Annotated in this window: 52 protein-coding genes, 1 tRNA gene and 1 pseudogene (1 of these 54 only partly in view); 37 read left to right on the top strand and 17 right to left on the bottom strand. The window is 66.8% G+C overall.

What is annotated here, in order from left to right:
• The 6 genes in view from senA to dusA are tightly spaced (at most 52 nt apart) and all read left to right on the top strand, a layout consistent with a single transcriptional unit that may run on beyond the window.
• Positions 1–930, top strand: partial view of a selenoneine synthase SenA gene (gene senA / locus IB278_RS30480; protein ID WP_145743324.1) — the 3' portion only. It extends 321 nt beyond the left edge of the window; only the last 930 of its 1,251 coding nucleotides appear in the window; its start codon lies beyond the left edge, outside the window; it ends in the stop codon at positions 928–930.
• A 52-nt stretch (positions 931–982) separates the two neighbouring features.
• Complete coding sequence (locus IB278_RS30475) at positions 983–1,840, top strand: putative selenate ABC transporter substrate-binding protein (protein WP_145743326.1); 858 nt, start codon at positions 983–985, stop codon at positions 1,838–1,840.
• Between the two features lie 25 nt (positions 1,841–1,865).
• Positions 1,866–2,684 (top strand): phosphonate ABC transporter ATP-binding protein, encoded by an 819-nt coding sequence (locus IB278_RS30470; RefSeq protein ID WP_192327670.1) that lies wholly within the window; start codon positions 1,866–1,868, stop codon positions 2,682–2,684.
• Positions 2,685–2,686: 2 nt separating this feature from the next.
• Positions 2,687–3,526, top strand: coding sequence for a PhnE/PtxC family ABC transporter permease (locus tag IB278_RS30465; protein ID WP_192327667.1), 840 nt, complete (start codon positions 2,687–2,689; stop codon positions 3,524–3,526).
• Between the two features lie 10 nt (positions 3,527–3,536).
• Positions 3,537–4,376, top strand: coding sequence for a phosphonate ABC transporter, permease protein PhnE (gene phnE / locus IB278_RS30460; protein ID WP_192327664.1), 840 nt, complete (start codon positions 3,537–3,539; stop codon positions 4,374–4,376).
• A 51-nt stretch (positions 4,377–4,427) separates the two neighbouring features.
• Positions 4,428–5,429 carry a tRNA dihydrouridine(20/20a) synthase DusA gene (gene dusA, locus IB278_RS30455; RefSeq protein WP_145743334.1) on the top strand — a complete coding sequence of 334 codons (1,002 nt, stop codon included), beginning with the start codon at positions 4,428–4,430 and terminating at the stop codon, positions 5,427–5,429.
• A 12-nt stretch (positions 5,430–5,441) separates the two neighbouring features.
• Here the strand turns inward: dusA and IB278_RS30450 are convergent, their stop codons facing one another.
• Together IB278_RS30450 and IB278_RS30445 are read right to left on the bottom strand one after the other, a co-directional pair.
• The gene (locus IB278_RS30450) at positions 5,442–6,320 is read right to left on the bottom strand and encodes a TauD/TfdA dioxygenase family protein (RefSeq protein WP_145743336.1); all 879 of its coding nucleotides are present in this window, start codon (positions 6,318–6,320) and stop codon (positions 5,442–5,444) included.
• A gap of 37 nt (positions 6,321–6,357) precedes the next feature.
• Entirely contained in the window at positions 6,358–7,362 is a 1,005-nt protein-coding gene (locus tag IB278_RS30445) for a tripartite tricarboxylate transporter substrate binding protein (RefSeq protein WP_192327661.1), read from the bottom strand.
• 132 nt (positions 7,363–7,494) lie between these two features.
• Between IB278_RS30445 and IB278_RS30440 the strand changes: the two genes are divergently transcribed.
• Entirely contained in the window at positions 7,495–8,280 is a 786-nt protein-coding gene (locus IB278_RS30440; RefSeq protein WP_145743338.1) for an IclR family transcriptional regulator, read from the top strand.
• 131 nt (positions 8,281–8,411) lie between these two features.
• On the opposite strand, the gene IB278_RS30435 is transcribed toward IB278_RS30440, so the two are convergent.
• Positions 8,412–9,059 carry a GntR family transcriptional regulator gene (locus IB278_RS30435; protein ID WP_145743340.1) on the bottom strand — a complete coding sequence of 216 codons (648 nt, stop codon included), beginning with the start codon at positions 9,057–9,059 and terminating at the stop codon, positions 8,412–8,414.
• Between the two features lie 127 nt (positions 9,060–9,186).
• On the opposite strand from IB278_RS30435, the gene scpA reads away from it, so the two are divergent.
• The 8 genes from scpA to IB278_RS30395 all read left to right on the top strand — a co-directional run bounded on the left by scpA (position 9,187) and on the right by IB278_RS30395 (position 18,749).
• Complete coding sequence (scpA, locus tag IB278_RS30430) at positions 9,187–11,349, top strand: methylmalonyl-CoA mutase (RefSeq protein ID WP_192327658.1); 2,163 nt, start codon at positions 9,187–9,189, stop codon at positions 11,347–11,349.
• A gap of 10 nt (positions 11,350–11,359) precedes the next feature.
• Positions 11,360–11,836: a GNAT family N-acetyltransferase gene (locus tag IB278_RS30425; RefSeq protein WP_192327655.1), complete on the top strand. Its 477-nt coding sequence runs from the start codon at positions 11,360–11,362 to the stop codon at positions 11,834–11,836.
• The gene (meaB, locus tag IB278_RS30420; protein ID WP_192327652.1) at positions 11,830–12,882 is read left to right on the top strand and encodes a methylmalonyl Co-A mutase-associated GTPase MeaB; all 1,053 of its coding nucleotides are present in this window, start codon (positions 11,830–11,832) and stop codon (positions 12,880–12,882) included. The genes IB278_RS30425 and meaB overlap by 7 nt, the downstream gene beginning before the upstream one ends.
• A 46-nt stretch (positions 12,883–12,928) precedes the next feature.
• Complete coding sequence (locus IB278_RS30415) at positions 12,929–14,473, top strand: acyl-CoA carboxylase subunit beta (protein WP_145743348.1); 1,545 nt, start codon at positions 12,929–12,931, stop codon at positions 14,471–14,473.
• A 128-nt stretch (positions 14,474–14,601) separates the two neighbouring features.
• A complete protein-coding gene (locus tag IB278_RS30410) occupies positions 14,602–15,165 on the top strand; it encodes a hypothetical protein (RefSeq protein WP_225613266.1) in 564 nt (187 codons plus the stop codon).
• Between the two features lie 19 nt (positions 15,166–15,184).
• Positions 15,185–17,233, top strand: coding sequence for an acetyl-CoA carboxylase biotin carboxylase subunit (gene accC / locus IB278_RS30405; RefSeq protein WP_145743352.1), 2,049 nt, complete (start codon positions 15,185–15,187; stop codon positions 17,231–17,233).
• Positions 17,233–18,261, top strand: a complete 1,029-nt coding sequence (gene bioB, locus IB278_RS30400; protein WP_192327649.1) for a biotin synthase BioB — start codon at positions 17,233–17,235, stop codon at positions 18,259–18,261. Before accC ends, bioB begins: the two co-directional genes overlap by 1 nt.
• Positions 18,258–18,749, top strand: coding sequence for a VOC family protein (locus IB278_RS30395; protein ID WP_145743356.1), 492 nt, complete (start codon positions 18,258–18,260; stop codon positions 18,747–18,749). The genes bioB and IB278_RS30395 overlap by 4 nt, the downstream gene beginning before the upstream one ends.
• On the opposite strand, the gene IB278_RS30390 is transcribed toward IB278_RS30395, so the two are convergent.
• Positions 18,739–19,236 (bottom strand): Lrp/AsnC family transcriptional regulator, encoded by a 498-nt coding sequence (locus IB278_RS30390; protein WP_145743357.1) that lies wholly within the window; start codon positions 19,234–19,236, stop codon positions 18,739–18,741. The two genes, IB278_RS30395 and IB278_RS30390, sit on opposite strands and share 11 nt — an antisense overlap.
• A gap of 115 nt (positions 19,237–19,351) precedes the next feature.
• On the opposite strand from IB278_RS30390, the gene yedA reads away from it, so the two are divergent.
• A complete protein-coding gene (yedA, locus tag IB278_RS30385; RefSeq protein ID WP_145743359.1) occupies positions 19,352–20,278 on the top strand; it encodes a drug/metabolite exporter YedA in 927 nt (308 codons plus the stop codon).
• Between the two features lie 12 nt (positions 20,279–20,290).
• On the opposite strand, the gene IB278_RS30380 is transcribed toward yedA, so the two are convergent.
• The 4 genes from IB278_RS30380 to IB278_RS30365 form a co-directional block, all read right to left on the bottom strand.
• Positions 20,291–20,929, bottom strand: coding sequence for a LysE family translocator (locus IB278_RS30380; protein ID WP_192327646.1), 639 nt, complete (start codon positions 20,927–20,929; stop codon positions 20,291–20,293).
• Positions 20,926–21,564, bottom strand: a complete 639-nt coding sequence (locus IB278_RS30375) for an RnfABCDGE type electron transport complex subunit B (RefSeq protein ID WP_192327643.1) — start codon at positions 21,562–21,564, stop codon at positions 20,926–20,928. Before IB278_RS30375 ends, IB278_RS30380 begins: the two co-directional genes overlap by 4 nt.
• Positions 21,561–22,976: a polyhydroxyalkanoate depolymerase gene (locus IB278_RS30370; RefSeq protein ID WP_192327640.1), complete on the bottom strand. Its 1,416-nt coding sequence runs from the start codon at positions 22,974–22,976 to the stop codon at positions 21,561–21,563. Before IB278_RS30370 ends, IB278_RS30375 begins: the two co-directional genes overlap by 4 nt.
• A gap of 157 nt (positions 22,977–23,133) precedes the next feature.
• A complete protein-coding gene (locus IB278_RS30365) occupies positions 23,134–24,330 on the bottom strand; it encodes an amino acid aminotransferase (protein WP_192327637.1) in 1,197 nt (398 codons plus the stop codon).
• A 105-nt stretch (positions 24,331–24,435) separates the two neighbouring features.
• On the opposite strand from IB278_RS30365, the gene uvrB reads away from it, so the two are divergent.
• From uvrB to IB278_RS30295, 14 genes are all read left to right on the top strand, one after another.
• Complete coding sequence (gene uvrB / locus IB278_RS30360; protein ID WP_225613265.1) at positions 24,436–26,553, top strand: excinuclease ABC subunit UvrB; 2,118 nt, start codon at positions 24,436–24,438, stop codon at positions 26,551–26,553.
• Positions 26,554–26,785: 232 nt separating this feature from the next.
• The gene (iscR, locus tag IB278_RS30355; RefSeq protein ID WP_007828186.1) at positions 26,786–27,322 is read left to right on the top strand and encodes a Fe-S cluster assembly transcriptional regulator IscR; all 537 of its coding nucleotides are present in this window, start codon (positions 26,786–26,788) and stop codon (positions 27,320–27,322) included.
• A gap of 78 nt (positions 27,323–27,400) precedes the next feature.
• A complete protein-coding gene (locus IB278_RS30350) occupies positions 27,401–28,621 on the top strand; it encodes an IscS subfamily cysteine desulfurase (protein WP_192327634.1) in 1,221 nt (406 codons plus the stop codon).
• Positions 28,622–28,650: 29 nt separating this feature from the next.
• Positions 28,651–29,070: a Fe-S cluster assembly scaffold IscU gene (gene iscU / locus IB278_RS30345; protein WP_012747262.1), complete on the top strand. Its 420-nt coding sequence runs from the start codon at positions 28,651–28,653 to the stop codon at positions 29,068–29,070.
• Between the two features lies 1 nt (position 29,071).
• A complete protein-coding gene (gene iscA, locus IB278_RS30340; RefSeq protein ID WP_081268993.1) occupies positions 29,072–29,395 on the top strand; it encodes an iron-sulfur cluster assembly protein IscA in 324 nt (107 codons plus the stop codon).
• A 90-nt stretch (positions 29,396–29,485) separates the two neighbouring features.
• The gene (hscB, locus tag IB278_RS30335) at positions 29,486–30,004 is read left to right on the top strand and encodes a Fe-S protein assembly co-chaperone HscB (RefSeq protein ID WP_145743369.1); all 519 of its coding nucleotides are present in this window, start codon (positions 29,486–29,488) and stop codon (positions 30,002–30,004) included.
• A gap of 92 nt (positions 30,005–30,096) precedes the next feature.
• Positions 30,097–31,953 carry a Fe-S protein assembly chaperone HscA gene (gene hscA / locus IB278_RS30330; RefSeq protein WP_145743371.1) on the top strand — a complete coding sequence of 619 codons (1,857 nt, stop codon included), beginning with the start codon at positions 30,097–30,099 and terminating at the stop codon, positions 31,951–31,953.
• Between the two features lie 7 nt (positions 31,954–31,960).
• On the top strand, positions 31,961–32,299 hold the full coding sequence (gene fdx / locus IB278_RS30325) for an ISC system 2Fe-2S type ferredoxin (RefSeq protein ID WP_124957638.1): 339 nt from the start codon (positions 31,961–31,963) through the stop codon (positions 32,297–32,299).
• A 12-nt stretch (positions 32,300–32,311) separates the two neighbouring features.
• Positions 32,312–33,019 (top strand): DNA polymerase III subunit epsilon, encoded by a 708-nt coding sequence (dnaQ, locus tag IB278_RS30320; RefSeq protein WP_012747267.1) that lies wholly within the window; start codon positions 32,312–32,314, stop codon positions 33,017–33,019.
• Positions 33,020–33,088: 69 nt separating this feature from the next.
• Positions 33,089–33,163 (top strand) — tRNA-Val (locus tag IB278_RS30315).
• A 148-nt stretch (positions 33,164–33,311) separates the two neighbouring features.
• Entirely contained in the window at positions 33,312–33,434 is a 123-nt protein-coding gene (locus IB278_RS30310) for a hypothetical protein (RefSeq protein ID WP_012747270.1), read from the top strand.
• A 35-nt stretch (positions 33,435–33,469) separates the two neighbouring features.
• On the top strand, positions 33,470–34,573 hold the full coding sequence (locus IB278_RS30305; protein ID WP_145743372.1) for an NAD(P)/FAD-dependent oxidoreductase: 1,104 nt from the start codon (positions 33,470–33,472) through the stop codon (positions 34,571–34,573).
• A 149-nt stretch (positions 34,574–34,722) separates the two neighbouring features.
• Positions 34,723–35,019: a glycine zipper domain-containing protein gene (locus IB278_RS30300; RefSeq protein WP_012747272.1), complete on the top strand. Its 297-nt coding sequence runs from the start codon at positions 34,723–34,725 to the stop codon at positions 35,017–35,019.
• A gap of 51 nt (positions 35,020–35,070) precedes the next feature.
• Positions 35,071–35,793, top strand: coding sequence for a phage holin family protein (locus tag IB278_RS30295; protein WP_192327631.1), 723 nt, complete (start codon positions 35,071–35,073; stop codon positions 35,791–35,793).
• A gap of 24 nt (positions 35,794–35,817) precedes the next feature.
• On the opposite strand, the gene IB278_RS30290 is transcribed toward IB278_RS30295, so the two are convergent.
• A complete protein-coding gene (locus tag IB278_RS30290) occupies positions 35,818–36,891 on the bottom strand; it encodes a quinone-dependent dihydroorotate dehydrogenase (RefSeq protein ID WP_145743377.1) in 1,074 nt (357 codons plus the stop codon).
• Between the two features lie 40 nt (positions 36,892–36,931).
• Between IB278_RS30290 and rpiA the strand changes: the two genes are divergently transcribed.
• Positions 36,932–37,663 carry a ribose-5-phosphate isomerase RpiA gene (gene rpiA / locus IB278_RS30285; RefSeq protein ID WP_145743379.1) on the top strand — a complete coding sequence of 244 codons (732 nt, stop codon included), beginning with the start codon at positions 36,932–36,934 and terminating at the stop codon, positions 37,661–37,663.
• Between the two features lie 42 nt (positions 37,664–37,705).
• Here the strand turns inward: rpiA and IB278_RS30280 are convergent, their stop codons facing one another.
• From IB278_RS30280 to IB278_RS30260, 5 genes are all read right to left on the bottom strand, one after another.
• The gene (locus IB278_RS30280) at positions 37,706–38,353 is read right to left on the bottom strand and encodes a glutaredoxin family protein (protein WP_145743381.1); all 648 of its coding nucleotides are present in this window, start codon (positions 38,351–38,353) and stop codon (positions 37,706–37,708) included.
• A 30-nt stretch (positions 38,354–38,383) separates the two neighbouring features.
• Complete coding sequence (locus IB278_RS30275; RefSeq protein WP_192327628.1) at positions 38,384–40,441, bottom strand: M3 family metallopeptidase; 2,058 nt, start codon at positions 40,439–40,441, stop codon at positions 38,384–38,386.
• A gap of 5 nt (positions 40,442–40,446) precedes the next feature.
• A complete protein-coding gene (gene folD, locus IB278_RS30270) occupies positions 40,447–41,298 on the bottom strand; it encodes a bifunctional methylenetetrahydrofolate dehydrogenase/methenyltetrahydrofolate cyclohydrolase FolD (RefSeq protein ID WP_145743384.1) in 852 nt (283 codons plus the stop codon).
• A gap of 76 nt (positions 41,299–41,374) precedes the next feature.
• Positions 41,375–42,007 (bottom strand): response regulator transcription factor, encoded by a 633-nt coding sequence (locus IB278_RS30265; RefSeq protein WP_012747279.1) that lies wholly within the window; start codon positions 42,005–42,007, stop codon positions 41,375–41,377.
• Positions 42,004–44,544, bottom strand: coding sequence for a PAS domain S-box protein (locus IB278_RS30260; protein ID WP_145743387.1), 2,541 nt, complete (start codon positions 44,542–44,544; stop codon positions 42,004–42,006). Before IB278_RS30260 ends, IB278_RS30265 begins: the two co-directional genes overlap by 4 nt.
• 204 nt (positions 44,545–44,748) lie before the next feature.
• On the opposite strand from IB278_RS30260, the gene aceE reads away from it, so the two are divergent.
• From aceE to lpdA, 4 genes are read left to right on the top strand one after another with little or no spacing between them, the layout of a single operon-like run.
• Positions 44,749–47,463, top strand: a complete 2,715-nt coding sequence (gene aceE / locus IB278_RS30255) for a pyruvate dehydrogenase (acetyl-transferring), homodimeric type (RefSeq protein ID WP_145743389.1) — start codon at positions 44,749–44,751, stop codon at positions 47,461–47,463.
• Between the two features lie 57 nt (positions 47,464–47,520).
• Positions 47,521–49,188 (top strand): dihydrolipoyllysine-residue acetyltransferase, encoded by a 1,668-nt coding sequence (gene aceF / locus IB278_RS30250; protein ID WP_145743391.1) that lies wholly within the window; start codon positions 47,521–47,523, stop codon positions 49,186–49,188.
• Positions 49,185–49,778 (top strand): MFS transporter, encoded by a 594-nt coding sequence (locus IB278_RS30245; protein WP_124957650.1) that lies wholly within the window; start codon positions 49,185–49,187, stop codon positions 49,776–49,778. The genes aceF and IB278_RS30245 overlap by 4 nt, the downstream gene beginning before the upstream one ends.
• Complete coding sequence (lpdA, locus tag IB278_RS30240) at positions 49,775–51,601, top strand: dihydrolipoyl dehydrogenase (RefSeq protein ID WP_145743393.1); 1,827 nt, start codon at positions 49,775–49,777, stop codon at positions 51,599–51,601. The genes IB278_RS30245 and lpdA overlap by 4 nt, the downstream gene beginning before the upstream one ends.
• A gap of 85 nt (positions 51,602–51,686) precedes the next feature.
• Here lpdA and IB278_RS30235 read toward each other — a convergent pair whose 3' ends face one another.
• The gene (locus IB278_RS30235; protein WP_012747285.1) at positions 51,687–52,271 is read right to left on the bottom strand and encodes a C40 family peptidase; all 585 of its coding nucleotides are present in this window, start codon (positions 52,269–52,271) and stop codon (positions 51,687–51,689) included.
• Positions 52,272–52,512: 241 nt separating this feature from the next.
• Between IB278_RS30235 and IB278_RS30230 the strand changes: the two genes are divergently transcribed.
• Complete coding sequence (locus IB278_RS30230; protein WP_192327625.1) at positions 52,513–53,646, top strand: PQQ-dependent sugar dehydrogenase; 1,134 nt, start codon at positions 52,513–52,515, stop codon at positions 53,644–53,646.
• Positions 53,647–53,662: 16 nt separating this feature from the next.
• Here IB278_RS30230 and IB278_RS30225 read toward each other — a convergent pair whose 3' ends face one another.
• Complete coding sequence (locus tag IB278_RS30225) at positions 53,663–54,460, bottom strand: alpha/beta hydrolase (protein ID WP_192327622.1); 798 nt, start codon at positions 54,458–54,460, stop codon at positions 53,663–53,665.
• Positions 54,461–54,543: 83 nt separating this feature from the next.
• Between IB278_RS30225 and IB278_RS30220 the strand changes: the two genes are divergently transcribed.
• Positions 54,544–55,146, top strand: coding sequence for an isochorismatase family protein (locus tag IB278_RS30220; RefSeq protein WP_145743399.1), 603 nt, complete (start codon positions 54,544–54,546; stop codon positions 55,144–55,146).
• Positions 55,147–55,291: 145 nt separating this feature from the next.
• On the opposite strand, the pseudogene IB278_RS34250 reads toward IB278_RS30220, so the two are convergent.
• Positions 55,292–55,392 (bottom strand): annotated as a pseudogene (locus IB278_RS34250) (IS110 family transposase); the annotation flags it as partial.

Here is a 55,392-nt window from a genome sequence, read left to right as displayed (position 1 = left end):
GCCTGGTACGACTCCAGCCGCGTGGCGCACCGCACCCGCTGGACGCTCCCGCTGCCCGATGCCGAGGCCACGCGCGGCTACCTCGAACGCACGCTCGCGCAAACGCTGGCTCTGCTGGACGAGCTTCCGCCCGATGCGCACGACGATGCGCTCTACTTCTTCCGCCTGGTCGCCCTGCACGAGGCCATGCACGCCGAAGCGGCAGCCTACATGGCCGAGGGCCTGGGCATCGCGCTGCGCGAGAGCGGGGCCGCGCCGCAGCTTGCGGCGGACGCCGAGCTGGACCTGCCGGCGCAGCGCTTCCGCATCGGTTCCGAAGCCGGCGCCGGCTTTGCGTTCGACAACGAGCTGCAGCCCCACGACGTCGCCATCGAGCCGCTGCGCATCGACGCGCAGGCCGTGAGCTGGGCGCGCTTCCTGCCGTTCGTGGAAGGCGGCGGCTACGAGAATCCGGCGTGGTGGTCCGACGCGGGCCGCGACTGGCTCGCGCACCAGCCGCTGCGCCACCCCGCCCATCTGCGTGCGGCGGGCACCGGCTGGCAGCAGCGGCGCGGCGGCCGCTGGCTGCCGCTGGACCCGCTCGATGCAGCGGTTCACCTGAACGCGCATGAAGCCGAAGCCTGGTGCCGCTGGGCCGGGCGGCGGCTGCCGACCGAAGCCGAATGGGAGTGTGCGGCGCTCACCCTGCCGGGCTTCGCCTGGAGCCGGGTCTGGGAATGGACCTCGAGCCCGTTCGAGCCCTACCCAGGCTTCACGCCCCATCCCTACCGCGACTACTCGGCGCCGTGGTTCGGCACCCGGCGGGTGCTGCGCGGCGCATGCCACGCCACGTCGGCGGCGCTCGCGCATGCGCGCTACCGCAACTTCTTCGAGCCGCACCGCCGCGACATCTTCGCCGGCTTCCGCAGCTGCCGGGCCGCCGGCGGGTGAGAGGGCTCTTGCGGTCTAATCCCCGCCTTGTTCTTCGCTTTTCGGGAGTCTCATGAAATTCGCTGTCTTGCCGCGCTTCGTGCTGGCGCTGGCCATGCTGGCTTGTGCCGTGGCCGCGCAGGCCCAACAAACCTTCCGCATCACCGCGATCCCCGACGAGTCGCCGACCGAGCTGGCGCGCAAGTCGGCGCCGCTGGCCGCCTACCTGGAGCGCAAGCTGGGCGTCAAGGTCGAGTTCACGCCGGTCACCGACTATGCGGCCGCCGTCGAGGCGCTGGCCAACAAGCAGGTCGACCTGGCCTGGCTCGGCGGCTTCACCTTCGTGCAGGCCAGCCATCGTTCGGGCGGCAAGGTGGTGCCGCTGGTGCAGCGCGAGGAAGACGAGAAATTCCGCTCGGTCTTCATCACGACGAATCCGGACGTCCGTTCGCTCGCCGATCTCAAGGGCCGCAATCTGAGCTTCGGCTCGCAGTCCAGCACCTCGGGCCATTTGATGCCGCGCAGCTTCCTGCTGGCGGCCGGCATCGATCCCGACCGCGACCTCAAGCGCGTGGCCTATTCAGGCGCGCATGACGCCACGGTGGCCGCCGTCGCATCGGGCAAGGTGGACGCCGGCGCCCTCAACATCTCGGTGTGGGAGAAGCTCGTGGCCGACAAGAAGGTCGATCCCGCGAAGGTGCGGGTGTTCTACACCACGCCTGCCTACTACGACTACAACTGGACCGTGCATGCCGACATGCCGGCCGCCAGGCGCGAGCAGCTGGTGCGCGCATTCGTCGAGCTGAGCCCGGCCACCCCTGAGGGCAAGGACATCCTCGCGCTGCAGCGCGCCACGCGCTTCGTGCCGACGCGCGCCGAGAACTACAAGGGCATCGAAGCCGCGGCGCGCAATGCCGGGCTGCTGAACTGACCGGCGCGATGCAGGAGCGAAGCCGGTGAACATCGAGCTGCGGTCGGCGTCCGGCCGGCACCCGGCGGCCCCCGCCGCGGCGCCGCCCGCGCTGCGGGCGCTGGACCTGCGCGTGGCGGCGGGCGAGCAGGCCGCGGTGATCGGCCCTTCGGGCGCCGGCAAGACCACGCTGCTGCACCTGATGGCCTGCGCGCTCGCGCCCGCGGCCGGCAGCATCGAACTCGACGGCCGCGATCCGTGGCGGCTGCCCCGGCGCGAACTGCAGCGCCTGCGCGGCCGGCTGTTCCTGGCGCCCCAGGTGCCGCCGCTGCCGCCGCGCCAGCGCGTGGTGACCGCGGTGCTGGCCGGCCGGCTGCCACGCATCGGGCTGTGGCAGGCGCTGCGCAGCCTGTTCTATCCGACCGGCATCGCGCAGGCCGACGCCGCGCTTGCGCGCTTCGACATGGCGGACAAGCTCTTCGCGCGCGTGGACCGCCTCTCCGGCGGCGAGCGGCAGCGCGTGGGACTGGCGCGCGGCCTGCTGTCCGAGGCGCAATTGGTGCTCGTCGACGAGCCCTTGTCGGCGCTGGACCCGGCCCGCGCCGGGCAGGCGCTGGACACCCTCACGCAATGGGCGCGCGAGAGCGGGGCGACGCTCGTGGCCACCCTGCACGACGTGCCGCTCGCACTGCAGCACTTTCCGCGCATCATCGGCCTGCGCGACGGGTTGCTGGCCTTCGATCTGCCCACCGCGCAGGTGACACCAGCCTTGCTGCGCGAGCTTTATGCGCAGGAGCCGGCGCAGGCCGGTGTCCTTGACGAGGGCCCGGCCGAAGCGGCGCCTGTCGTGATGCACTGCCGCTGAGCATGGCCGCCGTTCCATCACGCACGACACCGGCGCAGCGCGACCCCGCCTGGGCGCACCGCGTGTTCTGGCTGCTGGCCGCGGCCGTGGTGCTGTGGCCGATGCTCGTGCTGACCGAATTCAAGCCCTGGCTGCTGCTGGCGCCCGGCAGCCTGGAGCCGGCGCTGCAGTTTCTGGCCGGCTTCGTGCCGCCGCGCAAGGACGCGGAGTTTCTGGCGCTGGTGGCGCGGGAAACCTGGCGCACCGTGGCCATCGCGACGGCCGGGCTCACGCTGGCGATGGTGCTGGCCGTTCCGCTCACGCTGCTGTCGGTGCGCTCGCTCTCGATCTCCGGGCTGGCCGGCCGCATGGCGGCGTTGCCGGCGGTGCTGCGCTTTTCGGTGCGCGGCCTGCTGATCGTGCTGCGCAGCGTGCCGGAACTCATCTGGGCGCTGGTGTTCGTGCGCGTGGTCGGCCTGGGCGTCACGGCCGGCGTGCTGGCCATCGCGCTGACCTATGCCGGCATGCTGGGCAAGGTCTACGGAGAGATCCTGGAGAGTGGCGATGCCCATCCGACCGAGACGCTGCTGCGCAACGGCGCCGGCCGCATCCAGGCCTTTTTCTACGGACTGCTGCCGCAGAACGCGGCTGAGCTCATCAGCTACACCGTCTACCGCTGGGAGTGCGCCATCCGCTCGTCCGCCGTCCTCGGCTTCGTGGGCGCGGGCGGGCTCGGCCAGCAGATGGATGCGTCGATGAAGATGTTCAATGGCGCCGAGGTCAGCACCATGCTGCTGGTGTTCGTGCTGCTGGTCGCCGCCACCGACCGGTTGAGCGCCTGGCTGCGGCGCGCCCTGGCCTGAGAGTCTCGCCATGCCGGAGATCGAATCGAAACCACGCGCCGCCAACGAGGTCTACCGGCTGCCGCCGCCGCTGTTCGACGCGCGCTGCCGCGCCTGCTGGATGGTCGTTGCCATGGTGGCACTGGTTGTCGCGAGCTTCTGGTCGCTCGACCTGCAGTGGGCGCGTTTCTTCTCGATCGATTCGCTGGCCCGCATGGGCCGCTTCGCCGGCGAACTCGCGAATCCGGCCCTTGGCGCGGCCTTCCTGCAGAAGCTGCTGCCGGCCGCGCTCGAGACGCTGGCGATGTCGGTCGTCGGCACCTTGCTGGCCGTGGCGGCCGGCCTGCTGCTCGCACTGCCCGCGAGCAAGCTGCACGCCGGCGATCCGGCGCGCTGGCGCGGCCCGACGCGGCTGCTGCTCAATGCCTTGCGCAGCGTGCCGGAACTGATGTGGGCCGCGCTGCTGCTGATTGCCGCCGGCCTCGGGCCCTTCGCGGGCACGCTGGCGCTGGCGGTGCACACCTCCGGCGTGCTGGGCCGCCTGTTCGCCGAGAGCATCGAGAACGCGGCGCAGGGCCCCGCCTTTGCGCTGCGCGTGCGCGGCGTGCCGGAAGGGCGGGTGTTCCTTTATGCGACGCTGCCGCAGGTGCTGCCGCAGCTGATGAGCTATGCGCTCTACCGGTGGGAGAACAACATCCGCGCCGCGGCCGTGCTGGGCGTGGTCGGCGCCGGCGGGCTGGGCCAGATGCTGGCCTTCCACCTGGGGCTGTTCCAGATGCGCCAGACCAGCGCGGTGCTGCTGGCGATGATCGTGCTGGTCGCCCTGGTGGATGCCGCGAGCTACGTCGCGCGGCGCCTGATGGGTCGGTGAGCCGCGCCCGGGCGGCCGCTGCATGAGAAACTACAGCGGAAGGCCCTCTGTATGAACGAAAGCGCCAAGCTGTTGAACTTGAAAGAAAAAGTCGTTTCGGTTGCACCGATGATGGACTGGACGGATCGCCATTGCCGTTACTTCCATCGCCTGATGTCGCGCCACGCGCTGCTCTACACCGAGATGGTGACCACCGGCGCGCTGGTGCATGGCGACGTTCCCCGGCACCTGCGCTTCAACGAGGAAGAGCACCCCGTGGCCTTGCAGCTGGGCGGCAGCGAGCCGGCCGACCTCGCGCATTGCGCCAGGCTCGGCGAGGAGTGGGGCTACGACGAGATCAACCTCAACTGCGGCTGTCCCAGCGAGCGCGTGCAGCGCGGCGCCTTCGGTGCCTGCCTGATGGCCGAGCCGGTGCTGGTGGCCGACTGCGTGAAGGCCATGGTCGACGCCACCCGCCTGCCCGTCACGGTCAAGCACCGCATCGGCATCGACAAGATCGAGAGCTACGAATTCGTGCGCGACTTTGTCGGCGCGGTGAGCGAGGCCGGCTGCAAGAGCTTCATCGTGCATGCGCGCAATGCCTGGCTGCAGGGCCTGAGCCCGAAGCAGAACCGCGAGATTCCGCCGCTGCGCTACGAGCTCGTGCACCGCCTGAAGCACGAGTTTCCGGAGCTGGACTTCTCGATCAATGGCGGCATCTCGGCCAACGCGCAGGTGCATGAGCACCTGCGGCTGCTCGACGGCGTGATGGTAGGCCGCGAGGCCTACCACAACCCCTGGTGGCTGGCCGAATGGGACGCGGAGTTCTACGGCGCCGCACCGCAGCCGCTCACGCGCGAGGACGTGGAATCGCTCATGTGCGACTACATGGTCCGCGAGGCGGCCGAACACGGCACGCAGTGGTCGTCGATCGCGCGGCACATGCTGGGCCTGCGCAACGGCCTGCCCGGCGCGCGCCGCTGGCGCCAGGTCTGGAGCGACCATCGGCTCAAGACGCGCTCGCCGCACGAGGTGATGGCGCTCGCGCACGAACCCGCGGCGCAGGAGGCCTGAAGCCGGGCGGCGTCAAGCCGCCATCAGCGTGGCATCCGGCACGTCCTCGATGGTGGTGCGGCGCAGCTCGCGGCGCTCGCCGATGTCGTAGCGCCGGCCGCGATGCAGGGTGCTGCGGTTGTCCCACATCACGAGGTCGCCCACCTGCCATTCGTGCGTGTAGACGAACTCGCGGCGGGTCGCATGCTCGAGCAGGTCCGAAAGGAACATGCGCCCCTCGGCCACCGGCCAGCCGATGATCTCGCGCGCATGCACGCCCACGAACAGCAGCTTGCGCCCCGAGCCCGGATGTGTCTGCGCGAGTGGCCACACGGCGGGTGGAATGGCTTTCTTCTGGTCGTCGGTGTAGGCCTCGTCGCCCAGCAGGATGCGGGTATGCAGCGCATAGTGCTCGGCGCACAGGCCTTCGATCTCCGACCGGGTGCGCTCGGACAGCGCGTCGTAGGCGGCGCGAAGATCCGCGAACTCGGTGTTGCCGCCCCAGCTCGGCAGCACCAGCGCATGCAGCATCGAATAGGCGGCGCGCGGGTTCTGGAAGGAGCTGTCGCTGTGCCAGAGCTGGTTGGCGAAGTTCGACAGGTTCTTGGGCGAATCGCGGCGAGCCACCTTGCCTTCTGCATCGACGTTCGAGATGTCGATCAGCCGTTCGTCCTCCAGCCGCTCGGGGCGTTTGAAGACCTTCTTCAGGCCCAGGTCGAGCGGGCCGAACGACTTGGCGAAATCGATCTGCTGCCGGCCTGTGAGCGGCTGTCCGCGCCACACCAGCACGGCATATCGGTTCATGGCCGCGTTGATCTGCTTTACCTCGGAGGGCGACAGCGGCTGCGTGATGTCGATGCCGCGCGCCTCGGCGGCGAAGAGCGGGTGCAAGGGGGTGAGTTCAAGGGACATGAGCGGTCTTGCCAATGACGATGGGAAATGGCGAGGCCTATTCGGCCTGGATGCCGGCTTCGGCGATCACGCGCGACCAGCGCTTCATCTCGCTCTGGACGAACGCGTCGAACTGCGCGGGCGTGGAAGCCACCACTTCCATGCCCTGTTCCTCGACACGGTGGCGCATCTCGGGGTCGCGCAGCACTTTTGCGGTGTCGGCCTGGATCTTCGCGACCACCGCCGGCGGCGTGGCGCGCGGCGCGACGAAGCCGAGCAGCGCGCTCACATGGAATCCCGGCAGGGTTTCGGCCACGGTCGGATAGCCGTAGCCCGGAAGCCGCTTCTCGCCGAGCGTGGCGATCATCTTCATCCGGCCCGCCTTGACGTACGGCAGCACCGAGAGAAAGGGGTCGAACACGAGGTCGAGGCGCCCGCCCAGCAGTTCGGTGTGCGCCGGCGCGCTGCCCTTGAAGGGCGCGTGCAGCATGTCGAAACCCGCTTCGCGCTTGAGCAGTTCGGCACCCAGGTGCGTGGTGCTGCCGGCGCCGGGCGTGCCGTAGCTGAGCTTGCCCGGGTTCTTCTTTGCGTAGGCGACGAGTTCGGCCAGCGTGCTGAAGGGCGCGTCGGGCCGCGCGACGATCGCGAGCTGCAGGTTGGCGATCTGCGTGATGCCCGCCAGGTCTTTCACCGTGTCGTAGGGCAAGCTCTTGCGCAGCGAGGGATTGACCGCGAAGGACGAGTTCACCATGCCGAAGGTCAGCCCGTCGGCCGGGGCCTTGGCGACGAAGTCGACGCCGATGGCCGTGCCGGCCCCCGGCTTGTAGTCGACGAGCACCGGCTGGCCCCACATCTCCTGCAGCTTGAGCGAGATCAGGCGCGCGACCGTGTCGGTGGGCCCGCCGGGCGCAAAGGGGACGATGAGCTTGACGGGGGCCTTGGGATAGTCGCCCGCGCCACCCGCGCTTGCAGATGGGGCGGCGGCCGCAAACCCCGACAGCGCCAGGCCGCTTCCCGCCAGCAGCAGCAGGCGGCGGTCCTGCGATGGGAGAAGGGGCTTCATCCCGGATGCATCGTGCCTTGTTCTTCTATATAAATGAAACATTGTTCCGAAATAATGATTCCCGAGCACCGGCACGTCAACCGTTTTTTGCTGAAGAATGAACGAACATCAAAAAAATAAGGGTTTGGATACATGAATGACGCGATTGGCGGCAAAGAAGAAGTCAGCGCGCTTGCCAGGGGGCTGGCCTTGCTCAAGGTCATCGGAATGGCAGCCGCACCCATCAGCAATCGCGACCTCGCCGAGACCACCGGCATCCCCAAGGCCACCGTGTCCCGCCTCACGGCCACGCTCGTCGGCGCGGGCTACCTGAAGCAGTCGCAGGACAGCGACCGCTTCAGCCTCGGGCCGGCGCTGCTCGACATGAGCAGCCGCTACCTTCGCCATTTCGATTTGCGGACGGTGGCCCGGCCGCATCTTGCGGAACTGTCCGAATTTGCCGGGGCCAGCGTCCACATGGGCGTTCGCGACGAACTCGACATGCTCGTCATCGATTCGCTGCGCCCCCGCTCCGCGCTGATCAGTTCGCGCATCGAAGTGGGCTCGCGCATGACCATCGCCACCTCGGCCGCAGGCCGCGCCTACCTCGGCGCGCTACCCGCTGCCGAGCAGGCCGAGGTGCTCGACCAGATCCGCCTGGAGAGCGGGGAGAACTGGCCCTCGATCGAACCGCGCCTGACGGCCGGGCTCGACGAATACGCGCGCCTGGGCTATTGCAGCTCGTTCGGCGAGTGGCATCCGCACATCCACGCCCTGGGCTTCGCGCTCAAGGGCCCGCGCGGCGAGCGCTACGGCGTGAGTTGCGGCGGCCCCGCCTACCTGCTGCCCAAGGACGTCATGCTCGGCCGCGTGGCTCCCAGGCTGCTGGAAATCGCCCAGCGAATCTCCCGGGAAACCGGAACCGTCAGCACCGACTGACGCCGCAGCGCCCCGAATCCCCGGATTTGTTCGTGAAACACCGGGGATCCGGCTCCGCCGGTCCCCTGGTGTTGCCTCCGGAAGGGGGGAAGGCGCGCGCGACACGAAGTGCGCGAAGACTGGGGGAGAGCCTAATTAGCGGCTTCAAGGCCGTTCTTGAAGTGCTCGCGCATCCGCGCCATCGCTGCCGCGGCATCCCGCGCCTCGATGGCCGCCATCACCGACCGGTGTTCCGCGAGCGATTCCGCGATGCGCCCCGCCTTCAGCAGCGAGTTGTGCCGGTTGAGCTTCATCACCTTGCGCAGGTCGGCCACCATCTGGTCGCGCCATTTGTTGTTCGCAATGGCCAGGAGGCGCATGTGGAAGCGCTCGTTGACCGCAAAGAAATGCTCGCGGTCTTCCTTGCCGGGGGCGCCTGCCGCTTCGAGTTCGGCATGCAGCGCCTTGAGTTCCGCGCGCTGGGCCTCGCTCGCGCGCTCGGCCACCACGCCGGCCGCATCGCTTTCCAGCAGCGAAAGCAGGTGGTAGACGTCCGCCAGGTCCTGCTCGGACACCTCGGTGACGTAGGCGCCGCGCCGCACCTTCATCGTGACCAGGCCTTCGGCCGCCAGCACCTTCAGGGCTTCGCGCAGCGGCGTGCGGCTGATGCCGTATTCCTCGGCCAGCTTGAGTTCGTCGATCCAGCTGCCCGGCTCGAGCTCGCGGCGGAAGATCCGCTGGCGCAGCAGTTCGGCCACTTCTTCATAGAGGGCGCGCGGGGTGAGGGTGAGGGCGGACATGGGGCGGACTGTACCGCAAAAACGGGTTTGAATTAATAATTATGGATCGGTTAGACTCGCGGCCGGCTTGCAAATCCCTTGCAGGCGAATTTGCGACTACCCTGCAAGACACTGCGAAAAGCCCCTCATGAGCAGCACACCCGAACCCACCTTCAAGCCGGCCAACCTCGATGACTGGGCCAAGGCCGCCGCCAAGTCGGCGCCGGGCGGCGACCTGGGCGCGCTCAACTGGCTCACGCCGGACGGCATCACCGTGAAGCCGCTCTACACCGCGGCCGACCTGCAGGGCCTGAAGTACACCGACACGCTGCCCGGCTTCGAGCCCTACCTGCGCGGGCCGCAGGCCACCATGTACGCGGTGCGCCCCTGGACCATCCGCCAGTATGCGGGCTTCTCGACCGCCGAGGAATCCAACGCCTTCTATCGCAAGGCGCTGGCCGCCGGCGGGCAGGGCGTGAGCGTGGCCTTCGACCTGGCCACCCACCGCGGCTACGACAGCGACCACCCGCGCGTGACAGGCGACGTCGGCAAGGCCGGCGTGGCCATCGATTCGGTCGAGGACATGAAGATCCTGTTCGACCAGATCCCGCTGGACAAGGTCAGCGTGTCCATGACCATGAACGGCGCCGTGCTGCCGGTGCTCGCGGGCTACGTGGTCGCGGCCGAGGAGCAGGGCGTGAGCCAGGACCAATTGAGCGGAACCATCCAGAACGACATCCTCAAGGAGTTCATGGTCCGCAACACCTACATCTTCCCGCCCGCGCCGAGCATGCGGATCATCGGCGACATCATCGAGTACACGGCGCAGAAGATGCCCAAGTTCAACTCGATCTCGATCAGCGGCTACCACATGCAGGAAGCCGGCGCCAACCAGGCGCTGGAACTGGCCTTCACGCTGGCCGACGGCAAGGAGTACGTGAAGACCGCGCTGGCCAAGGGCCTGGACGTCGACGGCTTTGCGGGGCGCCTGAGCTTCTTCTGGGCCATCGGCATGAACTTCTATCTTGAAGTCGCCAAGATGCGCGCGGCGCGCCTGCTGTGGTGCCGCATCATGAAGGAGTTCAACCCGAAGAACCCCAAGAGCCTGATGCTGCGCACGCATTGCCAGACCTCGGGCTGGTCGCTCACCGAGCAGGACCCGTACAACAACATCGTGCGCACCACCATCGAGGCCATGGCCGCGGTGTTCGGCGGCACGCAGAGCCTGCACACCAATGCGCTCGACGAAGCGATCGCGCTGCCCACCGAGTTCAGCGCCCGCATCGCGCGCAACACGCAGCTCATCATCCAGGAAGAGACGCACATCACGAACGTGGTCGACCCCTGGGCCGGCAGCTACATGATGGAGAAGCTCACGCAGGACATGGCCGATGCGGCCTGGGCCATCATCGAAGAGGTCGAGGCGATGGGCGGCATGACCAAGGCGGTGGACAGCGGCTGGGCCAAGCTCAAGATCGAGGCGGCCGCCGCCGAGAAGCAGGCGCGCATCGACTCGGGCAAGGACGTGATCGTGGGCGTCAACAAGTACAAGCTCAAGACCGAGGATGCGATCGACAGCCTCTCCATCGACAACGTGATGGTGCGCGAGCAGCAGGTGGCGCGGCTGCAGAAGATCCGCGCCTCGCGCGACAGCGCCAAGGTGCAGGCCGCGCTCGACGCGCTGACCGAAGCCGCGGAGAACGGCACCGGCAACCTGCTCGCACTCAGCATCGATGCGGTGCGCCTGCGCGCCACGGTGGGCGAGATTTCGGATGCGCTCGAAAAATCATTCGGCCGCCATCGGGCCGACACGCAAAAGGTGACCGGTGTGTACGCAGCTGCCTACGACTCGGCCGAAGGCTGGGAAGCCCTCAAGACCGAAATCAACGCCTTCGCCGAGGAACAGGGCCGACGCCCGCGCGTGATGATCTCCAAGCTTGGGCAGGACGGGCACGACCGCGGCGCCAAGGTGGTGGCCACCGCGTTTGCCGACCTGGGCTTCGACGTCGACATGGGGCCGCTGTTCCAGACCCCCGAGGAATGCGCGCGCCAAGCCATCGAGAACGACGTGCATGCCGTCGGTGTGAGCACGCTCGCGGCCGGCCACAAGACGCTGGTGCCTGCCATCATCAACGAACTGAAGAAGCAGGGCGCGGACGACATCATCGTGTTCGTCGGCGGCGTGATTCCGCGGCAGGACTACGACTTTCTCTACGAAGCCGGCGTCAAGGGCATCTACGGTCCGGGCACGCCTATTCCGGCCAGCGCCAAGGACGTGCTGGAACAGATCCGCGCGGCGGTCTCGGCCTGAGAAGCAGAGCGTGGGCGATCTCTTGTCTCGGCTGTCGCTGCAGCCGGTGGAATCCAGCGATTTCGAGGCCATGCTGGCCCTGCGCGTCGATGCGATGCGCCCCAGCCTGGAGCGCGTGGGGCGCTTCGATCCCGCGCGCTCGCGCGAACGGCTGCAGGCCGGTTTCGTCGTGCCCTTCATGCATCACATCGTGCTCGACGGCGACCGGCGCGTTGGCTTCGTCACGCTCAAGCCCGACGGCACCGACGCCCTTCGGCTCGACCACCTTTACCTGCGCACGGGCTTCCAGGGCCTGGGCATCGGCGAATGGGTGCTCGAGTGGGCCAAGGCGCAGGCGCGCCAGCAGCAACTGGACATCAAGCTCACCGCGCTCGTACAGAGCGACGCCAACCGCTTCTACCTGCGCCATGGCTTCGTGCTCGAAGGCGAGGAGGGCGTCGACCTGCACTACCGCTGGCGTGTGTCGTCCCCGGAGGGCGCGTGCTGAACAAGCCGGCCGCCGCACTGGAGCGCGCAATTGCCGAATCGGACGGCATGGTGCAGCGCCGCGCCGTCGCCAAGGCGATCACGCTGCTCGAATCGACCCGTGCCGATCACCGCGCGCAGGCCGACGAACTGCTCACCGCGCTACTGCCGCGCACCGGCAAATCGTTCCGCCTCGGCATCTCGGGCGTGCCGGGCGTCGGCAAGTCGACCTTTATCGAGACGCTGGGCCTGCTGCTGATCGGCAAGGGGCATCGCGTGGCGGTGCTTACCATCGATCCTTCGTCCACCGTCTCGGGCGGCTCCATCCTCGGTGACAAGACGCGCATGGAGCACCTCTCGGTGCACGAGCGCGCCTACATCCGGCCCAGCCCGTCGAGCGGCACGCTCGGTGGCGTGGCCGAGAAGACGCGCGAGGCGATGCTGGTGTGCGAGGCCGCGGGCTACGACATCGTGATCGTCGAGACCGTGGGCGTCGGCCAGAGCGAAACGGCGGTGGCCGGCATGACCGACATGTTCGTGCTGATGCAGCTGCCCAACGCGGGCGACGACCTGCAGGCCATCAAGAAGGGCGTGATGGAGCTGGCCGACCTCGTCGTCATCAACAAGGCCGACATCGACAAGGACGCCGCGACGCGCGCGCAGGCCCAGATCACTTCGGCGCTTCGCCTCTTCGGCCACCAGGGCAACCCGGAGCACGCGCATGCGGTGCACGACGCGCACAGCGGCACGGAGGTGCGCTTCTGGCTGCCCAAGGTGCTGCAGCTCAGCGCGTTGGCAGGCACGGGCGTCGATGCGTTCTGGGACGCCGTCACCCAATTCAGGCAACTGCAGACGGCCAATGGCAAGCTCGCCAGGCGCCGCGAGAAGCAGGCCACCGCGTGGATGTGGGAGCGCATCGACGCCGGGCTCAAGCACGCCTTCAGGCATCACCCGCAGGTGCGCGAGCTGCTACCCGAGCTCACGCAGCAGGTGGCCGAGGGCGCGCTGCCTGCATCGACGGCGGCGCGCCAGCTGCTTGCGGCGGCCGCCATCACCGCCAGGCCATGACCAAGACCACAAACGAAATTCAGGACCACAGCTTCGGAAGCACACCATGCAAGAACTGATCGAACAACTCGAAAAGCGCCGCGCCCAGGCGCGCCTCGGCGGCGGGCAGAAGCGCATCGATGCGCAGCACGCCAAGGGCAAGCTCACGGCGCGCGAGCGCATCGAGCTGCTGCTGGACGACGGCACTTTTGAAGAATGGGACATGTTCGTCGAGCACCGTTCGGTCGACTTCGGCATGGCCGAGCAGAAGATCCCCGGCGACGGCGTGGTCACCGGCTACGGCATGATCAACGGCCGCCTCGTGTTCGTGTTCAGCCAGGACTTCACCGTGTTCGGCGGCGCGCTCAGCGAAGCGCACGCCGAAAAGATCTGCAAGGTGATGGACCAGGCCATGAAGGTCGGCGCCCCCGTCATCGGCCTCAACGACTCGGGCGGCGCGCGCATCCAGGAAGGCGTGGCCTCGCTCGGCGGCTATGCCGACGTGTTCCAGCGCAACGTGATGGCCTCCGGCGTGGTGCCGCAAATCAGCCTGATCATGGGCCCGTGCGCGGGCGGCGCGGTGTATTCGCCGGCCATGACCGACTTCATCTTCATGGTGAAGGACTCGAGCTACATGTTCGTCACCGGCCCCGAGGTGGTGAAGACCGTGACGCACGAGAGCGTCACCGCCGAGGAGCTCGGCGGCGCCGTCACCCACACCACGCGCAGCGGCGTGGCCGACATGGCGTTCGAGAACGACGTCGAGGCGCTGATGATGCTGCGCCGCCTGTACAACTACCTGCCGCTCAACAACCGCGAGAAGCCGCCGGTGCGCCTGGGCAACAACGGCCAGGGCGATCCGGCCGACCGGCCCGACTATTCGCTCGACACGCTGGTGCCCGACAACCCGAACAAGCCCTACGACATCAAGGAGCTGATCCTGAAGGTGGTGGACGACGGCGATTTCTTCGAGCTGCAGCCCGACTATGCGAAGAACATCGTGATCGGCTTCGCCCGCATGGAAGGCCAGACCATCGGCATCGTGGCCAACCAGCCGCTGGTGCTGGCGGGCTGCCTGGACATCAAGAGCAGCATCAAGGCCGCGCGCTTCGTGCGCTTTTGCGATGCCTTCAACATCCCGGTGGTCACCTTCGTCGACGTGCCCGGCTTCATGCCCGGCACGGGCCAGGAGTACGGCGGCATCATCAAGCACGGCGCCAAGCTGCTCTACGCGTATGCGGAGTGCACGGTGCCGAAGATCACCGTCATCACACGCAAGGCCTACGGCGGCGCCTACGACGTGATGGCCTCCAAGCATCTGCGCGGCGACGTCAACTTGGCCTGGCCGCGCGCCGAGATCGCGGTGATGGGCGCCAAGGGCGCGGTGGAAATCATCTTCCGCGAGGACAAGAACGACCCCGAGAAGCTCGCAGCGCGCGAGGCCGAGTACAAGGCGCGCTTCGCCAACCCGTATGTGGCGGGCGCACGCGGCTACATCGACGACGTGATCCTGCCGCACGAAACGCGCAAGCGCATCTGCCGCTCGCTCGTGATGCTGCGCGAGAAGAAGCTCGAGAACCCGTGGCGCAAGCACGGCAACATTCCGCTCTGAGCCGTATGCGCAGCCACTACCCCCAGTTCCGCGAGGGTGCGGAACCTGGATTGGTGCCCAAGCTGGGCGGTCTGCCCTGGGGACTGCCCCGTCGTTTGTGGCCGGTCTGCCGCGAATGCAATCGCGCCATGAGCCACCTCGCGCAGCTGCCGGCGGATGGCGACGCGCTGCCGCTCGCAGATGGCGAGGTGCTGTTCCTGTTCAAGTGCGAGTGGGACAGCATCTGCAGTTTCTGGGAGCCCGACGGAGGCGCGAACGCCGCATTCGTCGTGCAGCGCGCCGAGCTGGGGACCGGGCCCACTGCGCCGCCTTCGGATCCTGCCGAAGGACCGCCCGCCTTGCTGCGCGAAATCTCCATCACGGGATGGCGTGCCGACGACGATGGCGCGCCTTCGGAACTCGAAGAGGCCTTCTACGACTACCAGGCCCATTCCGAACTGCCGGAGGAGGTCGCGCACCCCCACGACTGGGCGAGCGCGTGGCGTACCAAGAGCGGCGGCGTGCCGTACTGGACGGCCAACGGCGCGCAGCAGATGCCCGCCGGGCGCCTGTTCCTGCAGATCGACAACTGGGTCGATCTTGCCGACGGCAGCACCGCCGAAGTGGCGAACTTCTGCTCCGACGGTACGGCCTACGTGTTCGTCGACCGCGCGCAAGCGCCGCCGGTGTATTCGATGTTTATCAACCGCTGAGACCCCGCGGAGACCCTAGATGTTCAAGAAAATACTCATTGCCAACCGCGGGGAAATCGCCTGCCGCGTGATCCAGACCGCGAAGAAGATGGGCATCCTCACCGTCGCCGTCTACTCCGACGCCGACAAGGAAGCCCGCCACGTCGAGCTGGCCGACGAGGCCGTGCACATCGGCGCCGCGCCCAGCCGCGAGAGCTACCTGCAGGCCGACCGCATCATCGCGGCCTGCAAGAAGACCGGCGCCGAGGCCGTGCATCCGGGCTACGGCTTCCTCTCGGAGAACGAAGCTTTCGCGCGCAAGGTCGAGGAGGAGGGCATCGCCTTCATTGGCCCGAAGCACTATTCGATCGCCGCCATGGGCGACAAGATCGCCTCCAAGAAGCTCGCGAACGAGGCCAAGGTCAACACCATTCCGGGCTGGAACGACGCCATCGAGACGGCCGAGCGCGCGGTCGAGATCGCGAAGGACATCGGCTATCCGGTGATGATCAAGGCCTCTGCCGGCGGAGGCGGCAAGGGCCTGCGCGTGGCCTACAACGACAAGGAAGCTTTCGAGGGTTTCACCTCGTGCCGCAACGAGGCGCTCGCCAGCTTCGGCGACGACCGCGTGTTCATCGAGAAGTTCGTCGAGGAGCCGCGCCACATCGAGATCCAGGTGCTGGGCGACTCGCACGGCAACGTGATCTACCTGAACGAGCGCGAATGCTCGATCCAGCGCCGCCATCAGAAGGTGATCGAGGAGGCGCCGTCGCCCTTCATCAGCGATGCCACCCGCAAGGCGATGGGCGAGCAGGCTGTGCAGCTGGCCAAGGCCGTGAAATACCAGAGCGCGGGCACGGTGGAGTTCGTGGTCGGCAAGGACCAGAGCTTCTACTTTCTGGAGATGAACACGCGGCTGCAGGTGGAGCACCCGGTGACCGAATGCATCACGGGGCTCGACCTGGTCGAACTGATGATCCGCGTGGCGGCCGGTGAAGAGTTGCCGCTTACGCAGGAGCAGGTCAAGCGCAACGGCTGGGCCATCGAGTGCCGCATCAATGCCGAAGATCCGTTCCGCAGCTTCCTGCCTTCGACCGGCCGCCTGGTGAAGTTCCAGCCGCCGGCCGAGACCATGTTCGCAAGCGACACCGAGCACCTGAACGGCGTGCGCGTGGACACCGGCGTGTACGACGGCGGCGAGATCCCGATGTACTACGACTCGATGATCGCCAAGCTCATCGTGCACGGCAAGGACCGTCAGCATGCGATTGCCCGCATGCGCGAGGCGCTCAACGGCTTCGTGATTCGCGGCATCAGCAGCAACATCCCGTTCCAGGCCGCGCTGCTCGCGCATCCGAAATTCGTGGCGGGCGACTTCAACACAGGCTTCATCGCCGAGCACTACGGCAAGGGCTTCCACGCCGAGGACGTGCCGCATGCCGATCCTTCGTTCCTGATTGCGCTCGCGGCCTATGTGCATCGCCGCTACCGCGCGCGGGCTTCGGGCATCAGCGGGCAGCTCGAAGGCCACGGCGTGAAGGTGGGCGAGCAGTTCGTGGTGGTGGAGCTGGGGCCGGAGGGCAAGCATGTGCACCATCCGGTGTCGGTCACCGATTTCCATGGCAAGACAGGCGCCAGCGCCGTGGCCGTGGGCGGCAAGAGCTACAAGATCGATAGCGGCTTTGCGCTCGGCGCCATCCGCGTGCAGGGCATGGTCAACGACCGGCCCTTCACCGCGCAGGTGGAGCGCGGGGCCGGCAAGAACCCGCTGGCGCTGCGCGTGTCGCACGACGGCACGCAGATCGAGGCGATGGTGCTGTCGCCCCTGGGGGCGCGCCTGCTCGAACTGATGCCCTACAAGGCGCCGCCGGACCTGAGCAAGTTCCTGATGTCGCCGATGCCGGGCCTGCTGGTCGAGGTGTCGGTGCAGCCGGGGCAGCAGGTGCGCGCCGGCGAGAAGCTGGCCGTGATCGAGGCCATGAAGATGGAAAACGTGCTGTTCGCTTCGCAGGACGGCGTGGTGGGCAAGATTTCGGCGGAAAAGGGCGAATCGCTCGCCGTCGATCAAATCATTCTGGAGTTCAACTGATGGGTGCCAACGACCTGCAACAAACGATCACGCTGCATCGGCCTGTGAAGGCCGCGGCGCCGCAAGGGCCATGGACGGTCGAAGCGATACAGGCGCTGCTCGACAAGCCGCTGATGGACCTGCTGTTCGAGGCGCAGACCGTGCACCGCCAGCACTTCCCGGGAGGCGACATCGAACTGGCGACGCTGCTCTCGGTCAAGACCGGTGGCTGTCCCGAGAACTGCGGCTACTGCCCGCAGTCGGCCGAGTTCGACACCGGCGTGAAGGCGCAGAAGCTCATGGAAGTCGACGAGGTGGTGCGCGCCGCGCAGGCCGCCAAGGACGCCGGCGCCACGCGCTTCTGCATGGGCGCCGCGTGGCGCGCGCCGAAGGACCGCGACGTCGAGAAGGTGGCGGTGCTGGTCGAGGCCGTGAAGGGGCTGGGCCTGCAGACCTGCGCCACGCTCGGCATGCTGGAGCCGCACCACGCGCACCAGCTCAAGGCCGCGGGCCTGGACTACTACAACCACAACCTCGACACCGCGCCCGAGTACTACACCGACGTGGTCGACACGCGCACCTACCAGGACCGGCTCGACACCCTGGCCCATGTGCGCAGCGCCGGCATCAGCGTGTGCTGCGGCGGCATCGTCGGCATGGGCGAGGCGCCGGTGCACCGCGCGGGGCTGATCGCGCAGCTGGCCAACCTGGATCCGTACCCGGAGTCGGTGCCGATCAACAGCCTGGTACGCGTGCCGGGCACACCACTGGCCGACTCGGAGCCGGTCGATCCCTTCGACTTCGTGCGCATGATCGCGGTCGCGCGCATCACGATGCCGACGGCTCGCGTGCGGCTCTCGGCCGGGCGCCAGCAGATGGGCGATGCGGTGCAGGCGCTGTGCTTCATGGCCGGCGCGAATTCGATCTTCTACGGCGACAAGCTGCTGGTCACCGGCAACCCCGACGTCGAGGCCGACACGGTGCTGCTACGCAAGCTCGGGCTCAATGCGCGGCAGGTGCAGGAACAGCCCGAAGGTTGCGCCGCATGACCACCGCCGCCGCACGCCCCTTCAAGGTCCTGGGCATCCAGCAGATCGCCATCGGCGGACCCGACAAGCTGCGCCTGCAGAAGCTCTGGGTCGACATGCTGGGGCTCGAAGTCACAGGCACCTTCAAGAGCGAGCGCGAGAACGTCGACGAGGACATCTGTTCGATGGGCAGCGGGCCCTTCAAGGTCGAGGTCGACCTGATGCAGCCGCTGGACGCCGAGAAGAAGCCGGCCGTTCACGCCACGCCGCTCAACCATGTGGGCCTGTGGATCGACGACCTGCCCAGGGCCGTCGAGTGGCTCACTGCGCAGGGCGTGCGCTTTGCGCCCGGCGGCATCCGCAAGGGCGCGGCGGGTTTCGACATCTGCTTCCTGCACCCGAAGGCGAACGACGAGTTTCCGATCGCGGGCGAGGGCGTGCTGATCGAGATGGTGCAGGCGCCGCCCGAGGTGGTGGCGGCCTTCAGCGCGCTGGCCGCTACGCGTTAAGTACTTTCTTGATCGGCGGCCTGACGTCCGAACGCTGAGGCGGCAGCATCGGCTGATGCTCGCGCGCCGGGTTCAGGATGATCGAGGTCGCCGTCTCGGTGAGGATGCAGAACTTGGTGACCACCGCATCGAGGTGGCTCACGTCGATCACCGCGATCTCGAGGATCCAGCTGTCGTCGCCGGTCACGTTGTAGGCATTGACGCATTCGGGCGTCTGCTGCACCAGTTCCACCACGCGCGCGTAGTCGGCGCGGCCCACGCGGATGATCGCGCGGATGCCATAGCCGAGCTTGCCGAGGTTCACGGTGGCGCGGTAGCCGCTGATCACGCCCGCGGCCTCCAGCTTCTTCACGCGTTCGGTCACGGCCGGCTGGCTCAGGTGCACGCGGCGGCCGAGTTCGGCCATGGTGAGCCGCGCATCGGCCTGCAGTTCGGCCAGGATGCGGGTGTCGTGGGCATCCAGCGCGGGGTTCAAGGTGAAGTCCATGCAACTCCTTCAAATTGACGGTATGGAGCGAAAAGAACCATGAGATATGCATGGTTGTGAAAGGATCGCTTTCATACCATGGACGGCGTTTCCATACCGACAAGACAACATCCCCATGCCCACTCTCGCGTCCCCCGCCCAAGCTGCATCCGGTTCCGCGCGCACCGCGCTGCCGCCGCTGCTGTGGCTCTGCCTGGCCGCCACCTGGCTGGTCTGGGGCTCGACCTATCTGGCGATCAAGTACGCGCTGATCAGCTTTGCGCCCTTTCTCCAGATGGGCTCGCGTTTCCTGTTCGCGGGCGTGCTGCTCGCCGCCTGGATGCGCTGGCGCGGCGCGGCCTGGCCCTCGCGCCTGCAGTGGCGCAATGCGCTCGTGGTCGGCACGTTGATGCTGGGCGGCGGCATGGGCGGCACGGCCCATGCCGAGCTGTCGATCGGTTCCGGGCTGGTGGTGGCCTTCATCGCGGTGGTGCCGCTGCTGATCGCGCTGCTCAACCTGATCTGGGGCGTGAAGCCGACGCGGCTGGAGGCGGCGGGCATCGCGCTCGGGCTCATCGGCGTGCTGATGCTGACGCAGGGCAGCGGCTTCCAGTCGTCGCCTGCGGGCCTGGTGGCGATTTCCATTGCCTGCATCTGCTGGTCGATGGGCAGCGTGCTGAGCCAGCGCAGCCTGCCGCTCGCGCCCGGCGCGATGGGCTTCGCAAGCGAAATGATTTGCGGCGGCGTGGTGCTGCTGATGCTCTCGGCGCTCTCGGGCGAACAGCTGGTGTGGCCGCCGCAGCCCGAGGCCGCTGCGGCCTGGCTGTACCTCGTGGTGTTCGGCTCGCTGATCGCGTTCAATGCCTACATGGTGCTGCTGGCGAAAGCACCCGCCGCCTTGGCCGCGAGCTACACCTTCGTCAATCCGGTGATCGCGATGCTGCTGGGCGTGTGGATTGCCAACGAGACCGTCACGCGTTTCGAGTGGTATGCGGTGGCCGTGGTGCTGGCCGGTGTCTTGCTGCTGCTCTTCAAGCGCCCGCAGAAGGCGCAAGAAAACTGAACCCCGCGCCGTTCAGGTGCCCGGACGGCGCCAGAAGGCCAGCGTGGCCGCCAACAGCCACATGCCGGCCGCGCAGCTGCGGTTCAGCGCCCTGAGGCCGCGGCGCGAAAGCCAGCGCACGGCCTGTGTTCCGGCGGCCGCATAGGCCAGCATCACGCAGGTGTCGAGCGCCACGAAGATCGAGCCGAGCAGCAGGTACTGCGCGCCCTGCGGCCGGGTGATGTCGATGAACTGCGGCAGGAAGGCCGCGAAGAACAGCACGGTCTTGGGGTTCGACAGCGCCACGAGCAGGCTGCGCATGAGCGCGACGCGGCCGTGCGGGCGGACCTCGATGGCCGACTTGGCCAGCGCCGCGCCGAGGTCGGCCGCTTCGCTGCGCCACAGCTTGACGCCGAGCCAGATCAGGTAGGCGACACCCGCCGCACGGATCGCATTGAAGAGCAATTCCGATGCGGCGAGCAGCGAACCGAGTCCGAGCGCTACCACCGCGATCAGCATGACGCTCCCGAGCGACGCACCGGCAATGCCCCAGCTCGCGCGGCGCATGCCCCCGTCGATGCCGTTGGACAGCGCCAGCAGCATCGTCGGGCCGGGGATCACGGCCAGGGCGAGCGAGGCGACGACGTAGATGAGCAGGGTGTCGAGGGTCATGGCTTGGCGGCGGGTGGCCGTTGTTGTTGCGAGGCGGCGCGGGCGCGCGCCAGCGCGGCTTCGACGATGGAGCGCTTGCGCGTGTCGGCGGCCTGCGGCTGCGCGACGGCGGGCGCTTCTTGCTCGCCCTTGCGCTTGTCCGCGCGGCGGTGCTCGCCATGCAGCTTGTAGCGCCGCAGCGCGGCCTCGGCCTGGGCCTGCGACCAGGCCTGCCAGCCGCTGCGGCCCGGCGTCTCGACTTCGAGCGAGATGCAATCGACAGGGCAGGCCGGAATGCAGAGCTCGCAGCCCGTGCAGTGTGCTTCGATCACGGTGTGCATGCGCTTGTGGATGCCCACGATGGCGTCGGTCGGGCAGGCATCGAGGCAGAGCGTGCAGCCGATGCACCAGGCTTCGTCGATGACCGCCATGGCGCGCGGGCCTTCGGTGCCGAACTGCGGGTCGAGCGGAAGCGCCTCGCGGCCGGTGAGCCGCGCCAGCCTGGCCACGCCTTCGGCGCCGCCGGGCGGGCACTGGTTGATGCCCGCGTTGCCGTCGGCCACGGCTTGCGCATAGCCGGCGCAGTCGGGGTAGCCGCAACGTGTGCACTGCGTCTGCGGCAGTGCATCGTGGATGCGTGCGGCCAGTCCGTTCACTTCCTGCGTGCCGCGGGCTTCTTGGCGGGGGCAGCCGCCACCGCTTTCCTGGCCGAGGTGCTCTTCGTGGCTGCAACGGCCGCCGTGTTCCGGCCCGGCTTGATCCGGTCTTCGGCCGGCAGGCTTTCGCGTGCGCCGGCGCGGCGCTGGGGCTGGTCGTGGGCCGCGATGAATTTCTGCACCTTGGGGTAGACCAGTTCGCGCCAGCGGCGGCCGCTGAAGATGCCGTAGTGGCCCGCGCCCTTGACTTCATAGTGCTCGCGCTGCGAATCGGCAATGCCGGTGCACAGGCTGTGCGCGGCCTCGGTCTGGCCCGAGCCCGAAATGTCGTCGAGCTCGCCCTCGACCGTGAGCAGGGCGGTCGAATGGATGTCCTGCGGACGCACGCGCTCGATCTGGCCCTTCGGGTTCCTGACGTCCCAGGTGCCGTTCACGAGCTCGAACTCCTGGAACACGGTGCGGATGGTGTCCAGGTAGTAGTCGGCGTCCATGTCGAGCACGGCGTTGTACTCGTCGTAGAACTTGCGGTGGGCCTCGGCGCTGGCGTCGTCGCCCTTGATGAGGTCCTTGAAGTAGTCGTAGTGGCTGGAGGCGTGGCGGTCGGGGTTCATGGCCACGAAGCCCGTGTGCTGCAGGAAGCCTGGGTACACGCGGCGGCCTTCGCCCGGGAAGCCCTGCGGCACGCGGTAGATCACGTTGTTCTCGAACCACTCGAAGCTCTTGTTCATCGCAAGGTTGTTCACCGCGGTGGGCGACTTGCGCGCATCGATCGGGCCGCCCATCATCGTCATGGTGAGGGGCAGCGGCTCGCCGCGGCTCGCCATCAGCGACACGGCGGCCAGCACCGGCACGGTCGGCTGGCACACGCTCACGACGTGGCAGTTTCCGTATTCGGCCTGCAGGCGGCGGATGAATTCCTGCACGTAGTTGATGTAGTCGTCCAGGTGGAACTCGCCTTCCGACAGCGGCACGAGGCGCGCGTTCTTCCAGTCGGTGATGTAGACCTTGTGGTCCTGCAGCATGGTGCGCACCGTGTCGCGCAGCAGCGTGGCGTAGTGGCCCGACAGCGGCGCCACGATCAGCACGACGGGCTGGCTCTTGAGCGTCTTGAGGATGTGCGGCTCGTCGGTGAAGCGCTTGAAGCGGCGCAGCTCGCAGAAGGGCTTGTCGAGTTCGACGGCCTCCTGGATGACCACGTCTTCGCCCTCGACCTTCACGGACTTGATGTTGAACTCGGGCTTCTCGTAGTCCTTGCCCAGGCGATAGAGCAGGTCGTAGCCCGCAGCCATGCGCTGGGCCATGGGCAGCTGGCCCCACACCGCGCCCTGGCCATAAAGCTTGGAAGCCGCTTGCGCGAAGTCCGAGAACGGCTCCATGAGGGAACGCTGGGCTTCGTAGAGTTGATAGAGCATCGCTGGTCTTGGAGTGGAATGTTGCAATGCAATATATCAGCGCATTCGCTGACTTGCAGGGGGCCTAACCCCTACATCGGCCCTACCGGAAGGGCCGTTTTGAGCCGGCAATGTGAAGGAGTCGTAAAACGCGGATTCCCTCACATCTTGCTGACGCCTAGATGACCTTGGCGATCGACGCGCAGACGTAGTCGATGTTCTTGCTGTTGAGCGCGGCCACGCACATGCGGCCGGTGTCGGTGCCGTACACGCCGAACTCGTTGCGCAGGCGCACCATCTGGTCCTTGTTGAGGCCCGAGTAGCTGAACATGCCGATCTGCGTGGTGATGAAGCTCATGTCTTCCTTCACGCCGGCGGCCTTGAGGCCGTCCACCAGCTTCTGGCGCATGGCCTTGATGCGCACGCGCATTTCGCCGAGTTCCTTTTCCCACAGGGCGCGCAGTTCGGGGTTGCCGAGCACCGCGGCCACCACGGCGCCGCCGTGGATCGGCGGGTTGCTGTAGTTGGTGCGGATTGCGATCTTGAGTTGCGACAGCACACGGCCGGCTTCTTCCTTGTTCTCGCACAGCACCGAGAGGGCGCCCACGCGTTCGCCATAGAGGCTGAAGCTCTTCGAGAACGAGGTCGAGACGAAGAAGGTCAGGCCCGCATCGACGAACTTGGCCACGGCGGCGCCGTCTTCCTTCAGTCCATAGCCGAAGCCCTGGTAGGCCATGTCGAGGAAGGGCACGAGGCCCTTGGCCTTGACCGCGGCGACGACCTGGTCCCACTGTTCGGGCGTGATGTCATAGCCGGTCGGGTTGTGGCAGCAGGCGTGCAGCACGACGACGGTGCCGGCGGGCGCTGCGTTGAGCGCGGCCAGCATGCCGTCGAAGTTGATGCCGCGCCTGGCGGCGTCGTAGTAGGGATAGCTTTCGACCTCGAAGCCGGCGTTGGTGAACAGGGCGCGGTGGTTTTCCCAGCTCGGGTCGCTGATCAGCACCTTGGCCTTGGGGTTGAGCTTCTTGAGGAAGTCCGCGCCGACCTTGAGGCCGCCGGTGCCGCCGATGGCCTGGATGGTGGCCACGCGGCCCGATTGCACCGGCTCGCTGTCGGCGCCGAAGACCAGGCCCTTGACTGCGTTGTCATACGCCACGATGCCGTCGATCGGCAGGTAGCCGCGCGCCGAAGGCGTTTTCATCATGTTCTGTTCGGCGGCCTGCACGCACTGCAAAAGCGGCAGCTTGCCGTTGTCGTCGTAGTAGACGCCGACGCCGAGGTTGACCTTGTTGGGGTTGGTATCGGCTGCAAACTGCTCGTTGAGGCCGAGGATCGGGTCGCGCGGTGCCATTTCGACCGCGGTGAACATAGACATGGAAAGGTCCTTTGGGATGAAAGCTTCGCTGCAACCGGAGGAGGCTTTATCCTTTCCGGTTGCCTTGAATTTTACCGGCGCGAGCGCCACCTGTCGGGAACAGCCATGCCAGAGAACAACGAAGCCATAGCAGACCTGAAGAAACTGGACCCGATCGGTCCGGCCAAGCAGGGCGAATTCATCAAGTACCCCGGTTCGCCTTTCGAACTTTTCCAGCCTTACCCCCCGGCCGGGGACCAGCCGAAGGCGATCGACGGGCTGGTCGAGGGCGTGCTCGACGGCGAAGTGTTCCAGACGCTGCTGGGCGTCACGGGCTCGGGCAAGACCTTCACCATGGCCAACGTGATCGCGCGGCTGGGCCGGCCGGCCATCGTGTTCGCGCCCAACAAGACGCTGGCGGCGCAGCTCTACAGCGAATTCCGCGAGTTCTTTCCCAAGAACGCCGTCGAGTACTTCGTGAGCTACTACGACTACTACCAGCCCGAGGCCTACGTGCCCCAGCGCGACCTGTTCATCGAGAAGGACTCCTCGATCAACGAGCACATCGAGCAGATGCGCCTGTCGGCCACCAAGAGCGTGCTGGAGCGGCGCGACACGGTCATCGTGGCCACGGTGAGTGCCATCTACGGCATCGGCACGCCCGAGGACTACACGCAGATGCGCTTCATCATGCGGGTGGGCGACAAGATCGGCCAGCGCGACGTGATCGGGCGGCTGATCCGCATGCAGTACACCCGCAACGAGCAGGATTTCTCGCGCGGCACCTTCCGCGTGCGCGGCGACACCATCGACGTGTTTCCGGCCGAGCACAGCGAGCTGGCCATCCGCATCGAGCTGTTCGACGACGAGATCGAGACCCTGCAGCTGTTCGACCCGCTCACGGGCCGCATCCGCCAGAAGATCCCGCGCTTCACCGTGTACCCGTCGAGCCACTACGTGACGCCGCGCGACAAGGTGCTGAGCGCGGTCGAAACCATCAAGATCGAGTTGGCCGAGCGGCTCAAGGAGTTCGTGAGCCAGGGCAAGCTGGTGGAGGCGCAGCGGCTGGAGCAGCGCACCCGCTTCGACCTCGAGATGCTGGCCGAGATCGGCCACTGCAAGGGCATCGAGAACTACACGCGCCACCTCTCGGGCGCTGCGCCCGGCGAGCCGCCGGCCACGCTGACCGACTACCTGCCGAAGGACGCGCTGATGTTCCTCGACGAGAGCCACCAGATGGTCGGCCAGCTCGGCGGCATGTACAACGGCGACCGGGCGCGCAAGACCACGCTGGTCGAATACGGCTTCCGGCTGCCGAGCGCGCTGGACAACCGGCCGCTCAAGCTGGAGGAGTTCGAGACGCGCATGCGCCAGTGCATCTTCGTCTCCGCCACGCCGGCGCAGTACGAGAAGGACCATGCCGGCAACGTGGTCGAGCAGCTGGTCCGCCCGACCGGCCTGATCGACCCCGAGGTCGAGGTGCGTCCCGCAACCCACCAGGTGGACGACGTGCTGGGCGAGATCCGCATCCGCGTCGAGAAGAACGAGCGCGTGCTGATCACCACGCTGACCAAGCGCATGGCCGAGCAGCTGACCGACTACCTGGGCGACAACGGCGTGAAGGTGCGCTACCTGCACAGCGACGTCGACACGGTCGAACGGGTCGAGATCCTGCGCGACCTGCGCCTGGGGAGCTTCGACGTGCTGGTGGGTATCAACCTGCTGCGCGAGGGCCTGGACATTCCCGAGGTGTCGCTGGTGGCCATCCTCGACGCCGACAAGGAAGGCTTCCTGCGCGCCGAACGCTCGCTGATCCAGACCATCGGCCGCGCGGCGCGCAACCTGAACGGCAAGGCCATCCTCTATGCCGACCGGATGACCGACTCGATGAAGAAGGCCATCGGCGAAACCGAGCGCCGCCGCGCCCGGCAGATCGCCTACAACGAGGCCAACGGCATCACCCCGCGCAGCATCGTCAAGCAGGTGCGCGACCTGATCGACGGCGTCTACAGCGAAAAGACGGGCAAGGAAATGGCCAAGCTCGACCTGGAACGCGCCAAGGTCGAGGACATGAGCGAAAAGGACATCGCCCGAGAGATCAAGCGGCTCGAAAAGCTCATGATGGAGCACGCCCGGAACCTCGAATTCGAGAAGGCGGCCCGGGTGCGCGACCAGCTGGCGCTGCTGCGGGAGCAGGCTTTTGGCGCCTCCGGCGGGGACAATATCGCCGTGCTGCCGTCCTAGGGCGGGGTTCCGGTTCCTTCAAGCGGTTTCCGCTGGGGTTTACCCGAGCAGGCTCCAAGGTCTTCTGCTATACTTGAGCGAAATACTCAACAACAAAAAAAGAACTTCGCGATGAAGAACCGATCCCACCGGCTGGTTCACCAGCGCCAGGGGTCGGGCAGGGCGGAGACGAAGTCACCGCGGTCTCGGGCCAAGGTGTCATTTCAACGGTAAGCACTTGAAGGAGCTTGCGATGCGTCTCACTACCAAAGGCCGTTTTGCGGTCACAGCAATGATCGATCTGGCGCTGCGTCAGAACACCGGTCCGGTCACGCTGGCTGCGATCAGCCAGCGGCAGCAGATTTCGTTGTCGTATCTCGAACAGCTGTTCGGCAAACTGCGCCGCCACGAGCTGGTCGAGTCGACCCGCGGCCCCGGCGGCGGCTACAGCCTCGGCCGCAAGGCTGCAGATATCACCGTCGCAGACATCATTGTTTCCGTCGATGAGCCCATCGATGCCACGCAGTGCGGCGGCAAGGAAAACTGCCTGGGCGAAGCCGGCCGCTGCATGACGCATGAGCTCTGGGCCTCGCTGAACCAGCGCATGGTCGAGTTCCTCGATTCCGTCACGCTGCAGAAGCTGGTCGACGACCAGATCGCCAAGGGCGTGCAGATCGAGAACAAGCCGGTCGTCAAGCGCGCCATTTCCGCGCAGCCGGTGGTCAAGCCGATTCGCGTGAACGCGCCGAATTCGGTGTTTGCCCTCGGCAACGCCTTCGCGAAGTCCTGAGAAGCCGTGGAGCGCCTCCGGGCGCTGCCACCAGAAGCCCAGATCAAAGAAACAACCCCACGCCAGCCCGAGCCAGCCATGGACGTCACTCCTCATTTCCCGATCTATCTCGATTACGGCGCCACCACGCCGGTCGACCCGCGTGTGGTCGACGCAATGATCCCCTGGTTGCGTGAGCACTTCGGCAACCCGGCGTCGCGCAGCCACGCCTGGGGCTGGGAGGCTGAAGAGGCGGTCGAGAAGGCGCGCGGCCATGTGGCCGAGCTGATCGGAGCCGACCCGCGCGAGATCGTCTGGACCTCCGGCGCGACCGAGTCGAACAACCTCGCGCTCAAGGGCGCGGCCCATTTCTACAAGGGCAAGGGCAAGCACCTCATCACGGTGAAGACCGAGCACAAGGCCGTGCTCGACACCATGCGCGAGCTCGAACGCCAGGGCTTCGAAGTCACCTACATGGACGTCGAGGAAAACGGCCTGCTCGACCTCGACAAGTTCAAGGCGGCGATCCGCCCCGACACCATCCTTGCGAGCGTGATGTACGTCAACAACGAGATCGGCGTCATCCAGGACGTGGTCGCGCTCGGCAACGCCTGCCGCGAAAAGGGCGTGATCTTCCATGTCGACGCGGCCCAGGCCACCGGCAAGGTCGAGATCGACATCGCCAGGCTGCCCATCGACCTGATGAGCCTGGCTTCGCACAAGACCTACGGCCCCAAGGGCATCGGCGCGCTGTACGTGCGCCGCAAGCCGCGTGTGCGGCTCGAGGCACAGATGCACGGCGGCGGCCACGAGCGCGGCATGCGTTCGGGCACCTTGCCCACGCACCAGATCGTGGGCATGGGCGAGGCCTTCCGCATCGCCAAGCTCGAAATGAAGGAAGACATCGCCAAGGCGGCGCGCCTGCAGAAGCGCCTGCTCGACGGCCTGAAGGATGTCGAGCAGGTGTTCATCAACGGCGACCTCGCGCAGCGTGTGCCGCACAACCTGAACATGAGCTTCAACTACGTCGAAGGCGAGTCGCTGATCATGGGCATCAAGGGCCTGGCGGTGTCGTCGGGTTCGGCCTGCACCTCGGCCAGCCTGGAGCCCAGCTATGTGCTGCGCGCCCTGGGCCGCAGCGACGAGCTGGCCCACAGCAGCCTGCGCATGACCATCGGCCGTTTCACGACCGAGGAAGAAATCGACTACGCCATCTCGACCATCAAGCACAACGTCGCCAAGCTGCGCGAGCTGAGCCCCCTGTGGGAGATGTTCCAGGACGGCGTCGACATCAGCACGATCCAGTGGTCGGCCCACTGACGCATTGAACAAAGTTTGAGAGGTACACCATGGCATATTCATCCAAGGTCATCGACCACTACGAAAATCCCCGCAACGTCGGTTCCTTCGAAAAGGGCGACGACTCGGTCGGCACCGGCATGGTCGGCGCGCCGGCCTGCGGCGACGTCATGAAGCTGCAGATCAAGGTCAACCCCGAAACCGGCGTGATCGAAGACGCGCGCTTCAAGACCTACGGCTGCGGCTCGGCCATTGCGTCGTCCTCGCTCGTCACCGAATGGGTCAAGGGCAAGACGCTCGACGAAGCCGCGGCGCTCAAGAATGCCCAGATCGCCGAGGAGCTGGCGCTGCCGCCCGTCAAGATCCACTGCTCGATCCTGGCCGAAGACGCCATCAAGGCCGCCGTGAGCGACTACAAGGCCAAGCACGGCGCCAAGACGGCAGAAGCCGAGCCATCGGCAGTCCACTGACATGGCCGTTACGCTGACCGAAGCCGCCGCGCGCCACGTCACCCGCTACCTCGGCAAACGCGGCAAGGGCGTGGGCGTGCGGCTGGGCGTGAAGACCACCGGCTGCTCGGGCCTGGCCTACAAGCTCGAGTACGTGGACGAACTCGCGCCTGAAGACGTGGTGTTCGAAGACCATGGCGTGAAGGTGCTGGTCGACCCCAAGAGCCTGGCCTACATCGACGGCACGCAGCTCGACTTCGTGCGCGAAGGCCTGAACGAAGGCTTCAAGTTCATCAACCCGAACGAGCGGGATCGCTGCGGTTGCGGAGAGAGTTTCCGCATCTGATGCGCCGTCGCTGATAGCGACCACAGCCGCCACCATGTCATGTGCTGGCGGTTTTTTCTTGATCCGCCCTCCGAGGGCGCAGGCCGCCTGATGAACCTCAACGACACCGACTTTCAACTGTTCGACGTCCCCGCGACCTTCGCGCAGGACCGTGCCGTGCTCGACGCCCGGTGGAAGGAGCTGCAGCGCGAGGCGCATCCGGACCGCTTTGCCGCGCAGGGCGCCGCGGCGCAGCGCGTGGCGATGCAATGGTCGGTGCGCATCAACGAGGCCTACCAGCGGCTCAAGGACCCGATCCGCCGGGCCAGCTACATCTGCGAACTCCACGGTGCACCGCTGAACGCCGAGAACAACACGGCCATGCCGCCTGATTTCCTGATGCAGCAGATGGAGTGGCGCGAGGCGCTCGACGATGCCGGCGACATCGCCGCGGTCGAGCAGCTGCAGGCCGAAGTCGAGGCCGGGCGCGCCCGCGCGCTGTCATCGCTCGACTGGCTGATCGACGAGAAGGGCGACTACCCCGCCGCTGCGCAGCAGGTGAGAGCCCTCATGTTCATTGAGCGCTTCGGACAGGACGTCGAAGCCAAGTTCGATCAGTTGGGACAATAGCCAGATATGAACCCCCACGCTCATCACTTCGTGTATTCGCTGCCCCCCGAGGGGGCGCAGGCCTCCCTTGGGGCGGCCCGGCGGGAGGCCTGATGGCTCTTCTTCAAATTTCCGAACCCGGCCAGGCGCCCGACCCGCATCAGCGCCGCATCGCCGTGGGCATCGACCTGGGCACCACGCATTCGCTGGTGGCCGCGGTGCGCAATGGCGTGGCCGAATGCCTGCCTGACGACCAGGGCCGCGTGATCCTGCCTTCTGCCGTGCGCTATCTCGACCGCGAGCGGCGCCAGATCGGCTTCGATGCGCTCGCCGCGCGTGCGCAGGATGCCGCAAACACCATCACCTCGGTCAAGCGGCTCATGGGCCGCGGACTGGCCGACATCGCCAACCGCGAGTCGATGTCGTACCGCCTGGTGGATGAAGGCGGCATGGTCAAGGTGGAGACGGCCGCGGGCATCAAGTCGCCGGTGGAGATCAGCGCCGAGATTCTGGCCACCTTGCGCTATCGCGCCGAAGACACCTTCGACGGCGAGCTCTACGGCGCCGTCATCACCGTGCCGGCCTACTTCGACGAAGGCCAGCGGCAGGCCACCAAGGACGCCGCGCAGCTCGCCGGCCTCAACGTGCTGCGCCTGATCAGCGAGCCCACGGCCGCAGCCATCGCCTACGGCCTGGACAATGCGAGCGAGGGCGTCTACGCGGTCTACGACCTGGGCGGCGGCACCTTCGACATCTCGATCCTGCGGCTCACGCAGGGCGTGTTCGAAGTCATTGCCACCGGCGGCGATTCCGCCCTGGGCGGCGACGACTACGACCACGCGCTCGCCGATTTCGTGCTCGCGCAAACCGGCCTGCAAGTGGGCAGCGACGCCGACAAGGCCGCCATGCTGGTGGCCGCCCGTGCGGCCAAGGAGGCGCTGACCGGTGCCGATTCCGTGGCGTTCCACGCCGAGCTTGCCGGCGGCGCCGCCCGATTCGACCTGGCGCGCGCGCAATTCGATGCCGCCACCAAAGCGCTCACCGACCGCACGATCGCAGCGGTTCGCAAGGCGCTGCGCGATGCGAAGCTCAAGCCCGACGACCTGCAGGGCATCGTGCTGGTCGGCGGCTCCACCCGCATGCCGCAGATCCGCCGTGCCGTCGCCGAATTCTTCGGCCGCGAGCCGCTCATCAACCTGAACCCCGACGAAGTCGTGGCCCTTGGCGCGGCCATCCAGGCCAACCAGCTGGCCGGCAACAACGGAGCGGGCGATCTGCTGCTTCTCGACGTGATCCCGCTGTCGCTGGGCATCGAGACCATGGGCGGCCTGGTCGAGCGCATCGTGCCGCGCAACCAGACCATTCCGACGGCCATGGCGCAGGACTTCACCACCTACCAGGACGGCCAGACGGCGCTTGCGCTGCACGTGGTGCAGGGCGAGCGCGACCTTGTCGCCGACTGCCGCAGCCTCGCGCGCTTCACGCTGCGCGGCATCCCGCCCATGGCGGCGGGCGCGGCGCGCATCCGCGTGACCTTCACCGTCGATGCCGATGGGCTGCTGAGCGTCAGCGCCAGGGAGCAGGGCAGCGGCGTGGAGGCCAGCGTGGCGGTCAAGCCATCGTACGGACTCTCGGACGACCAGATCGCGCGCATGCTGCAGGAGAGCTTTTCCACCGCGCAGCAGGACATGCAGGCGCGCGCGCTGGTGGAGGCGCGCGTCGATGCCGAGCGCATGCTGCTTGCGACGCAGAGCGCGCTCGACGCCGACGGCGATCTGCTGGGCGAAGAAGAGCGCGCAGTCATCGATGCGTCGATGGCGCAGTTGCGCGAAGCTGCCAAGGGCAATGACGCCGCGGCCATCGAAGGCGCCACCAAGGCGCTGGCCAATGACACCGAGGCCTTTGCCGCCCAGCGCATGAACGCGGGCATTGCGCGCGCTCTGTCGGGCCGCAAGCTCGAATCCCTCTGAGAACCACATGCCCACCATCAAGATATTTCCGCATCCCGAGTACTGCCCGCAGGGTGCAGAAATCACGGCGCCGGCCGGCACCTCGATCTGCGAGGCGCTGCTGGACAACCACATCAACATCGAGCACGCCTGCGAGATGAGCTGCGCCTGCACCACCTGCCACGTGGTCGTGCGCCAGGGCTTCAATTCGCTGAACGAGGCCGAGGAGGGCGAGGAAGACCTGCTCGACCGCGCCTGGGGCCTGGAGCCACAATCGCGCCTGAGCTGCCAGGCGATCCTGGCGCAGGAAGACGTGACGATCGAGATTCCCAAGTACTCGATCAACCACGCCAAAGAGAACCATTGAAAGAGCCACCGCATGTCGCGCCAGATCGTCCTCGACACTGAAACCACCGGCCTGTCCGCCGAGAACGGCGACCGCATCATCGAGCTTGGCTGCGTGGAGCTGTTTGCCCGCAAGCTCACCGGCAACGACCTGCACATCTATTTCAACCCCGAGCGCGAGAGCCATGAGGACGCGCTCAAGGTGCACGGCCTGACAACCGACTTCCTGCGCGACAAGCCGAAGTTCGCCACGCTGGCCAACGACATCGTCGAGTACCTGCGCGGCGCCGAGCTGATCATCCACAACGCGGCCTTCGACGTCGGCTTCCTCAACAAGGAGCTCGAGCTGGCCGGCCTGCCGCCGCTGCGCAGCTTCGTCGGGGAGGTGACCGACACGCTGGCCATGGCCAAGCAGGTCTACCCGGGCAAGCGCAATTCGCTCGACGCGCTGTGCGACCGCTTCGGCGTCGACCGCTCCAACCGTACCTTCCACGGCGCCAAGCTCGACGCGCAGCTGCTGGCCGACGTGTACATCAATCTCACGCGCGGCCAGGATGCCCTGCTGATCGACGTGGCCTCGAACGAGCCGGCGCAGGGCACCACGGTGGTGGCCATCGACCTGAGCCAGTTCGACCTGCCGGTGATCATGGCCGCAGAGCAGGAGCTCGCAGCGCACGAGGCCGTGTTGTCGCAGCTCGACAAATCCAGCAACGGGCGCACGCTGTTTCGGCAAAACAGCTGAAATCCTGTGGCATAATCGAAGGCTTCGCGCAACGCGATTAATTCCACGGCACTGCACTCGCGGCGTCACGGGCGGTTAGCTCAGGGGTAGAGCACAGCATTCACACTGCTGGGGTCGGAGGTTCGAAGCCTCCACCGCCCACCAATTCCAAATAAAAAGCGACCTGGCTGTCCAGGTCGCTTTTTTGTTTGCGCGGACGCACTGTCGGCTCGTGCTGACGCCAACTGCCGCCGCGCGCCGGCTGCATTCCTGAAGCAACCGCATAGAACCAGGACAAAGGAGAGCATCCGCCATGGCCACCCATCCCGATCTTCCGCCTCCGATCACACCGGATCTGCCCGTGGAGCCCGACGAAGGGCCGAGCACGCCGCCGGACGAGCCGACCGATCCCGAGCCGCCCCCCACCACGTCCTGATGAAATCCGCCCGCGAGCCGCGATAAGCTCGCACGATGGATGAACTCGATTGCGCCGTCATCGGCGGCGGTGTGGTGGGACTGGCGGTGGCGCGCGCCTTGGCGCTCGCGGGCCGGGAGGTGGTGGTGCTGGAAGCCGAAGGTGCCATTGGCACCGGCACCAGTTCGCGCAACAGCGAGGTGATTCATGCGGGCATCTACTACCCGCAGGGCTCGCTCAAAGCCAGGCTTTGCGTCGAGGGCAAGGAGGCGCTGTATGCCTATGCGGCAGAGCGCGGCGTGCCCTACCGGCGCTGCGGCAAGCTGATCGTCGCGACTTCGGCCGAGCAGGTGGCGCAGCTCGAAGTGATCCGTGCCAAGGCGGCCGCCAACGGCGTCGGCGACCTCGTGTTGCTGACCGCGCAGCAGGCCATGGAAATGGAGCCGCAGCTCCATTGCGTGGCGGCATTGCATTCGCCGAGTACCGGCATCGTCGACAGCCATGCCTTGATGCTGAGCCTGCTCGGCGATGTGGAGAACGCGGGCGGCATGCTGGCGCTGAAATCGCCCATCGCACGCGCGGAATGCGGTCAGGACGCTATCGTCCTGGTAGCGGAAGACGGAACGGCGCTGCGCTGCAACACCGTGGTCAATGCGGCCGGGCTGCTTGCGCCCGAACTGGCCCGCCGCTTCGAAGGCTTGCCGTCCGCGGCCGTGCCCACCGCCTACTTTGCCAAGGGCAGCTATTTCACGCTGTCGGGCCGCGCGCCTTTCAGCCGCCTCGTCTATCCGGTGCCCGAACCCGGCGGACTGGGTGTGCACCTGACGATCGACCTGGGCGGGCAAGCCAAGTTCGGCCCCGACGTGCAATGGGTGCAATCGGCCGACGATCTGGTGGTGGACCCGGCGCGCGGCGATGGCTTCTACGCCGAGGTGCGCAAGTACTGGCCCGCCCTGCCCGACGGGGCGCTGATTCCCGGCTACGCGGGCATGCGGCCCAAGATCTCGGGCCCCGACGAGCCGGCGCGCGACTTCATGATCGACGGACCCGAATCGCACGGCGTGCGGGGCCTGGTCAATCTCTTTGGCATCGAGTCGCCCGGGCTCACAAGCAGCCTGGCCATCGGGCGCTACGTGGAGCGACTGCTCGCGGCGGGCTGACGGCGAAGGCACATCAGGGCCCATCGCGTGCAGAAGTCTGCACAACAGCTGTGCCCGAGAGGCTTTTGTGCCTGTAACATGACACCACGCCATTTGCTGGCGTGAAGCCGCCGGCGCGGTGCCGGTGCCATCACGGAGGAAAGATTCCAATGAGTGCATCCAACAATATCGAAGCGGCAGCCGAAGACATCGCAAGCGACGTGCGCGGCGTGCTGGCCAGCAAGGACCTGGATTCGGTTCCCCACATCAAGGCGCTGCGCCAGCGCATCGACACCAAGCTCGCCATTGCGCGCGAGCTTGCCGCGGAAAAGAGCAAGCTGGCTGCCAAGAAGGCCCGCGAAGCGGCCAACTCTGCCAACGCCTACGCCCACGACGAACCGTGGCAGATCGCCGGCGCTGCGCTGGCCGTCGGCGTGCTGGTGGGCCTGCTGCTTGGCCGCCGCTGACCTGAACGCAAGCCGTTGCCGCGCCGTCCCTCGCCGAGCCGGAGTCGGCGCATGAGATTGCTGTCCCTGTTCGGGCTCGATGCCCGTTTGCGGCGGCTGCGGATCGCTGCGGCCGAAGGCGCGCTGGCGGCCGAAGACCGCGTGCAGCTCCTGCGCATGGCGTGGGAGGACGAGAAGCAGCGTCTCAAGCTGATGCTCGTGCTGGTGGTGGCCGTGCTCGGGCTCACCACGGTGGCGGTGGCGTTGCTCTCGATGGCGGTGGTGGTGCATTTCTGGGAAACACCGCACCGCATCGCGGCTGCGTGGTCGGTGGCCGGCGTGTGGGTCCTGCTCTGGCTGGGCGCGGCGCTGGGGCTGTTCCTGACCCTTCGCAATGCCTCGAACAGCTTCATTCCGGCGCGCCGCGAATTCGAACGCGACTGGGCCTGGGTGCAGGACAGCTTCGGCCTCGGCAAGGATCCCGACCAGGACGAAGAAGCGCCGCGTCCCCGGCGGCCCGCCACGCGCGAGGAACTGCTCGCCCGCATGGAGCGCCAGCGCGAACGCATTGCCACGATGCAGGGGGCAGGACCGGCACGGCCCGCCGCTGCAACGGGTGCTTCTTCCGAGGCACCGCCGGTCGACGAATCGGCGGCAGCTGCGGCCTTGCGCATTGCGCGGGAGCACCCCGTGGCCACCGGCGTTGCCGCCGCGGTGGCCGTGGCGGTGCTCCGGCCCAAGCGGCTGCTGCGCTGGGCCGCGTTCATTGCGCCAGTGCTCTGGCGCATGCGCTGAGAAGAAAAGAGAAAGAGCGAAGGCTCAGGCGGCGCTGCGGCTTTGCAGCAAGGCCTGCGCCGCCTCGCGGACCAGCGCCGGGCCGCGGTAGATGAGGCCTGTGTAGATCTGCACCACGTCCGCGCCCGCGGCAATCTTGGCCCTGGCATCGGCCGCGCTCAGGATGCCCCCCACCCCGATGATCGGAAAACCCGGCCCCAGCGCCGCGCGCAGCTGCAAGACCACACGGTTGCTCGCCTCGCGCACGGGAGCGCCCGAGAGCCCGCCCGCTTCGTCGGCATGCGGCAGGCCGGCGACCGCGTCTCGCGCCAGCGTGGTGTTGGTGGCGATCACGCCGTCCATGCCGTGGCGCTGCAGCGTGGCGGCGATCACGGCGACCTGGCTCTCGTCCAGATCGGGAGCGATCTTCACGAACAGCGGCACGCGCCGACGGCTGCGCTCGGCCAGGGCATGGCGGCGTTCCGCGATGGCGCCCAGCAGGGCGTCGAGCGCCTCGTCGCTCTGCAGCGTCCGCAGGTTGGCGGTGTTGGGACTCGAGATGTTGATGGTCACGTAGTCGGCATGCGGGTACACGCCGTCCAGGCAGGCCAGGTAGTCGTCCACGGCCTTTTCGATGGGCGTGGCGGCGTTCTTGCCGATGTTGAGCCCGAGCAGCATCGGCTTCTTGCCGCCGCCGCTCCTGCGGAAGCGCGCCTTCTGCACGTTGGCAAGAAAGGCGTCGAGCCCTTCGTTGTTGAACCCGAGCCGATTGATGAGCGCGTCGCGCTGGGGCAGGCGGAACATGCGCGGCTTGGGGTTGCCCGGCTGCGCCTTGGGCGTGACCGTGCCGACTTCGACGAAGCCGAAGCCCATGGCGGCAAAGGCGTCGATGCAGCGGGCGTTCTTGTCGAGACCGGCGGCCAGGCCCACGCGGTTGGGAAATTCCAGCCCCGCCAGCGTGACCGGATCATCGACGCGCGGCGCGGCGTAGGCGCAGGCCAGCGGCGTGTTCTGCGTGCGGGCCAGCCCGTCGAGCGTGAGTTCGTGGGCATGCTCCGGGTCGAAGCCGAACAGAAAGGGCCGGGCCAGGCCGTAGAGCGAAGAGGGGAGCAGGGGCATCGGATAATTCTCGACTTCAATGAGCCAAGGATTCTCCGCGATGACTGCACCCGTTTCCCCTTCTTCCGCCTCCGGCGCCGCGAACGGCGCGGGCGCCATCTCCCAGGACGAACTCAAGGCCCAGGTCGGCCGCGCCGCGCTGGCCTACGTGGCCAAGGGTGAAATCGTCGGCGTGGGCACGGGTTCCACCGTGAACAAGTTCATCGACGCGCTGGCCACCATCAAGGACCAGATCAAGGGGGCGGTGTCCAGCTCTGTGGCCTCGACCGAGCGCCTGCGTGCCCTGGGCATTCCGGTGTTCGACAGCAACGAGGTCGACGAACTCGGCGTCTACATCGACGGTGCCGACGAGATCGACCACCACGGCTTCATGGTGAAGGGCGGCGGTGCGGCGCTCACGCGCGAAAAGATCGTGGCGGCGCAGTCGCGGCGCTTCGTCTGCATTGCCGATGCTTCCAAGCTGGTAGACACGCTCGGCGCCTTTCCGCTGCCGGTGGAGGTGATTCCGATGGCAGCGCGCCGGGTGATGCGGCAGTTCGAGGCCATGGGCGGCATCGCACAGGTGCGCGAGAAGGACGGATTGCCGCTCGTGACCGACAACGGCCAGCACATCGTCGACGTGACGGGACTGCGGATCAGCGATCCGCTCGCCTTCGAATCCGAAGTGAGCCAGTGGCCCGGCGTGGTCACGGTCGGCGTGTTTGCGCATCAGAAGGCCGACGTGTGCCTGCTGGGTACGCCCTCGGGCGTGCAGACGATGCAGTTCGACTGAAGAAGGAAGACCGCGTGCTCTTCTGGCCGGCGGCCGGCCGGTTCAGAACTTGATGCCTGCCGGATTGCTCGGGCTCGGACCGCTCGGGGCGGGCGTGGGCGGTTGTGGCGCTGGCTGCGCAACGGGCGCGGGCTCGGATGCGCCGGGCGCCGGCTGCAGCGCGACCAGCGGCCGCGCCGGCGGATTGCGGTAGCCCGCGGGCAGGCTGTTGCTCTTCGGATAGCCCGCGGCGTCGAGGTAACGCGACCATTCGGCGTCCGAGTAGCCCTTGAGTTGCTGCGAGCCGATCGTCAGCAGCGGCAGCGAGGCCTGGTTGCTCAAGCGCTGCAATGCCTCCACATCCTGGCTGCTCTTGACGGTGCGCTCCTCGAACGGAATGCCGCGCGTGACGAGCAGCGAACGGGCGGTGCCACAGGGCGCGCATTCCTCGCTGCTGTAGAGCGTCACGGGATAGCGCTGCGCCACTTGCCGCAATTCGTAGGGCAGCCCGGCATTGGCGGGAGGCGTGATGCCGGCCTGCGGGGCCGCGGCCGGTTCCGTGCTTGCGGTGGGCGCGCGGTCCGAGAAGGTGACCTTGCCGTTCTTGTCGACGTTGCGGTAGATCGGCTGGGCCATTGCCCCTGCGGCGATCAGCAGCAGGGCGAAGCCGGACAGGCGATGCAAGGAGGATTTCTGGTGGATCGAATGCATCGCCCGAGTATCGCAAGCTTCAGGCGCGCATCAAGCGGGCCGGGTCTGTGCCATGCCCTGGTGTCGCAGCAGCGCATCAAGCTGTGGCTCGCGGCCGCGGAAGGCCTTGAACGAATCCATGGCGCTGCGGCTGCCGCCGGCTTCGAGGATGGCCTGGCGGTACCTGCGGCCGGTTTCGATGTTCGGCTGGCCGTCGGTGCCCACGGTTTCCTCGAAGGCGGCATAGGCATCGGCGCTCAGCACCTCGGCCCACTTGTAGCTGTAGTAGCCGGCCGCGTAGCCGCCCGAGAAGATATGGCTGAAGGTGTTCGGCGTGCGGCTGAAAGGAGGCGAGGGCATCACGGCCACCTCGGTGCGCACCTTGCCCAGCAGCGCGAGCACGCCGCCCGGCTGCGCGGCGGCGGCCTGGTATTCGGTATGCAGCAGCATGTCGAACAGCGAGAACTCGATCTGGCGCAGCGTCTGCAGGCCGCTCTGGAAGTTCTTGGCGGCGGTCATCTTGTCGAACAGCGCGCGCGGCAACGGCTCGCCGGTGTCGACGTGGGCCGTCATGTGCCTGAGCACGTCCCATTCCCAGCAGAAGTTTTCCATGAACTGGCTCGGCAGCTCGACCGCGTCCCACTCGACGCCGCTGATGCCCGACACGTCGCGCTCGTTCACCTGCGTGAGCATGTGGTGCAGGCCATGGCCGAATTCGTGGAACAGGGTGGTCACGTCGTCGTGCGTGAGCAGCGGCGGCTTGCCGTCGACGCCGCTCGCGAAGTTGCACACGAGCTGGGCGACGGGCGTTTGCAGCATGCCGTCGTCAGGGCGCAGCCAGCGCGCGCGCACGTCGTCCATCCACGCACCGCCGCGCTTGGCGGCGCGGGCGGAAGGGTCGAGGTAGAACTGGCCGACCTTCTGCCCGGCGCGCTCGATGCGGTAGACCTCGACGCTGGGGTGCCATGTGGGCGCGCTGTCGCGGCGAATCGAAACCTCAAACAGCGTCTCGACGATCTTGAACAGTCCGGCCATCACCTTGGGCGCCGGGAAATACTGCTTGACCTCCTGCTCACTGAAGGCGTAGCGCGCCTCCTTGAGTTTTTCGCCGATGTAACTCCAGTCCCACGCCTGCGGATCGGTGATGCCCAATTGGTCCGCAGCGAAGGCGCGCAGGTCGGCCAGGTCGCGTTCGCCGTACGGCTTGGCCTTGGCCGCGAGATCGCGTAGGAACTTGACCACCTGCTCGGGCGACTCGGCCATCTTGGGCACGACCGAGAGTTCGCCGAAATTCCTGTAGCCGAGCAGTTTGGCTTCTTCCTCCCGCAGCGCGAGGATCTCGTTGATCAGCGCCGTGTTGTCGAAGGCCGGATCGCCAAGCTCGCTGGCGCGGGTGACGTAGGCCCGGTAGAGCGTTTCGCGCAGCGCGCTGCTCCTGGCGAACTGCATCACGGGCAGGTAGCAGGGCATCTTGAGCGTGAGCTTGTAGCCCTGCTTGCCCTCGGCTTCGGCTGCTGCGCGGGCCGCGCTCACCACGTCTTCGGGCACGCCCTCGAGCTCGCCCAGCGCCGCGTAGTACGAGAAGGCGTCGGTGGCATCGAGCGCGTTCTCGCTGAACTTCTGGCTCAGTTCGGCCTGGCGTTCCTGGATGTCGGCAAAGCGCTTCTTCGCCTCGCCCTGCAGTTCCGCGCCGCCCAGCACGAAGTTGCGCACGGCATTCTTGTGCGCCTGGCGCTGCTCGGGGTTGAGGGTGGCCACGTCGATGGCCTTGTACTTGGCATAGAGGCGCTCGTCGGAACCCAGGCGGGTCCAGAAGGCGGTCACGCGCGGCATGGCCTCGTTGTAGGCGGCGCGCAGTTCCGGCGTGTCGGCCACGGCGTTGAGATGCCCCACGGCGCCCCAGGCGCGGCTGAAGCGTTCGGACGCCACGTCGAGCACCTTGGAGATCGCATTCCAGTCGGCGGGAAAGTCGGCGGCCGTCACGGTCTGCAGCGCTGCCTCGGCTTCGGCCAGCAGGATGTCGACCGCGGGCGCAACGTGTTCGGGCTCGATGCGGTCGAACAGCGGAAGATCGGTGAAGTCGAGGAGGGGGTTGTTCTTTGTGGCCATGGAAATCACTTGGCGGCGCGTTCCGCGGCTTCAAGGGTGTTGACGAGCAGCATGGCGCGCGTCATGGGGCCGACGCCGCCCGGCACGGGGGTGATCCAGCCGGCCACTTCCTTGACGCCGTCGAAGTCGACGTCGCCGGCGAGCTTGCCGTCTTCCTTGCGGTTCATGCCCACGTCGATCACGACCGCGCCGGGCTTCACCATGCCGGCCGTCAGGATGTTGCGCTTGCCCACCGCGGCCACGATCACGTCGGCCTGGCGCGTGAGGGCGCCCAGGTCTTGCGTCGCGCTGTGGCAGATGGTCACGGTGGCGTTCCTGGCCAGCAGCATCATGGCCATCGGCTTGCCGACGATGTTGCTGCGGCCGATGACCACCGCATGCTTGCCGCGCAGGTCGTAGCCGATGGATTCGAGCATCTTCATGCAGCCGTAGGGCGTGCAGGGCCAGAAGCCCGGCGCGCCGGTCATGAGCGCGCCGGCGCTGGCCACGTGGAAGCCGTCCACGTCCTTGGCGGGCGAGATCGCCTCGATGACCTTCTGGCTGTCCATGTGCTTTGGCAGCGGCAGCTGAACCAGGATGCCGTGCACCTTGGGGTCGTCGTTGAGGGCGCGGATGCGGTCCAGCAGCGCGGCCTCGCTCATGTCGGCAGGATAGGTTTCGAGGGTGGCCGCGAGGCCGGTTTCGGTGCTGTCGTTGACCTTGTGCTTCGTGTAGACCTGGCTGGCCGGGTCGCTGCCCACGAGGATGATGGAAAGGGCCGGGTCCACGCCCTTGGCCTTCAGTGCGGCGGTGCGGCCGGCAACCTCGGCGCGAATGGTTTTGGCGAGGGCGTTGCCATCGATCAGTTGGGCGGTCATCGGTTTCGATTTTCCAAGTAAAAACGCCCGCTTGCGCAGGCGTGAGAGTCATTCATTGCTATCGGGGGGATAGCTTCTAGGCTTTGGCGGCCGGCGCCGCCTGCCCGAGCGCGATCTTGAGCAGATCGGCCACGGTGTTGGCGTTGAGCTTTTCCATGATGTTGGCGCGGTGCGCCTCGACCGTCTTGATGCTGATGCCCAGGTCGTCGGCAATCTGCTTGTTCAGGCGGCCGGCGACGATGCGCTCGAGCACCTGGGCCTCGCGGCCGGTGAGCTTGGACAGCAGCGCGTCGCGGCTGGCCGACTGCTGGTGCTGGGTGAAGGCGCCGCGCGCGTGCTCGAGCATGCGCTCGACCAGCGTGACGAGCTCTTCGTCGTTGAAGGGCTTCTGGATGAAATCCATGGCGCCCTTCTTCATGCTGTCGACTGCCATCGGCACGTCGCCGTGGCCGGTGATCACCACGATGGGCAGCGGGGAACGCCGTTCGATCAGCCGGTCCTGCAGTTCGAGGCCGGTCATGCCGGCCATGCGGATGTCGACGATCAGACAGGCGACTTCGCGCGGGTCGTATCGGGAGAGGAAGGACTCGGCCGAGTCGAAGCAGCGAACCCTGTAGTCCTTGCCTTCGAGCAGCCATTGCAGCGAATCTCGCACGGCTTCGTCGTCGTCGACGACATAGACAGTGCCCTTCTTCGGAATCAAACTCATGCAGGTACCTTTGCCTCGTCGCTTGCTACGGAACTGGGAGCGTCCAACACCGGAATCCAGAAGGAAAAACGGCATCCGATCACATCCGGACCATTGTAGATGTTCTCCGCCTGCATCCTGCCCCGATGGGACTCGACGATGGTGCGGCACAGATTCAGCCCGATGCCCATGCCTTCCGGCTTGGTGGAGAAGAAGGCTTCGTACAGGCGGTCCATCACCTCGGGCGCCAGGCCCTTGCCGGTGTCCTGCACCGAGAACTCGATGGCGTTGTGGCCCTCGATCACCTTGGGCAGCACGCGCAGCTCGACGCTGCGGCGCGCGAGCGGACGCTCGGCAATGTCGATGGACTCGGCCGCGTTCTTCAGCAGGTTGACCATCACCTGCTCGATCAGGATCGGGTCCACCTGCACCACCGGCAGCCGCGCGGCCACGTAGTGGTTGAGCCGCACGTTGCGCCGCCGCAGCTCGATGCCCGCGAGCTCGACCGCTTCGCTGACCATGGTGGACACGTCGGCGGCGGTGCGGTTGGGCTCGCTGCGCTTCACGAACGAGCGGATGCGCTGGATGATCTGCCCCGCGCGCTGTGCCTGCTTGGAGGTTTTCTCCAGCGCCGCGAGCAGCGCCTCGGTGTCGATGGCCTGCCCCTTGAGGCGCGACATCATTCCGTTGCAGTAGTTGGTGATGGCCGTGAGCGGCTGGTTGAGTTCGTGCGCCACGCTGGACGCCATCTCGCCCATCGTGATCAGGCGGCTCGCGGCCTGCGCGCGGTCGGCCTGCGCCGCGGCCTGCTCTTCGGCGTCGCGCCGCGGCGTGATGTCGGTGGCGATCACCAGCTGGGCCAGCCGGCCGTCGACCCACGTCAGGTAGCGCGAACGCACCTCGAGCCACTTGCCCAGGTGCGGCACGAAGATCTCGTTGTTGGCCGTCTGGGCGGCGGTCAGGGTGTCGATCGGCAGGCCGGCGTAGGGGTCGACGTCGTCCAGGCCCTCGTCATGCGCATTGGAGGCGGGCACGCCGGCCTGCGCCACCATGCCCAGGTGGCCCACGGTGTCGGAGCCGAACCAGAGGCGGTACAGCTTGTTGGCGAACAGCAGCTCCTCGCTGCCGATGGGCGCAACCGACACGGCAGCGTCGAGCGCCTCCAGCACCGTGGTGAAGCGCTCATAAGAGGCCGACAGCTGCTCGCGGATGCGCGTGGGCTCGGTGATGTCGGTCATCGAGGTCATCCAGCCGGTCTGGTGGCCGCGCGCGTCGATCAGCGGCGATACATAGAGCCGGGCGTTGAAAACGCTGCCGTTCTTGCGCTTCACGCGCACCTGGAAGCCGCCGGGCAGGGCGCGACCGTGCAGCTCTTCCTCGAGCCGCTCGTTCATCACTTCGCGGTCCGACTCCAGCCAGTAGGGGAAGGGCGGCGACTGGCCCACCAGTTCGGCCTCGCTCCAGCCCGTCATCGCGCAGAAGGCGGCATTCACGTAGGTGATGCGGCCCTGCAGGTCGAGCACGCGCATGCCGGTGAGCATGGAGTTTTCCATCGCACGGCGGAAGTTGGTTTCGGCGACCAGCCGCTGCTGGGCCTGCTGGCGCCGCCGGGTGTGGCGCCAGGTGCCGATCAGCATCCAGCTGGTCAGCACGCTGAGTGCGCAGACCAGCCAGAACAGGCCGTTGCCGACCACGCCCTGTGAAGTGCGGTAGGCCTGGGCGCGCAGCACCAGCGCATTGCCGACGGGCGAAACCGGCACCTCGTACTCGTTGGTTCTTTCGGGCCAGGGGAGGAGCCGCCTGCCGCTTTCCCTCAGGTTGACCGTATTGCCCGCAAGCACGTCGCCCTTGGCGTCGAGCAGCGAGACCGCGTAGCGCGCCTGCACTTCCGACGGCATGCCGTAGCGCAGCAGGCCATCGACCGAAAATTCGCCGAGCACCACGCCCGCGAACAGGCCCTGGTCGAAGAGAGGAATATGCAACTGCAGCATCGCCGCGGGATCGCCGCCCGCCACCGGCTGGGAGAAAACCGGCTGGCGCAGCTCGCGGGCCAGGGCGTAGTTGCTTTCCACGTCCCCCGGGCGCAGCACGTCGCCGATCAGGTGCTGTTGCGCGGGATGCACGCTCGGCGCCGAATAGCCGGCCTTGAAGCGGCGCCGGTCGTCGATCCAGGTGACGGTCTGCAGCTCGGGGAACTGGCTCACCAGCGATTCTGCGCGGCTCGCGAATTCGATCGGGTCGATCTCGCGATTGGAGGCGTCGCGCGCGATGCGCATCAGCTGTTCCTGGCGCTCGAGCAGGCGCAGGCGCATGCGCTGCTGCGCGTATTCGACGTCCCGCCGCACGGATTCCTGCTCGCGCTCGACTTCCTCGGTGCGCAAATACCAGAACGCCGAAACGATGGCCGCCAGGAACAGCAGCACCGCCGCGATCGGCGCCAGCATGGCGACCGCGTCTTGCAGCACCGGCGTTTGCTGGCGCCACCAGCGGCGCCACCACGAGAGCGGAGACGCATTCACGGCGCTGCGGGCAACCGCCAGCGGAGAGGAAAAAGGCATGCTGCGAGTTTAGGTGATGACCCTTGTGCCAAGGAGAGAGGGCCGCAGTGCCATTGATTCCGGCGCGGGCGACTTTGTTTCCAAAATATCACAATAAGAAATTCGCATGCACGATTTGAAATAGAAGTATTTCTATGAGAAACTCCCGCGCGGTGATCGAAGAGCGCACTAAATTACAGCCACAGCCCTAAAGGAGAGACAAGCATGTCGGCAAATCCCGAGAACCTGTTCGGCTCGGCCGCGAACGACGCGGACGCCCAGGAAACCCGTGAATGGATGGATGCACTGTCCTCCGTGATTCAAAGCGAGGGACCTGAACGGGCCCACTTCCTTCTCGAGCAACTGCTCGAACATGCACGGCAGCACAGCATCGACAAGCCGTTCTCCGCCAATACGGCCTACGTCAACACCATCGAGCCCGACCAGGAAGAGCGCTGCCCCGGCAACCTCGAGATCGAGGAGCGCCTGCGCGCCTACATGCGCTGGAACGCCATGGCGATGGTGGTCAAGGCCAACCGCCACCATCCGGCCGAAGGCGGCGACCTGGGCGGCCACATCGGCTCCTTCGCCTCGCTGGCCAACATGTTCGGTGCCGGCTTCAACCACTTCTGGCACGCCGAGAGCGAAAACCACGGCGGCGACTGCCTCTACATCCAGGGCCACGTCTCGCCCGGCATCTATGCCCGCGCCTACCTCGAAGGCCGCCTGAGCGAAGAGCAGCTGCTCAACTTCCGCCAGGAAGTCGACGGCAAGGGCCTCTCCAGCTACCCGCATCCGAAGCTGATGCCCGAGTTCTGGCAGTTCCCGACCGTCTCGATGGGCCTCGGCCCGCTCATGGCCATCTACCAGGCGCGCTTCCTCAAGTACCTGCATGCCCGCGGCATCGCCAACACCGAGAACCGCAAGGTCTGGGTGTTCTGCGGCGACGGCGAGATGGACGAAGTCGAATCGCTGGGTGCCATCGGCCTGGCCGCGCGCGAAGGCCTCGACAACCTGATCTTCGTCATCAACTGCAACCTGCAGCGCCTGGACGGTCCGGTGCGCGGCAACGGCAAGATCATCCAGGAACTCGAAGGCGAGTTCCGCGGTTCGGGCTGGAACGTCATCAAGCTGATCTGGGGCAGCAACTGGGACCCGCTGATCGCGCGCGACAAGGAAGGCGCGCTGCGCAAGATCATGATGGAGACCAACGACGGCGACTACCAGGCCTTCAAGGCCAACGATGGCGCCTACGTCCGCAAGCATTTCTTCGGCCGCGATCCGCGCACGCTCGAGATGGTGTCCAAGATGAGCGACGACGACATCTGGCAGCTGCGCCGCGGCGGCCACGACTCGCAGAAGGTCTACGCGGCCTTCGACGCGGCCGTGAAGCACAAGGGCCAGCCCACGGTGCTCCTGATCAAGACGGTCAAGGGCTTCGGCATGGGCAAGATCGGCGAGGGCAAGAACAACGTCCACCAGACCAAGAAGCTCAGCGACGAGGACATCATGGCCTTCCGCGACCGCTTCAACATCCCGATCCCGGACAGCAAGATCGCCGACCTGCCGTTCTACAAGCCGGCCGACGACACGCCGGAAATGAAGTACCTGCACGAGCGCCGCAAGGCGCTGGGCGGCTACCTGCCGCACCGCCGCACCAAGGCCGACGAGAGCTTCACGGTGCCCTCGCTGGACACCTTCAAGTCGGTGATGGAGCCCACGGCCGAGGGCCGCGAGATCTCGACCACGCAGGCCTACGTGCGCTTCCTGACCCAACTCCTGCGCGACAAGGCGCTGGGCCCGCGCGTGGTGCCCATCCTGGTGGACGAGGCGCGCACCTTCGGCATGGAAGGCCTGTTCCGCCAGATCGGCATCTACAACCCCGCTGGCCAGCAGTACACCCCGGTCGACAAGGACCAGGTCATGTACTACAAGGAAGACAAGGCCGGCCAGATCCTGCAGGAAGGCATCAACGAGGCCGGCGGCATGTCGAGCTGGATCGCGGCGGCCACCTCGTACAGCACGAACAACCGCATCATGGTGCCGTTCTACGTGTACTACTCGATGTTCGGCTTCCAGCGCATCGGCGACCTGGCATGGGCGGCCGGCGACATGCAGGCGCGCGGCTTCCTGCTGGGCGGCACCTCGGGGCGCACCACGCTCAACGGCGAAGGCCTGCAGCATGAAGACGGCCACAGCCATATCCTGGCCAACACCATTCCGAACTGCGTGAGCTACGACCCGACCTTCGCGCACGAGGTGGGCGTGATCCTGCACCATGGCCTCAAGCGCATGGTCGAGAAGCAGGACAACGTCTACTACTACCTCACGCTGCTCAACGAGAACTACGCGATGCCCGGCCTGCAGCCAGGCACCGAGGAGCAGATCATCAAGGGCATGTACCTGTCCAGGCAGGGCCCGGCGCTCAAGGCCAAGTCGCCCACCGTGCAGCTGCTGGGCAGCGGCACGATCCTGCGCGAAAGCTTCGCCGCGCAGGAGCTGCTCGAAAAGGACTGGGGCGTTTCGGCCTCGGTGTGGAGTTGCCCGAGCTTCAACGAGCTGACACGCGACGGCCAGGACGCCGACCGCTGGAATCTTCTGCACCCGGACCAGGCGCCGCGCGTGCCCTTCGTGGCCGAGCAGCTCGCGCCCACGGCCGGCCCGGTGGTGGCATCGACCGACTACATGAAGGCCTACGCGGAACAGATCCGCCCCTTCATCCCGAAGGGCCGCAACTACAAGGTGCTGGGCACCGACGGCTTTGGCCGCAGCGATTTCCGCAACAAGCTGCGCGAGCACTTCGAAATCAACCGCCACTACATCGTGGTGGCTGCGCTCAAGGCATTGAGCGAAGATGGCACGGTGCCAGTGGCCAAGGTGGTCGAGGCGATCAAGAAGTACGGCATCAATGTCGACAAGGTCAACCCGCTTTACGCCTGAACATCAACAAGCAACAACCAACGAACGAACGGCGCCTCACGGCGGGAGACGAACAATATGGCAGCAGTGGAAGTCAAGGTGCCGGACATCGGCGATTTCGATGAAGTCGCGGTGATCGAGGTGCTCGTGAAGGTGGGCGACACGGTCAAGGCCGAGCAATCGCTCATCACCGTGGAATCGGACAAGGCGTCGATGGAGATCCCGTCGTCGACTGCCGGTGTGGTCAAGGAGCTGAAGGTCGAGGTCGGCAGCAAGGTGAAGGAGGGCTCGGTGGTGCTCGTGCTCGAGGCCGAGGGAGCGGGCGCCGCGCCGGCTCCCGCGCCTGCGCCTGCTGCCCCGGCGGCGGCCGCTCCGGCAGCCGCGGCGCCTGCACCGGCTGCCGCGCCGGCAGCATCGGGTCCGGTCGAAGTCAAGGTGCCCGACATCGGCGACTTCAAGGACGTCGCAGTCATCGAGCTGCTGGTGAAGCCCGGCGACACCATCGCGGCCGACCAGTCGCTGATCACGGTGGAATCGGACAAGGCCTCGATGGAGATTCCGTCGTCGTCGGCCGGCGTGCTCAAGGAGCTCAAGGTCAAGGTGGGCGACACGGTCAACGTCGGCGACCTGATCGCGATATTGGAAGGCTCGGCAGGTGCCGCGGCACCCGCGCCTGCCCAGGCTGCCGCTGCCACGCCTGCCGCAGCAACCGCCAGCGCACCCGCGCCGGCCGCTGCATCGCCGGCACCCGCTGCAAGCCCGGCTGCCGCAGCCGCGCCGCATGAGCCGACGGTCGCGCCCAGCGGCAACCTGCCGCATGCCTCCCCCTCGGTGCGCAAGTTCGCACGCGAACTCGGCGTGCCGCTCGAGGAGGTCAAGGGCTCCGGCCCCAAGGGCCGCATCACGCAGGAAGACGTCCAGAGCTTCACCAAGGCCGTGATGAGCGGCCAGGCCAGCACCAAGGCCTCGGCGGCCAAGGCGCCGGCCGGTGGCGGCGGCGCGGATGGCGCCGCGCTGGGCCTCATTCCCTGGCCCAAGGTCGACTTCACGAAGTTCGGCGCGGTCGAGCGCAAGGACCTCTCGCGCATCAAGAAGCTCAGCGGCGCCAACCTGCATCGCAACTGGGTGATGATCCCGCACGTCACCAACAACGACGAAGCCGACATCACGGAGCTCGAGGCCTTCCGCGTCTCCACCAACAAGGAGAACGAGAAGTCGGGCATCAAGGTCACGATGCTGGCCTTCGTGATCAAGGCCGTGGTGGCGGCGCTGAAGAAATTCCCCGACTTCAACGCCAGCCTCGACGGCGACCAGCTGGTCTACAAGCAGTACTTCCATATCGGCTTTGCGGCCGATACGCCCAACGGGCTCGTGGTGCCGGTGCTCAAGGATGCCGACAAGAAGGGCATCCTGCAGATCAGCCAGGAAATGGGCGAACTCGCCAAGAAGGCGCGCGACGGCAAGCTCGGCTCGGCCGACATGCAGGGCGGCTGCTTCTCGATCAGCTCGCTCGGCGGCATCGGCGGCACGCACTTCACGCCCATCATCAATGCCCCCGAAGTGGCCATCCTCGGCCTCTCCAAGGGGCAGATGAAACCGGTGTGGGACGGCAAGCAGTTCGTGCCGCGCCTGACGCTGCCGCTGTCGCTGTCGTACGACCACCGCGTGATCGATGGTGCCCTGGCTGCGCGCTTCAACGCCTACCTGGGCCAGGTGCTCGCGGACTATCGCCGAATCCTGCTATGACCACCGTAGTGGCCGTCCGCAAGGGCGGCCAGGTCACGATGGCGGCGGATTCACTGGTGACCTTCGGCGACACGCGGCTTTCGCACCGCGCCGAGGCAAACCAGAAGATCTTCACCGTCGAGGATGCGGCGGGGCAGAGCCTGTTCGCCGTGGCCGGCGCCGCTGCGCACTTCCTGGTGCTGCAGCATGCGCTGGCCGCGCAGCCGCGCGAGGCGCTGCTGTTCGGCAGCAAGCACGAGATCTTCCGCACCTTCACGCTGCTGCATCCGGTGCTGAAGGACTCGTTCTTCATGCAGACCAAGGAAGACGAGCACGAGCCCTACGAGTCGAGCCAGTTCACGATGCTGATGGCCAACCAGAGCGGCATCTACGGCATCTACAGCTACCGCGAGGTGTTCGAGTTCAAGCAGTTCTGGAGCATCGGCTCGGGACGCAGCTTTGCGCTCGGCGCCATGCACGCGGCCTATGACATCAAGTCGCGCACATCGCGCGACGTGGCGGAGGCGGGCATCGCCGCCGCCTGCGAATTCGATCGCAATTCGGCCCCACCGGTCGACGTTCTCACACTCAAACTGAAAGTGTCCAAATGAGCGAACAACAAATCAAGGTGCCCGACATCGGCGACTTCGACGAAGTCGCGGTGATCGAGGTGCTGGTCAACGTCGGCGACACGGTCAAGGCCGAGCAGTCGCTGATCACGGTCGAATCGGACAAGGCCTCGATGGAAATTCCGTCGTCGGCGGCCGGCGTGGTGAAGGCGCTGGCCGTCAAGGTGGGCGACAAGGTCAGCGAAGGCTCGGTCGTGCTGACGCTGGAAGTCGACGGTGCTGCCGCGTCCGCGCCCGCAGCGGCCGTACCGGCGCCCGTAGCCGCGGCTCCTGCACCCAAGGCGGCACCCGCGCCGGCTCCCGCTTCGGCGGCCGTGGCGGTGTCGAGCTATGGCGGCAAGGTCGATGTCGAATGCGACGTGATCGTGCTCGGCGCCGGCCCCGGCGGTTACTCGGCTGCGTTCCGCGCGGCCGACCTGGGCCTCAAGGTGGTGCTGATCGAACGCTACGCCACGCTCGGCGGCGTGTGCCTGAACGTCGGCTGCATTCCTTCGAAGGCGCTGCTGCACGTGGCCTCGGTCATGGACGAAGTGAAGCACTTCGCCGACCTCGGCGTGAGCTTTGCCGCGCCCACGGTCGATCGCGCCAAGCTGCTCGGCCACAAGAACAAGGTGGTGGGCAAGCTCACCGGCGGCCTCACGGCCATGGCCAAGATGCGCAAGGTGACGGTGCTGCGCGGCGTCGGCAACTTCATCGACCCGTATCACCTCGAGGTGGAAGAAACCTCGGGCACCAGTTGGGACACTACCGGCAAGAAGCAGACCGTCAAGTTCCGCAACGCGATCATCGCGGCCGGTTCGCAGGCCGTGAGCCTGCCCTTCATGCCGAAGGACCCGCGCGTGGTCGATTCCACCGGCGCGCTCGAGATGGGCACCGACCCCAAGCGTATGCTGATCCTGGGCGGCGGCATCATCGGCCTCGAAATGGGCACGGTGTATTCCACGCTGGGCGCGCGGCTGGACGTGGTCGAGATGCTCGACGGCCTGATGCAGGGCGCAGACCGCGACCTCGTGAAGGTCTGGCAGAAGATGAATGCGCCGCGCTTCGACAACATCATGCTCAAGACCAAGACGGTGGGCGCCGAGGCCACGAAGGAGGGCATCAAGGTGAGCTTCGAGGGCGAGCAGGCACCCAAGGAGCCGCAGGTCTATGACCTGGTGCTGCAGGCGGTGGGCCGCAGCCCGAACGGCAAGAAGATCGGCGCGGAGAAGGCCGGCGTCGCGGTGAGCGACCGCGGCTTCATTCCGGTCGACATCCAGATGCGCACCAACGTGCCGCACATCTTCGCCATCGGCGACATCGTCGGCCAGCCGATGCTGGCGCACAAGGCGGTGCACGAGGCGCATGTGGCGGCCGAGGTGATAGCCGGCGAGCAGAAGGGCGACAAGGAGCTGTCGAGCGCCGCGTTCAACGCCCGCGTGATCCCGAGCGTGGCCTATACCGACCCCGAGGTGGCGTGGGTCGGGCTCACCGAGGACCAGGCCAAGGCCGAAGGCATCAAGATCAAGAAGGGCCATTTCCCGTGGACCGCTTCGGGCCGCGCCATCGCCAACGGCCGCGACGAGGGCTTCACCAAGCTGCTGTTCGACGCCCAGACGCATCGCATCCTGGGCGGCGGCATCGTCGGCACGCATGCCGGCGACATGATCGGGGAGATTGCGCTGGCCATCGAGATGGGCGCCGACGAGATCGACATCGGCAAGACCATCCATCCGCATCCGACGCTGGGCGAGAGCATCGGCATGGCGGCCGAGGTGGCGCACGGGACCTGTACCGATCTGCCGCCGGCCAAGAAGGCGGCCTGACCGGGGTTTCGGCCGGCCACAAAAAATCCCGCCGCGGCGGGATTTTTTTCGTCCTGATGGAGGACGCGAAGATCCGGGGAAAGGCTCAGTTGCCGGTGTGGGTTGCCGCAGTTGCCGCGGCCTTGATCTCGTCGTTCTGGGCGCCGCCGAGCACGCGGCGCGCGCCGTCGAAGCGGCGGCTCCAGTAGCTGCCGTTCATGTCTTCCACACGCACCTGGGCGCCCGTGCGCGGCGAGTGGATGAACTTGCCTTCGCCGACATAGATGCCGACATGGCTGAAGGCACGGCGCATGGTGTTGAAGAAGACCAGGTCGCCCGGCTTGAGCTGGCTGGGATCGATCTTCTCGGTGGCGGCTGCCTGCTCCTCGGCGCGGCGCGGCAGCACATGGCCGAGCGTCTGGTTGTACATCGCGCGAACGAAGCCGCTGCAATCAAAGCCGGATTCGGCCGAGTTGCCGCCGCGGCGATAGGGCACGCCGAGGAAGCCGATGGCGGTAACCACCAGATCGGAGGTTCGTTCAGCGACGGTTTGGCGGACCTGCCTGAGTTGTCCGATGATGCCCTTGTCGGCCAGCAACCGGGCCAGTTCGTCGTCGGTTCGGTCCTGTTGGGGGGCGGCCTGGACGGCGACGGCAAACAGGAGAGACGCGGGTAGGACGAAAAAACGCATGGCGCGTAGGATATTGATGACGCGCAGTTATGTCAACCTCATCCGAATTGGTGAATGTATCTTCAAGTCTTTGATTTGTTTGATTTTTTTTGATCCGATCAAAGAAAAAATGTAACGGCCGATCTTTATGAACCATAAGCGATTGGCTGAAGGCGAACTTTTGTACTCGCATTGGAGGGGCGAACAGCCTGGATTCGCACTCCATTTCACGTCAAGATCGCACCAACTACCCGGAAAAGACATGAACCTGCGAATTCAGGAAGTTGGGCGCCTCCTGGGAAGGGCGGCCCTGGCGGCGGTTCTGGCCGTCGGGGGTGCCGCCACGGCGCAGATACGCCCGGAAACCATTTCAACCGGCCTCGAGAATCCGTGGGGCGTGGCCTTCTTGCCGGGCGGCCGTTTCGTGGTCACGGAGCGGGCCGGCCGGTTGCGGCTGATCGCTGCGGACGGCAAGATCGGCGCGCCCATTGCCGGCCTGCCGGCCATCGCGGCCGGCGGGCAGGGCGGCTTGCTCGACGTGGTGGCCGATTCGGGCTTCGACAAGAACCGCACGCTGTATTTCTGCTTCTCGGAACCTGCAGGCGGCGGCGGTGCGGGCAACGGCACGGCGCTGGCCAGCACCCAGCTTTCGGCCGACGGCACGCGGCTCGAGAACCTGAAAATCATCTTCAGCCAGCAGCCCAAGGTGGCCAGCCGCCACCATTTCGGCTGCCGCATCGTCGAGGCGCGCGACGGCACGCTGTTTCTCACGCTGGGCGAGCGGTTCAGCCGCAAGGAAGATGCGCAGAAGCTCGACAACCACCTTGGCAAGGTGGTGCGCATCGCCAAGGACGGATCGGCGCCCGGGGACAACCCCTTCGTCGGCCGGGCGGGCGCGCTGCCCGAGATCTGGAGCTATGGCCACCGCAACGGACAGGGCGCAGCGCTCGCGCCCGATGGCCGCTTCTGGATGACCGAGCACGGTCCGCAGGGCGGCGACGAGATCAACATCCCGCAGGCCGGCCGCAACTACGGCTGGCCGGTGATCACCTACGGCGAGAACTATGGCGGCGGAAAGATCGGCGAGGGCATCACGGCGAGGGATGGCATGGAACAGCCGTTGCACTACTGGGTGCCGTCGATCGCGCCCTCGGGCATGGCTTTTCTTACCAGCGACCGCTACGGTGCGGCATGGAAGGGCAACCTGTTCGTGGGTTCGCTCAAGTTCGGCTATCTCGACCGCATCGAGCTGAAGGACGGCAAGGTGGTGGCCGAGCACAAACTGCTGGCCGACGACCGGGCCCGCATTCGCGATGTGAAGCAGGGGCCGGACGGCCTGCTCTACGTGCTGACTGACGAATCCGACGGCAAGCTGCTGCGCCTGCGGCCGAACTGAGGCCCGCCTCCAGCCCTCAGCCGGGGCAGCCCGGCAGCGGCAAAGTCGGCAGCATGCGGCGCCAGAGCCGCGTCCACTCGGGCCAGTCGTGGCCGCCTTCGGTCGTGAAGACGCGGCCCGCGGGCAGCGCGGCCGCCAGCAGCCGATGGCTGAAGGCAAAGCGGTCGTCGGTGCCATAGCCCAGGTAGAGCGGCGGCCGCGGCCCGAAGGTGGCGGTGGCGCCGACATAGCCGCGCAGCCACTGCCACAGCTGGGTCTCGTTCGGCGTTCGCGGGTCGCTGCCCGGCGGATCGCCCAGCGGCCCGGTCCAGCGGGCAAGGCCGCCGGCATTGGCAATGTCGGTGCCCAGCGTGCGTTCTCCGAGATAGGGCGCAATGGCGACGATGCCCGCGAGTTCGCCGGGATGGGTCTGCGCGTAGAGCAGCCCGCCGAAGCCGCCGACCGAAATGCCGACGATCCAGATGGCCTTGTAGCCCTGGCTGCGCGCCGGCGCGATCACGTCCCGCTGCAGGCGGTCGAGGATGGTCTTGCCGTTGTAGTAGCCAAGGTGCGCGTCGACCCGCACCACGTCCACCGCGAGCCTGTTTTCGTTCAGGGCCTCGATGAAGCCTTCGCGCTCGAATTCGTCCGGGTGCGAGTACGCGCCGGGCAGCATCACGATCAGCGTGTCGGCGTTCGGCGTGCAGCTGCTCTTCTCGAGCGTGCGCTCCAGCGGCGCCTTGGCGGTGCGCAGGCCGCCGCATCCGGTCGCCACGAGCGCCGCGCCAAGGGCCAGAATCGGCAAATGGCGCCGGGCCGAAAAGAAGATCCGCATCCGACCGGAGTCTAGAGAGATACGTGCCCTTTCGGTGGTACGGTCTGGCCCCATCAATTCCATCTGAATGAAAGAACCGGTTCATGCTGCTCGACGCCTCGCTTTCCCAACTCGTCCTGGTCGACTTCCAGGCGCGGCTGATGCCGTCGATCTTCGAGGGCGAAGCGGTCGCGCAGAACGCGGTGCGGCTCGGCAGGATGGCCCAGCTGTTCCAGGTGCCGGTGTGGGGCACCGAGCACAACCCCTCCAAGCTCGGCGAAAACGTGCCCGACATCCGCGCGCTGTGCCAGCGCACCCTGTCGAAGATGCATTTCAGCGGCGTGGAGGAGGGCCTTGGCGAATGGCTGCGCGTGCCGGCGAAGGCGCCGCAGGGCAATGCCCGCAGCCTGCCCAAGCACCTGCAGAAGCCTGCTGCGGCCGCCGAAGAGCGCAATTCCATCGTGATTGCCGGCTGCGAAGCCCATGTCTGCCTGCTGCAGACTGCGCTCGACCTGCTGGAGGATGAATTCGAAGTCTGGGTCGTCACCGATGCCTGCAGTTCGCGCACCGAGCGCAACCGCGACGCCGCCTTCGACCGGCTGGCCGGTGCGGGGGCTGAACTCGTGACGACCGAGATGGTCGGCTTCGAATGGCTGCGCACGGCGGAGCACCCCGCGTTTTCCGAACTGCTCGCCCTGATCCGATAGCCGCGGCCGGCGGCGCACCACAAGGGCTCGGCCGGATTGTTCCGGCCGTCAGCTTGCTGCAAGATCGGTCTCCATAATTATGAATTCAGTTTTGGCGATGCCGCCAGGGCCGGATGAATAACAGCAACCATCTTGTATGACCAACTCAAGCTGCCACCGCAAAGTCGTCGCGCCAAGGTTGCCTGGTTCTGGCAATGGCGTTGAGGATGATGAGCAGCTTGTGCATGCATGCCACCAAGGCGACCT

Origin of the sequence: Variovorax sp. VRV01, from assembly GCF_014852545.1 — a bacterium.
GTDB classification, from domain to species: Bacteria; Pseudomonadota; Gammaproteobacteria; order Burkholderiales; family Burkholderiaceae_C; genus Variovorax; species Variovorax beijingensis_A.
The sequence above is the reverse complement of the archived record's forward strand: the minus strand, read 5'-3'. Positions and strand labels throughout refer to the sequence as shown.

Excerpts from the sequence above, each read along its gene's own strand:
- IB278_RS30475 (WP_145743326.1), top strand. The coding sequence starts at position 983 with ATGAAATTCGCTGTCTTGCCGCGCTTCGTGCTGGCGCTGGCCATGCTG.
- IB278_RS30465 (WP_192327667.1), top strand. The coding sequence starts at position 2,687 with ATGGCCGCCGTTCCATCACGCACGACACCGGCGCAGCGCGACCCCGCC.
- phnE (WP_192327664.1), top strand. The coding sequence starts at position 3,537 with ATGCCGGAGATCGAATCGAAACCACGCGCCGCCAACGAGGTCTACCGG.
- dusA (WP_145743334.1), top strand. The coding sequence starts at position 4,428 with ATGAACGAAAGCGCCAAGCTGTTGAACTTGAAAGAAAAAGTCGTTTCG.
- IB278_RS30450 (WP_145743336.1), bottom strand. The coding sequence starts at position 6,320 with ATGTCCCTTGAACTCACCCCCTTGCACCCGCTCTTCGCCGCCGAGGCG.
- IB278_RS30445 (WP_192327661.1), bottom strand. The coding sequence starts at position 7,362 with ATGAAGCCCCTTCTCCCATCGCAGGACCGCCGCCTGCTGCTGCTGGCG.
- IB278_RS30440 (WP_145743338.1), top strand. The coding sequence starts at position 7,495 with ATGAATGACGCGATTGGCGGCAAAGAAGAAGTCAGCGCGCTTGCCAGG.
- IB278_RS30435 (WP_145743340.1), bottom strand. The coding sequence starts at position 9,059 with ATGTCCGCCCTCACCCTCACCCCGCGCGCCCTCTATGAAGAAGTGGCC.
- scpA (WP_192327658.1), top strand. The coding sequence starts at position 9,187 with ATGAGCAGCACACCCGAACCCACCTTCAAGCCGGCCAACCTCGATGAC.
- IB278_RS30415 (WP_145743348.1), top strand. The coding sequence starts at position 12,929 with ATGCAAGAACTGATCGAACAACTCGAAAAGCGCCGCGCCCAGGCGCGC.
- IB278_RS30410 (WP_225613266.1), top strand. The coding sequence starts at position 14,602 with ATGAGCCACCTCGCGCAGCTGCCGGCGGATGGCGACGCGCTGCCGCTC.
- accC (WP_145743352.1), top strand. The coding sequence starts at position 15,185 with ATGTTCAAGAAAATACTCATTGCCAACCGCGGGGAAATCGCCTGCCGC.
- bioB (WP_192327649.1), top strand. The coding sequence starts at position 17,233 with ATGGGTGCCAACGACCTGCAACAAACGATCACGCTGCATCGGCCTGTG.
- IB278_RS30395 (WP_145743356.1), top strand. The coding sequence starts at position 18,258 with ATGACCACCGCCGCCGCACGCCCCTTCAAGGTCCTGGGCATCCAGCAG.
- IB278_RS30390 (WP_145743357.1), bottom strand. The coding sequence starts at position 19,236 with ATGGACTTCACCTTGAACCCCGCGCTGGATGCCCACGACACCCGCATC.
- yedA (WP_145743359.1), top strand. The coding sequence starts at position 19,352 with ATGCCCACTCTCGCGTCCCCCGCCCAAGCTGCATCCGGTTCCGCGCGC.
- IB278_RS30380 (WP_192327646.1), bottom strand. The coding sequence starts at position 20,929 with ATGACCCTCGACACCCTGCTCATCTACGTCGTCGCCTCGCTCGCCCTG.
- IB278_RS30370 (WP_192327640.1), bottom strand. The coding sequence starts at position 22,976 with ATGCTCTATCAACTCTACGAAGCCCAGCGTTCCCTCATGGAGCCGTTC.
- IB278_RS30365 (WP_192327637.1), bottom strand. The coding sequence starts at position 24,330 with ATGTCTATGTTCACCGCGGTCGAAATGGCACCGCGCGACCCGATCCTC.
- uvrB (WP_225613265.1), top strand. The coding sequence starts at position 24,436 with ATGCCAGAGAACAACGAAGCCATAGCAGACCTGAAGAAACTGGACCCG.
- iscR (WP_007828186.1), top strand. The coding sequence starts at position 26,786 with ATGCGTCTCACTACCAAAGGCCGTTTTGCGGTCACAGCAATGATCGAT.
- IB278_RS30350 (WP_192327634.1), top strand. The coding sequence starts at position 27,401 with ATGGACGTCACTCCTCATTTCCCGATCTATCTCGATTACGGCGCCACC.
- iscU (WP_012747262.1), top strand. The coding sequence starts at position 28,651 with ATGGCATATTCATCCAAGGTCATCGACCACTACGAAAATCCCCGCAAC.
- iscA (WP_081268993.1), top strand. The coding sequence starts at position 29,072 with ATGGCCGTTACGCTGACCGAAGCCGCCGCGCGCCACGTCACCCGCTAC.
- hscB (WP_145743369.1), top strand. The coding sequence starts at position 29,486 with ATGAACCTCAACGACACCGACTTTCAACTGTTCGACGTCCCCGCGACC.
- hscA (WP_145743371.1), top strand. The coding sequence starts at position 30,097 with ATGGCTCTTCTTCAAATTTCCGAACCCGGCCAGGCGCCCGACCCGCAT.
- fdx (WP_124957638.1), top strand. The coding sequence starts at position 31,961 with ATGCCCACCATCAAGATATTTCCGCATCCCGAGTACTGCCCGCAGGGT.
- dnaQ (WP_012747267.1), top strand. The coding sequence starts at position 32,312 with ATGTCGCGCCAGATCGTCCTCGACACTGAAACCACCGGCCTGTCCGCC.
- IB278_RS30310 (WP_012747270.1), top strand. The coding sequence starts at position 33,312 with ATGGCCACCCATCCCGATCTTCCGCCTCCGATCACACCGGATCTGCCC.
- IB278_RS30305 (WP_145743372.1), top strand. The coding sequence starts at position 33,470 with ATGGATGAACTCGATTGCGCCGTCATCGGCGGCGGTGTGGTGGGACTG.
- IB278_RS30300 (WP_012747272.1), top strand. The coding sequence starts at position 34,723 with ATGAGTGCATCCAACAATATCGAAGCGGCAGCCGAAGACATCGCAAGC.
- IB278_RS30295 (WP_192327631.1), top strand. The coding sequence starts at position 35,071 with ATGAGATTGCTGTCCCTGTTCGGGCTCGATGCCCGTTTGCGGCGGCTG.
- IB278_RS30290 (WP_145743377.1), bottom strand. The coding sequence starts at position 36,891 with ATGCCCCTGCTCCCCTCTTCGCTCTACGGCCTGGCCCGGCCCTTTCTG.
- rpiA (WP_145743379.1), top strand. The coding sequence starts at position 36,932 with ATGACTGCACCCGTTTCCCCTTCTTCCGCCTCCGGCGCCGCGAACGGC.
- IB278_RS30280 (WP_145743381.1), bottom strand. The coding sequence starts at position 38,353 with ATGCATTCGATCCACCAGAAATCCTCCTTGCATCGCCTGTCCGGCTTC.
- IB278_RS30275 (WP_192327628.1), bottom strand. The coding sequence starts at position 40,441 with ATGGCCACAAAGAACAACCCCCTCCTCGACTTCACCGATCTTCCGCTG.
- folD (WP_145743384.1), bottom strand. The coding sequence starts at position 41,298 with ATGACCGCCCAACTGATCGATGGCAACGCCCTCGCCAAAACCATTCGC.
- IB278_RS30265 (WP_012747279.1), bottom strand. The coding sequence starts at position 42,007 with ATGAGTTTGATTCCGAAGAAGGGCACTGTCTATGTCGTCGACGACGAC.
- IB278_RS30260 (WP_145743387.1), bottom strand. The coding sequence starts at position 44,544 with ATGCCTTTTTCCTCTCCGCTGGCGGTTGCCCGCAGCGCCGTGAATGCG.
- aceE (WP_145743389.1), top strand. The coding sequence starts at position 44,749 with ATGTCGGCAAATCCCGAGAACCTGTTCGGCTCGGCCGCGAACGACGCG.
- aceF (WP_145743391.1), top strand. The coding sequence starts at position 47,521 with ATGGCAGCAGTGGAAGTCAAGGTGCCGGACATCGGCGATTTCGATGAA.
- IB278_RS30245 (WP_124957650.1), top strand. The coding sequence starts at position 49,185 with ATGACCACCGTAGTGGCCGTCCGCAAGGGCGGCCAGGTCACGATGGCG.
- lpdA (WP_145743393.1), top strand. The coding sequence starts at position 49,775 with ATGAGCGAACAACAAATCAAGGTGCCCGACATCGGCGACTTCGACGAA.
- IB278_RS30235 (WP_012747285.1), bottom strand. The coding sequence starts at position 52,271 with ATGCGTTTTTTCGTCCTACCCGCGTCTCTCCTGTTTGCCGTCGCCGTC.
- IB278_RS30230 (WP_192327625.1), top strand. The coding sequence starts at position 52,513 with ATGAACCTGCGAATTCAGGAAGTTGGGCGCCTCCTGGGAAGGGCGGCC.
- IB278_RS30225 (WP_192327622.1), bottom strand. The coding sequence starts at position 54,460 with ATGCGGATCTTCTTTTCGGCCCGGCGCCATTTGCCGATTCTGGCCCTT.
- IB278_RS30220 (WP_145743399.1), top strand. The coding sequence starts at position 54,544 with ATGCTGCTCGACGCCTCGCTTTCCCAACTCGTCCTGGTCGACTTCCAG.